Here is a 56680-nt window from a genome sequence, read left to right on the forward strand (position 1 = left end):
CGTCGAAGGTCTGGGCGGCCAGGGACGCCAGGCACTCCTCCAGGTAGAGCTCGACGTTGTAGATCGGGACGACCACGGAGAGGCGGGGGGCCATGAGGTGCGGCGGGCCTTTCTGCGACTGGGGGCGCGGTGGATGTGTTTGACAGCTGATCGTATCCACCTATGGCCCTTCACCCTATCTGTCCGGATGGTGAACGGCACCCGCCGTCGGGGTGGACGGGCCCAAGAAAACGGTAAGCCGTCACCCCGTCGCGAAGGGCCCGACAAGCCGGTCCACGGCTGATCAGAGACGGTTCCGGGGGGTGAACGCTACTGTGGTCCACCATGCCCCGGTTCAGCATCATCGTGCCCGCCTACCAGGTCCAGTCCTACCTCGGCGCCTGCCTGGACTCCGTCCTCGAACAGTCCTACCGGGACTTCGAGCTGATCGGTGTCGACGACCGCTCGCCGGACGGCTGCGGCGAGATCCTCGACGGCTACGCGGCCCGGGACGAGCGGGTCCGGGTGCTGCACCTGCCCGAGAACGTGGGCCTGGGCCGGGCCAGGAACGCCGGGATCGAGGCGGCCGGCGGCGAGTACCTGATCTTCCTCGACGGCGACGACACCTTCACCGAGGGGTCGCTCCGGGCGATTGCCGACCGGCTCGACGCCACCGGCGAGCCCGAGGTACTGGTGTACGACTACGCCCGCACCTACTGGGACGGCCGCGCGGTGCGCAGCCGCGACGGTGCGGCCGGAGCGTTCCGGACCGGTCAGGACCGGGCCGACGTCTTCACCGCCGCGGAGCGCGAGGACGTCCTCAACCTGCTGATGGTGGTCTGGAACAAGGCCTACCGCAGGGACTTCGTCGAGCGGAACGCCTTCCGCTTCCCGGCCGGGTACTACGAGGACACCCCCTGGACCTATCCGGTGATGCTGACGGCGGCCACCATCGCCACGCTCGACCGGGTGGTGGTCCACTACCGGCAGCGCCGGCAGGGCGGCAACATCCTGGCCACGGTCAGCCGCAGGCACTTCGACATCTTCGCCCAGTACGACCTGGTGTTCGACTACGTCCAGGAGCGTCCCGAGCTGCACCGCTGGCTGCCGCTGCTGCACGCCCGGATGGTCGACCACCTGCGCACCGTCGGCAACCACCCGGACCGGGTGCCGGCCGAGGCGCGCAGGGAGTTCCACGAGCGCGCCGCCGAGGCCGAGAGCCGGCACCGGCCGGAGGGCGCCCCGGCCCGGACCGTGGCCGGCGACTGGAGGCACGGTCCGCTGGGCCGGCTGGCCAGGACCGCGGGCCGGACCGTGAACGAGGTCGGCCCGAAGGCCGGTCGGGCAGTGGCCCAGGGCCTGCTGACGACCTATCAGGCCGCCCAGCGGAGGCTGCCGCTGGATCGGCAGCTGGCCCTGTTCTCCTCCCACGGGTACCGGCCGCCGGCCTGCAACCCGGCGGCGATCCAGGCCAAGCTGCGGGAGCTGGCCCCGGGGATCAAGGCGGTCTGGGTGGTCGATCCGGAGTACCGCGAGGACGTCCCCGAGGGGCTGGCCGTGGTGTCGCCCGGCTCCCGCGAGTACCGGGAGGCGGCCTCCCGAGCGACCTGGTCGGTCAGCAACGTGCCCTTCGACGACAGCGCGCCCAAGCGCCAGGGCATGGTCTACCTGCAGACCCACTGCGGCACCCCGGTCAAGCGGATGGGCACCGACCTGCGCGACTACCCGGCCGCCGGCTCCTCGCTCCGCTTCAACGAGATGCTGCGACGGGTCGACGACTGGGACTACAGCCTCAGCGCCAACCACTACTCCTCGCAGGTGTGGGAGCGGGTCTACCCCTCGGACTACCGGACCCTGGAGTACGGCTACCCGCGCAACGACGTCTACGCCACGGCCGGCGCCGCCGAGGTGCTGGCCGCCCGCGAGGAGCTCGGCGTCAAGCCCGGTCAGACGGTGCTGCTGTACGCGCCGACCACGCGCGAGTACCGCGCCAGCTACCGGCCCGGACTCGACCCGGCCGGGCTGGTCCGTGCGCTGGGGCCGGACCACGTGCTGCTGTACCGGGCGCACTTCTTGTCGGAGCACGAGCCGGTCGAGGCACCCGGGGTGATCGACGTGACCGCGTACCCCTCGGTGGAGCGGCTGGCCCTCGCCGCCGACGCGCTGATCACCGACTACTCGTCGCTGATGGTCGACTACGCCAACCTGGACCGGCCGATCATCCTCTTCGCCGACGACCGCGAGGTCTACCGGCAGACCAGGGGCACCTATCTGGACCTCTTCTCGGGCCGCCCCGGACAGACCCCCGGCGCCACCGCGGGCACCGAGCAGGAGCTGACCGAGCTGCTCCGCTCCGGGGAGTGGCGCTCCGGCGCCAACGACGAGCTGCGTGGCGCCTTCCGTGAGCGCTTCTGCGCCTTCGACGACGGCCGGGCGGCGGAGCGGGTGGTCCGGACCGTCTTCCTGGGCGAGGCCACCCCGCTGCCGGTGGTCCCACTGGCGGAGCGGACCACCGCACCGAGGCCCGAGGAGCTGTAGATCGGCCACTACATGGACTTCATATGTACGGCACATGTACTGGGTAAGAATCTCTGATACTTTCCCGGGATGCTTCCCGATGGAGACGATCACCGCCGCGGGCCTGTCCTGGACAGCGCCCGCCGCATCCCGGCCCAGGCGCGAGCGCTGCCCCGACGTGTGGCGCGCCGTCTCCTGAGGGCCGGTCTGCCGCCCCTCAACGCCCAGTTGCTGGCTGCGGACTGGCAGGACGGGAAGCTGCGGCTGCGCGGATACGCCTATCTCCGCGACCTGCCGGCCGGATCCCGCGGCGGTGAGGTCAGGGGCGCCTGGCTGCGCAGCGGCCGCACCCGGCTGCTGAAGGTAAGACTGCGGACGGTGCCGGAGCCGGAGGCGACCATCCGCTCCAAGCAGCGGCGGCACAGCTACGACCGGTCCGGGTTCGAGGCCGTGGTCGATCCGCGGCAGCTGTTCGGCGACGCCGCGCGGACCAGCTGGCGGCTGTCGCTGGCGATCGCCGTCCCCGGGCTGCTGCGGCACGGCGGGGTCGGCACCGCCGAGGCGCCAGCAGCCCCGGCGCCCTACCGGCTGGACGACGGGACCCGGGTGGTGCCGGTCTTCGAGCGGGGCTCGCTGGTGCTGCACGCGGAGCGTCCGGGGGTGGTCCTGGACGGGCTGCAGGAATCAGAAGAAACGATTCTGCTCCGGGGTACGGTGCTGGACCCCGCGCTGAAGGGTCCGCTGGAACTGCGGGTCAACCGGCCCCGGGGCGCCGCCGACCTCAGCTTCCCGGTGGAGTCCGACGGGACCGCCTTCACCGTCGAGCTCCCGTTGAGCGCGTTCCAGGCGCCGGCCGAGGCGGAGCGGACCGCCCAGGAGCAGTACGGCGTCCGGCTGGTCGGCGCCAACGGTCCCGACCTGCCGATCGACGCCACCGGGGTGGCGCCCCACAGTCGCCACCCGGTCCCCGGGACCGGGGGCCGCCGCGAGCTGTGCATCACCACCGGCCCCTTCGGCGACCTGCTGCTGTGCGACCAGGAGCCGCGGGTCTCCGTCGACTCGGCGCGCTGGAGCGAGGACGGCGAGGTGCTGCTGGACGGACGCTTCGGCTCGCTCCTGGACCAGCCGTTGGAGCTGATCGCCCAGCACAGCGGAAGCCGGGAGGAGGTCGCCTTCCCGGTGGTCCGCGACGGCGACCGGATCCACGGCCGGCTGCGGCCCGACGACATCGCGAGCGCGGGCGGCTCCTTCCCGCTCGGCGAGGGCAACTGGTACTTCTTCCTCCGCGAGAAGGACGGGGACGGGACCGCCCCGCTGCACGCCCTGCGCCTCGCCCCGGCGCAGCACCCCTCGGTCCCCGCGGCCCGCACCGCCCCCGACGGCCGGGTGTTCACCCTGCAGCGCCGCTTCCACGACCAACTGCTGCTGGTCTCGGGATCCGTGCTGGCCCAGGACGAGCGCGGCGGCTACAACGCCGAACAGCTCCAGGCCCGCTACCGGGCCGACCGCACCCGGCCGCTGCTGCCCGCCGTGCTCTACAGCAGCTTCGACGGCCGGCAGTACTCCGACTCGCCCCGGGCGGTCCACGAGGAACTGCGTGACCGGGGCGCCGCCCTGGAGCACGTCTGGGCGGTCAGGGACGGTCAGGCCAAGGTCCCCGAGACCGTCGGCACCGTGCCGCACGGCAGCGCCGCCTGGCACGAGGCGCTGGCCCGGTCCAGCCACATCGTCACCAACACCCAGCTGCCGGAGTGGTTCGAGCGCCGGGAGGGCCAGTTCGTGGTGCAGACCTGGCACGGCACCCCGCTGAAGCGCATCGGCATGGACCTGGCCGGCACCGCTGAGGCCAACGCCGAGTACATAGCCTCCATCCCGGCGCGCTCCCGGCAGTGGAGCGTGCTGCTCACCCCCAACCGCTTCAGCACCCCGCACCTCAAGCGCTCCTTCGGCTACCGGGGCGAGGTGCTGGAGAGCGGCTACCCGCGCAGCGACCGCTTCCACGGCGCCGACCGGTCCAAGATCGCCGCCCAGGTCAAGGCGGAGCTGGGGATCCCCGAGGGGAAGCGGGTCGTGCTGTACGCGCCCACCTGGCGCGACGACCGGCGCCGCGGCGGCGGACGCTACGAGCTCGACATGCAGTTCGACCTCGCGGAGGCCGGGAAGGCCCTCGGGGACAGCACCGTGGTCCTGCTGCGCCGCCACTACCTGGTCACCGACCGGCTGCCGGGCGGGCACGACGGCTTCGTGCTGGACGTCTCCCGCTACCAGGACGTCGCCGAGCTGATGCTCGTCAGCGACGTCCTGGTGACCGACTACTCCTCACTGATGTTCGACTTCGCCCAGACCGGCCGTCCGATCCTGTTCCACGTCCACGACCTGGAGCACTACCGGGACACCCTGCGCGGGTTCTGCTTCGACTTCGAGGCCACCGCCCCGGGGCCGCTGCTCCGCGACACGGCCGCGCTGGTGCAGGCGCTGCGCGACCCCGAGGCGGCCACCGCCGACCACGCCGAGGCGTACCGGGCGTTCCGCGAGTGCTTCTGCGATCTGGACGACGGCCGGGCCGCGGCGCGGGTGGTCGACCGGATGCTGGAGCACGGCTGAGAGCCGTGCTCCATGGGTCCGTGATCCGGGACGTCCGGTCCGTCAGCCGCTGCGCCGGCGGCGGCGGACCACGGCCCGGGTGACCACCGGCGGGAGCCAGTCCGCGGCCAGCCGCTTCAGCCGGGCCGAGGACTGCGGTGCCCGGGCGGCGTCGCCCCGCTGCTCCCCGGTCCGCGCGGCCGCCTGCGCCTCGCCGTGGAACCGGGACAGCGGGAAGGCCGGCGGCTCGCCCTTCCCCCACATCTGGATGAAGTCCTCGCCGGCGAGGCTGTGGTCGGCCGATCCGCGGTCCGGCCACTGCGCCAGCGCGCTCCGCAGCGCCGTCCTGGCCGGCTCGGGGTCGCCCCAGGTGCCGTAGAACTTCTGCGGGGAGACGCAGATCGGATGCAGCCCGTGGTCCAGCACGGCCTGCCAGACGGCGGCGGCCACCCCGGGGGTGTGCTCGGTGCGGTAGTCGTCGAGCACGACCACGCCGTCCGGCAGCAGGACCTCCCTGGCCACCTGGATGTCGCCGACCACGTGCTCGTACAGGTGCGAGGCGTCCACGTGCACGAACCGGCAACTGCCGGCCGGGACCCGGCCGTCGGCCAGTGCCGAGGTCGGGGCCTGGATGATCTCCGGCAGCGTGTCGTGGAACGCCAGGTAGTTCTGCTCGAAGCGGACCCTGCTGAGCGTGGACTGGTAGAAGTCGGCCACTTCGGCGCCGTTGGCCTCGTCGTCCGCGACCTCCGAGTCGAAGAGGTCACAGACCGTCAACTTCTCGTCGGGGTGCAGGTAGTGGCCCAGCAGGACGGCGCTCTTCCCCAGGTATACGCCGAGTTCGAGCAGGTCGCCGTGGACCTCCCGCTGGAAGTCGCCGAGGAACCAGTCGAAGAGGACGCGGTCGTTGGCGAAGAACCAGCCGGGTATGTCGTCCAGCCGTTCCGGGCGGGGCGCCTTGGGCTGCGCGGTCTGGGAGGGCACAGCGGGGGAGGGTGCGGTGGCAGAGGACACTCTGGAGACTCCGAGAGGTGGGGGTGGCTGCTCGGGTGGTACGGCTTCCCTGCCGCGCGACCCTACCCCCGATCCACTGCATATGGACAGGTTCTTCACGGCATGCTCACTGATGGGCCCTGGTGTCCGTCCTGGCGTCCATGGCGGCGGCGCCGGAGCGGTCGCCCTGCCGGCCGATCACCGCGGCCTCCTCGGCGACCAGCCGCTGCGCCTCCCGGGGGGAGGGGGCGTGCGCCCGGCCCGCGAGCGGGAGCACCGGGGGGACCTCCTGCCCGCCCAGGAACAGGGTGCGGACCACCCGCTCCGCGGCCAGGCCGTCGTCGTGGGTGCAGAAGCGCTCGCGGAACGCCGCGCGCAGGCCGGCCGAGTGCCCGCTGTCCCAGGCGCCGGAGCGGAAGGCGTGCGCCAGGGTGTCCTCGTCCGCGGTGACCAGGCCCGGGGTCTCCCCGGGGCGGCCGGACAGCAGGTCGAAGTAGACCCCGCGGGTCTCCCGGTACACCTCCCAGTCCGGGGCGTGCACGACGATCGGCCGGTCCAGGTCGGCGTAGTCGAAGAGGATCGACGAGTAGTCGGTGACCAGGGCGTCGGCGGCCAGCATCAGCTCCTCCACGCAGGGGTGCAGCGACACGTCGCGCACCAGTCCGCGCCGCTGCAGGTCGCTGAGCACGGCGTCCTCGCCGTAGAAGTAGTGCGCCCGCACCAGCAGGGTGAAGCCCTCGCCCAGGGCCCGGCAGAGCCTGGCGAGGTCCAGCTGCAGCCGGAACTCCCGCTGGTGGTCCCGGTGCGTGGGCGCGTAGAGGATCGCCGTGGTGCCGGCCGGGATGCCCAGCTCCGCCCTGACCCGCAGCACCTCGGCGGCGTCGGCGGTGGCCAGCACGTCGTTGCGCGGATAGCCGGCCTCCAGGCTCTCGAAGGTGCCGGGGAAGACCCGGTCCCACACCTCGGTGGAGTGCCGGTTGGAGGACAGGCTGAAGTCCCACTGGCCGACCATGCCCATCAGTCGGTTCCAGTTGACCTTGGCGGAGCAGGCCGGGTGGTCCAGCTGGTCCAGGCCCATCTTCTTCAGCGGCGTCCCGTGATGGGTCATCAGGAAGCGCTGCCCGGGGCGCTTGGGGTGGACCAGGCCCAGGCCCGAGTTGGTCACCAGCCAGCCGGCCCTGGTGACGTACCACCAGAACTTCGGGGACCGCAGCAGGACGTGGTCGGTGCCCGGGGGCACCGTCTCGGCGCCCTTCTGGGTCAGCACCCACACGCCCCGCACGCCGGGCGCGAGCTGCCTGGCCCGGGCGTGGATCGCGCCCGGGTTGCTGCCGGTGGAGGCGCCCCAGTAGGAGCAGTACAGGGCCAGGTCGCGGCGGATCGGCAGCATCCCGCCGACCCGCCGGGCGACCTTGACCGCCTGGCCGGTGGCCCGTCGGCCGATCCGCTCGCGGCTCTCCAGCAGGCGCTTCCGGGCGCGGTCGAGCGCCTGGCCGGCCAGGAACGCCGGGCGTGAACCGGTCAGCACGCCACGGGCCCGCAGGCCGCCGAGGCCCGGCAGCCCGCCGGCGGTGAAGCGGCGCCAGCGGGCGCAGCTGTCGGCGGCGGCCCGGAAGAAGGCGGCGGTCTCGGAGCGGGACGCGGAGCCGGGGCGGGCCAGCTCGTCCAGCACGGTGCGCACCATCCGCTCCAGGACCAGCCGGGCCAGCGCCGGGTCGCCCTGGACCCGGGTGAGCAGTTCCTCGAAGCCCTTCAGCGACGCCGGGTCGCAGCGGCGCTCGGTGGCCGGGACCCGCGGGTCCCGCTGCACCCGGCGCACCAGGCACAGCTCGGGGGTGGTGGCGACGGTCTCGGCGTCCAGCAGCGAGCGGTAGGCGAAGACCGGTTCCGGGTCGGCGCCGGGGAACGGGCCGGGTCCGTTGGGGGCGCAGAAGTCCCGGCGCAGCACCCGGTTGGCGCGCAGCGGCGGCAGCCGCAGCAGGGCCGGCCGGGCGGCCGGTCCCGCGGTCCCGCCGTCGTCCGACCGGCTCGGCGGCACCACGCCCCTGAGCTGCTGCGGCCGCCCCTGCCAGTCGTCCGTCCGGTGCGCGAACACCAGCACCTGCGGGTCCTTCGCGGCGGTGAGGGCGCGGTCCAGCACCTCCAGGGCGTGCGGGGTGAGCACGTCGTCGGCGGACAGCAGCAGCAGGTACTCGCCCGAGGCCCGGTCCGCGCCCAGGCGCAGCGCGGCGTCCTCGTCACCGGTCCGACGGGACGTCAGCAGCAGCACCCGGGGGTCCAGCCGGGTGAACTCGGTGGCGATGGCCGCGGTGTGGTCGGTCGAACCGGCGTCCACCACGATCAGCTGCACTTCGCCGAAGGACTGCGAGAGCACGGACTCCAGACAGGTCCTGAGGTGCCGTTGGGCATTGCGGGCCGGGACGATGATGCTGAAGCGGGGCATGGGATTCCGTCGTGTCGAGGGCCAGGCGGGGCACGGCTGGGCCGGTGGGTGGCGTCACGGCCTGCATCGACAGCGGAACGTAGTGATCTGGTAACAATCTGTCAAGTCCGCTGCGCCGTCCATGCGGTGGGCCCGGATTCACCTGAACGGGCGAGGGCGGGTGACCTTCTTCCGGGCGCCCGGGTTGGAGGTCCAACCGGGGATTCCCCGGGTTCCCGCCCCGCCCGGAACAGGTTGCCGCCATGTCACCCCAACTCAGCGTCATCGTGCCCGTCTTCAATGTGCGGGACTACCTCGCGGACTGCCTGGACTCGATCGCCGCCCAGACCATGGCCGACCTCGAGGTGGTGCTGGTGGACGACGGCTCCACCGACGGCAGCACCGCGATCGCCGAGCGGTACGCGGCCGCCGACCCGCGGTTCCGGCTGGTGCGCAAGGAGAACGGCGGCCTCGGCAGCGCCCGCAACCTGGGCGTCCGCTCGGTCCATCCGGACAGCAGGTACCTGGGCTTCGTCGACAGCGACGACGTCCTGCCCAGGGGCGCGTACCAGTACCTGTACGAGGCGCTGGAGCAGAGCGGCTCCGACCTGGCGACCGGCAACGTGTACCGGCTGCAGGCGGACCGGCGGGTGCAGAACCACCAGCACGCGAATCTGCGGAAGACGGTGCTGGGCACCCACGTCAGCCGGGAGCCGTGGCTGCTCACCGACCGGATCGCCTGCAACAAGCTGTTCCGCCGGGAGTTCTGGGACCGGCACCGGCTGGCCTTCCCGGAGGGGGTCCTCTACGAGGACATCTCGCTGACCGTGCCCGCGCACTTCCTGGCGGAGGCGGTGGACGTGGTGCACCGGCACGTCTACTACTGGCGGATCAGGAGCGGCTCCATCACCCAGCGCTCGGCCGAGGCGCAGGGCGCCAGGGACCGCATCGAGGCGGTCAACCGCACCAGCCGCTTCCTCGCCGAGCGCTCCCCGGGCCACCAGCGGGCCTTCGAGCAGCAGACCCTCTCCTACGACTTCCGCTTCCTGATGGACGCCTTCCCGCAGGCCGGCGAGGAGTACCGGGACGCGGTGGTGGAGGGCGCCGCGGCCTTCGCCGAACGGCTGGATCCGGAGGCCTTCGACGGGCTGCCGGTCGACCTGCGGGCCAAGTGGGAGCTGATCCGCGGCCGCAGGACGGCGGAACTGCTCGACCTGATGCTGCTGGAGCAGCGCAGCCGCAACGGCTTCGAGGTCGCCGGGACGGTCCGGCGCAGGGCGGTCTACCGCACCGGTTCGGGCGAGCCGATCGCGCTCCCGGCCCGGGCAGCGGCCCTGCGCCCCGACGAACTGCCGCTGCAGGCGCGGCTGGAGGAGGTGCGCTGGACGCCCGAGGGCCGGCTGGAACTGCACGGCTGCGCCTACGTCGACAACCTTCCGGCCGGCTCCGCGCTCGGTTCGCTCCGCACCGCTGTGCTGACCGGGCCGGACCGGCGCCGGACGCTGCTCCCGCTGCGCGCTCGGCTGTCGGTGGCCGCCGGACGGGGCTCCCGGCAGGAGCTCCACGACCACGGCGGCGCCGGCTTCCTGCTCTCCGTCGACCCGGAGCGGCTCAAGCGCGGCGGCCGTTGGCGGGCCGGGACCTGGATGCTGCGGATCGTGCTGGGCCGTCCCGGGCTGCTGCGGCACTCACCGCTGCGGGCGGCCGGAGGCAACACCGACTTCACCCGGATCCGGCCGCTGGACCCGGACACCCTGCTGCGGATCGGCTTCGACAAGGGCGCGCTGACGCTCAGGGTCGAGGAGGTCCAGGCCAGGATCGACGGCCACCGGCTGGTGGACGGCCGCCTGGAGATCACCGGCCGGGTCCGCGGGCAGCACCGGCCGGTCAGCCTGACCGTCCATCAGAAGAACTCCTCGGAGCAGGTGGAGGCACCGGTCGTGAGCGGGGAGGCGGAGGCCGGGTGGCGTCCCTTCACGGCGGCCCTGCCACTGGACGCGATCGCCGCGGTCCCTCCGGCGACCGAGGACGGCCCGCGCGAGCTGGCACCGAGGTCGGTCGACGGATGGTGGTCCCGGCTGGTCACCGAGGACGGGGCGCAGCTGGTCGTCACGGCCCTGCCGGAGCTGCCGGCCCGCAGCTACCCGCTGCCGCCGGGGCCGGCCGGACCGGACCCGCGACTCGGCGACGAACTGCGGCTCCTCGCGGGCACCGAGGGCCAGTTGGTGCTGGAGCGGACCCGGCGCCCCACCGCCGACCGGATCGCCTGGACGCCCGAGGGGCGGCTGGAGATCGCTGGAACGCTGCCCGGGGACGCCGGGCCGATGGAGCTGGTGCTGCGTCACAGCGGGCTGCACCAGGAGGTCTCCGCCCCGCTGGAGCACACGGACGGGAGCTTCACCGCCTCCCTGGACCCGGCCGCCCACCCCGGGCTCGGCGGTGCGCACCCGCTGCGCGAGGGCCACTGGTACGGCTTCCTGCGCCGGCCCGGAGCTGACAGCAGGGACGGCGAGCTGTCGCTGCGGCTGGCGACCGCCGTCCAGACCGCCCTCCCGCTGGACCGGCCCGGCGCGGCCGGGCGGCCGTTCGCGGTGATCGCCTGCTACCGGGACATGTTCGTGCTGAACTCCGGTGCCGCGCCCGGCTTCGAGGGGCAGAGCCCGTACCGGGCCCGGCAGCTGGCCCGGCAGGCCTACCCCGCCGCGCGCCGGCTGCCGCTGCGCGAGGCGGTGCTCTACAGCAGCTTCGACGGGCGGCAGTACGGGGACGCGCCGCGCGCCGTCCACGAGGAACTGCTGGGCCGGGGCCGCGAACTGCAGCACCTGTGGACGGTGGACGACGAGCAGGTGGTGCTGCCGCCGTCGGCCCGGGCCGTCGCACTGGGCGGGCCGCAGTGGCACGAGGCGCTGGCCACCTGCCGCTACCTGGTCACCAATACCCAGCTCCCGCCCTGGTTCCGACGCCGGGAGGGCCAGACCGTGGTGCAGTGCGGCACCGGGGTCCCGGTCAAGCGCACCGGTCTGCAGCTGCGGGGTTCGGTCTACGCCGACCACAGCCGGCTGGCGGACCTCGCCGAGCAGGCGGCGCAGTGGAGCCTGCTGCTGGCGCCGAACCGGTCCGGCGCGGCCGCCCTGGGCCGGGCCTGGGACTACCGGGGCGAGATCCTGAGCGACTGCTCCCCGCGCACCGACCTGCTGCACGCCGAGGACCGGGAGAAGCTCGCCGAGGCGCTGCGGCACCGGCTTGACCTGCCCGAGGACCGGCGGACGGTGCTGTTCGCGCCCACCTTCCGGGACCACCGGGCGGTCTCCGGACGGCCGCCGCGCTACGACTTCGCCCCGGGCCTGGACCTGACCGGGTTCGCCGAGTCCCTCGGCGACGGCCACCGGGTGCTGGTGCGCCGTCACCCCGACACCGTCGCCTCGTTCCCGATCGGCGGAGCGGTCACCGACGTCAGCGGGTACCCGGACGCGCTGGAACTGCTGCTGGTCGCCGACGTCCTGGTCACCGACTACTCGTCGCTGGCGGTCGACTTCTGCCGGACCGGGAGGCCGGTGCTGTTCTTCACCCCGGACCTGGACCAGTACCGGGACTCGGTCCGCGGCCTGGAGATCGACCTGCCCCGGCACGCCCCGGGCCCGCTGCTGGAGACCCAGGACGCGCTGGTGCAGGCCGTGTTGGACCTGGACGCGGTGGCCGCCGCCCACGCCGAGCGCTACGCCGGCTTCCGCGAGGCCCACTGCGGCGCCCTCGACGCCGAGGGCGCCCGCCGCGCGGTCGACCGGATGCTGACCCTCGGCTGAGCCGTTCTGTCGCTCACCGAAGTTGAGCGGTGTGCTCCGGTTCGGGCATCGGCGCACCCGCCCCGGCGTCCGGCCTGGGCTGTGGCAGCACCGTGCTCCGGGCCTGCCACACCTGCCAGGCCCCGTAGCCGATCCCCAGCCCGAGCACGGCCCAGGTGAGCAGTCCGAGGAACAGCTCGCCGTCGCTCCACCGGGTGACATGGACCCGGTACCAGGGGAAGCCCCCGCTCCAGCGGGTGTAGATCAGCACCAGCAGCGAACCGCCGAGGGCGTTGTACCAGAGCCCCGGCCACAGGCCGACCACCAGCATCGCGGGTGCGGCCCAGGCCAGGTACTGCACGCCGCTGGCCGTCGACAGGAACAGCAGCGCGGAGACGGTGAGCCCGGTGATCGCCGGCAGCTCCCCGGGGCGCTTCCAGGCCAGCCCCGCGCCGAACGCCATGACCAGCGCGACCACCGGCAGATGGCCGCTGCCGTAGAGGAAGTCCAGCACCGGCTTCGGTACCCCGAGCCAGTGCCCGGCCTGCAGCAGGCCCCACTGCCGGTCGCCGCCGCCCTGGTACTCCAGCACGTTGCGCAGCAGCCCGCGCGGTGCCAGCACCAGCGCCGGCCCCCACAGCACGGCCAGGGTGGCCAGCAGGCCGGCCAGGAAGCGCCGCGCGGTGCCCGGACCGATCCTGAAAGCCCCCACCAGCAGCAGCGGCAGGGCGACCACCGGCGGGAGCTTGACGCTGACCGCCAGCGCCGCAGCGACCCCGGCCCAGACCGGCGAACCGAGGTCGGCCAGCAGCAGTACCGAGGCCAGCGCGAACATGACGCACAGTGAGTCGGTGTTGCCGTGGTAGGCGGACACGGTGACCAGCACCGGGCTGGCGGAGACCGCCACCGAGCAGCCCAGCGCGGTCAGCAGCCGCTGCCGCCGCCGTACCAGCTCGAAGACCACGACGGCGGAGCAGAGGTCGCCGACGCAGGGCGGGATCCGGATCAGTGTGGTGAAGGCGATGCCGTGCCGGGTCAGATGTCCCAGCAGCAGCAGGACCCAGCCGGTCAACGGAGGGTGGTTGTAGACGGGGAGGCCGTGCGGAAGTCGTGTGCCGTAGACCCGGTAGGGGCCCACCCGGACGATCGCCTTGCTGAATCCGTGGAAGAACTGCGCGTCGGCGGAGCCGACGGTGTGCGCCGCGATGTCCAGTTTCAGCAGGAAGGCGGTCAGCGCGACGGCGACGGCCGCGCCCCGGGCCAGCCGCAGCGGGTGCGACCTCAGAAAGTTCATGTCCAGGACCAACGACCCGGTCGGCGCTCCGGCACCGTTCCCGGCGGACGGACCATCAGTTCGGGTGACGGGTCATCAGCCCGCCCCGACCTCCGCCGGGGTGGGCGACGGTACGGCGGCCCGGATCTCCGGTCCCGCCGAGGCGTGGTCGGCGCGGGTGCGCCGCCGCTCCGCGTAGCCGCTCGCGACCAGCACCAGGGCGACGGTCCCGGAGAGCGCGGGCCAGTACAGGTAGCGGAAGTTGGACTCGGGCGCCGTGGGCAGGTAGGCGAGGATGTACACCAGCGAGCTGGCCCCGATCAGCCGCAGCTCCCTGCGGTGGCGGCCGGGCCAACTGCGGCGCAGCACCAGCACCAGCGAGACGGCCAGCCAGAACCAGCCCTGGAACAGCATCGGCAGGTCGCGGACCGAACCGGTCACGTAGTTCTGCAGGGCGGCCCGCAGCGTCTGGTTGGGCGGTGTCCGCTCCGCGATCGCGGGCAGCAGGCTGTTGTGCGGGGTGCCGTTCCAGAAGGTCTGGTTGCTCTGGAAGAGCAGCTTGCTGAAGACCTGGACCCGGTAGGCGAGGTACCCCCGCCAGTGCTTCGGCATCTGCTGGGCCTCCATCCGGACCAGCACGCCGGCGTTCCGGCTCAGTTCCATCAGGTCGAAGGGACCCTTGCGCGGATAGCACTCCAGGTACGCGTCGGAGGTGATGTGGCGCCTCCGGCAGTCGATGTCGGCGGCGACCATCCGGTCGCGGAAGTCCGCGCTCCCGCCGGCCTGTTCGGCGGCGGCGCGCACCTGGGCCGGGGTGAGCACATGGACCAGGTCGTCCACCGGGATCACCGCGTACACCTTGGTGGCCAGCGGGTGGGTGGCCGCGGACACCCCGAGGCTGCCGGCGACGGTGACCACGAGGAGGACCCCGGTGGCGACCAGCCAGCGGCGGCGGCCCGGGGCCGGCCACGCCGCCGGCACCAGCAGCGCGAAGACCGGGAGCACGGCGGGGAACCCGTTCTTCCGGACCAGGCCGGCGTAGACGATGAACAGCACGCCGAGCACCACCAGGGCCCAGCGGGTCCCGGTCCGGCCCTCCGGCAGCTCGCGCGCGGTGAGCGCGATGGCGAGGGCGGCCAGGAGCGCGTACGCCAGGTGCACGTCCTTCCACACCACGCCGGTGAAGTTCATGATCTGCGGCGCCAGGCCGACGGCGAGCACCGCCAGCGAGAGGCCGCGACTGCCGGTCCCCTTCCAGACCAGCCGGGCCAGGACCCACAGCGATCCCCAGAGCACGGCGGTCTGCAGGTCGGCCATGGCCGCGAGGGACCCTGTGGTGCGGATCAGGATCCGCCACAGCAGGGCCAGCACCGGCGGGTGCCAGTCGCTCACCGGCTGGTTCCCGAGCGCCTGCGACAGCTGGTAGGCGCTGTCCGCGCTGAGGTATCCGGGGTGGAAGACGACGGCCACGGCGCAGCCGCAGCAGGTCGCGACCGCGGCCAGGCACCACGGCCAGAGCGCACCGCGCCGCCAAGCGGCGCGCACCGCGGCGGTCAGTCGGCAGATGGTTCTGGGCATGGGGGCGGAGACCTTTCAGCGACGGGCGGGGACCACCTCGACCCGGTGAACTGCCCGGTACCGCACGGGGTTGCGCGCTCCGCCGCGACGCCACCCGAATGTGCGGACCCGCCGTCAGTCGTTGGGGTGACGCTGTGGAACGGGCCGAAGGGCGAAGGCGCAGGCAGGGCGGATAAGTATGACGTTCCCCGGCGATTGGGCGGAGTCGCCGTCACGGCGGCGTCGATACGCTGTGCGGATTCCCCAATTCCTGGCCCCTGTTCAATTCGCCGTCCGCAGCTGGAGAATCCCATGCCGCAGCCCACTCGCCCAACCGCTCCGAGAATCGGCGTCCTGGTCGTCGCCTACAATGCGGAGAACACCCTGGCGAAGACGCTCCAACGCATCCCGGCGGAGTTTCGGGCCCGTATCGCCGAGATCCTGGTGATGGACGACGCCAGCCACGACGCCACCTTCCTGGCCGGCTGGCGCTGGTCCCAGCAGGAGGACGCGCCGCCCACCGTGGTCATGCGGCACACCAAGAACCTGGGCTACGGCGGCAACCAGAACGCGGTGTTCGGCTCCCGGATGATGGACTCGGGCGGGGCCAGGCGCGGTGGAATGCCCGCGTACAAGTGGCTCGGCAACCGGGTGCTGACGAAGATCGAGAACTCCCTGCTGGGCACCTCGCTGACGGAGTTCCACTCCGGCTACCGCGCCTATCGGGTCGACGCGCTGCGGGACCTGCTGATCGACCGCAACACGGACGCCTTCGACTTCGACACCCAGATCATCGTGCAGCTGATCGACGCCGGGAAGCGCATCGTGGAGGTGCCGATCCCCACCTACTACGGGGACGAGATCTGCTACGTCAACGGCCTCAAGTACGCCAAGGACGTGGTCAAGGACGTGCTGGAGTACCGGCTCGCGATGAAGGGCTTCGGCAGCTGCCCCTGGGTGCCCAAGGCCGAGGAGTACGCCTTCAAGGCCGGGGACGGTTCCTCGCACGCGGAGATCCTGGCGATGCTGTCCGGGCTGGCGCCGATGAACGTGCTGGACCTCGGCTGCTCCGGCGGGCTCTTCGCCGAGCAGGTGCGCAAGCAGGGCCACACGGTCACCGGCGTCGACTACATCGAGGTGCCGGGCGTCCGCGAGCGCACCGACCGGTTCCTGCTGGCCGACCTCAACCAGGGGCTGCCGCCCGGCCTCACCGGTCCGTTCGACCTGGTGGTCGCCGGGGACGTGGTCGAGCACCTGGTCAACCCCGAGCAACTGCTGCGCCAGGTCCAGCAGGTACTGCGTCCGGGCGGCGAACTGGTGCTCTCGGTCCCCAACTTCGGGCACTGGTACTCACGGCTCCGGGTCGCCCTCGGCGTGTTCGACTACGACCGCCGGGGCATCCTCGACGAGACGCACCTGCGCTTCTTCTCCCGGGCCAGCCTGCGCCGGATGATCCGCAACGCCGGCTACGACCTCCTCGAACTGCGCTCCACCGGGTCCCCGTTCGTGCAGCTCGCCGGTTCGGGCGCGGCGGCCGGGGCGGCCTCGGCGCTGTCCCGGGGGCTGGTCAGGCTGCGGCCCACGATGTTCGGCTACCAGTACGTGGCCAGGCTGACCCCGCACGCCCAGGAGGTCATCACGGCGGGTCAGAGCGCCGGCGTCGACGAGCTGCTGGCCGCGCAGGCGCGCCGCGGGGACGAGGTCGCGGCCGGACAGCGGAGCTGATCGGCGCGGCAGCGGACGCGGTCCCCGCCGCCCGGCAGCGGGGACCGTCGTAACGGAGGCAACGGAGCCGGCGGAGCCACCGGAGCCGAAAGGGCCGTCAGCGGGTCGCCCGCGCCCAGCGTCGGCCGAGGGCCGCCGCGCCGGCGCCGAGTCCCGCCCCGGCCAGCACGTCTGACGGATAGTGCACCCCGACGGCGAGCCGCGCCGCACACACCGCCGAGGCCAGCAGCGCGGTCGGCGCCGTGGGCAGCAGCCCCTGGAAGGCGATCACCGCGGCCGCCGACGAGGTGGCGTGCGAGCTGGGGAAGCTGTGCTGCCCGGCGGTGGCCGCCAGCGGCTCCAGGCCGTCCGGCAGCTCCGGGCGCGGGCGGCGGACCAGCCGCTTCACCCCCATGCTGGCCAGGTGCGCCCCGGCGACCACGGCCGTGGACCGCAGCCAGACGCCGCGCCGTTCGCGGTCCAGCGCCGCCCCGGTCAGCCCGGCGACCAGCCAGACCGCGCCGTGCTCGCCGGACCAGGAGAGAGCGCGGCCCGCGGCGGCGACGGCGGGCCGTTCGGCGAGTCGCCGGGCGGCCAGCACGGTGCGCAGGTCGGGGCCGCCGGAGGGCGGGTTGTCCCAGAGGGCCATGGTGGTTCTCTTCCGGTCGGTCTGCTTCTGCCTCCCCGCTAACCACCCGATGCGGTGAGAAGTCACGAATGTGGTCGGTATCAACCGAAAGGGGCGGTACGTTCTTGCCCATGCAAGGACCTGACGCACCGCCGTCCGACGCACCGTTGCCAGCGGCACCGCCGTCCGAGGTACTGGTCGCCCTCTCCGGCTGGGGCCGTACCGCGCCCACCGGCGCCCGGGTGACCTCCCCGGCCACCACCGAGGCGGTCGTCGCCGCGCTGCGGGCGGCGGGGGAGCGCGGGGTGGTCGCACGCGGGCTCGGGCGCTCCTACGGGGACGCCGCGCAGAACGCCGGCGGCTCGGTCCTGGACATGACCGCGCTCAGCGCGATCCGCTCCATCGACGCGCGGCGCGGGATCGTCGACTGCGAGTCGGGCGTCAGCCTGGACCGGCTGATGCGACTGCTGCTGCCGCTGGGCTGGTTCGTCCCGGTCACCCCCGGAACCCGGCAGGTCACCGTGGGCGGCGCGATCGGCGCCGACGTCCACGGCAAGAACCACCATGTCAGCGGCGGTTTCAGCCGCCACGTCCGGTCGCTGGAGCTGCTCACCGCGGACGGCCGGGTGCGCACGCTCACCCCGGCCGACGACCCCGAGCTGTTCTGGGCCACCGCCGGCGGCATGGGGCTGACCGGGGTGGTGCTCTCGGCGCAGATCCAACTGCTGGCCGTGCAGACCTCGTTGATCAGCGTGGACACCGAACGGGCGGTCGACCTCGACGATCTGATGGCCCGTCTGGACGCCACCGACCACCGCTACCGCTACTCGGTCGCCTGGATCGACCTGCTGGCCCGGGGCGCCTCGCTGGGCCGCGCGGTGCTCACCCGGGGCGACCACGCCCCGTTGGACCAGCTCGGCCCGCGGCAGCTGCGCTCGCCGCTCGGTTTCCGCACCGCCGGCCTCCCCGCAGTGCCGCGCGGCATCCCCGGCGGGCTGCTGAGCGCGGCCACCGTCGGTGCCTTCAACGAGTTCTGGTACCGCCGGGCGCCGCGCGAACGGCGTGGACAGCTGCAGTCCATCCCCACCTTCTTCCACCCCCTCGACGGGCTGCCCGAGTGGAACCGGATCTACGGCCCGGGCGGCTTCCTGCAGTACCAGTTCGTGGTCCCCTACGGCGAGGAGGCCGCGCTGCGGCGGATCGTCGAGACCATCGCCCGGCACCGCTGCCCGGCCTTCCTCGCGGTGCTCAAGCGCTTCGGCGAGGGCGACCCCGGCTGGCTGTCCTTCCCGTCCCCGGGCTGGACCCTGGCCCTGGACATCCCCGCCGGGCTGCCCGGACTCGGCCGGCTGCTGGACGGCCTGGACCAGGAGGTGCTGGCCGCCGGCGGCCGGGTCTACCTCGCCAAGGACTCCCGGCTGCGGCCGGACGCCCTGGCGCCGATGTACCCCAGGCTGGACGACTTCCGCGCCCTGCGGGCCCGGATCGACCCCGGGAACCGCTTCACCTCCGACCTCGCCCGCCGCCTCAGTCTGTAGGACTGCAGAACCCAGAAGGTGACCCGACCATGAAGAACGCCCTGGGCCAGCCCCAGTCCCTGCTGCTGCTCGGCGGCTCCTCCGAGATCGGCCTGGCCACCGCCCGCCGGCTGGTCCAGGGCCGCACCCGGCGGGTCCACCTCGCCGGGCGCCCCTCGCCGGCGCTCACCGCCGCCGCCGCCGAACTCACCGCGATGGGCGCCGAGGTCAGCGTCCACGACTTCGACGCCGCCGCCCTGGACACCCATGAGACGGTGCTGGGCAAGGTCTTCGCCGAGGGCGACATCGACGCCGTGCTGCTCGCCTTCGGCGTCCTCGGCGACCAGCTGAAGGACGAGCAGGACCCGATGGCCGCCGCCGCCGTCGGCCAGGTCAACTACCTGGGCGCGGTCACCTCCGCACTGGTCAGCGCGCAGGCGCTGCGCCGCCAGGGCCACGGCTCGCTGATCGTGCTGTCCTCGGTCGCGGGGGAGCGGGCCCGCCGGGCCAACTTCATCTACGGCTCCACCAAGGCCGGTCTTGACGCCTTCGCCCAGGGCCTCGGCGACTCGCTGCAGGGCACCGGGGTGCACGTGATGGTGGTCCGCCCCGGCTTCGTCAGGGGCCGGATGACCGAGGGCCGGCCGGAGGCGCCGATGGCCACCACCCCGGAGGCGGTCGCCGAGGCGATCCTGGTCGGACTGCAGCGCGGCAGCGAGACGGTGTGGGCGCCCGGGGCGCTCCGGGTGGTGATGTCCGGGGTGCGGCACCTGCCGCGTCCGGTGTACCGCCGGCTCGCCGTCTGACCGGCCGTCAGGACCGCTGACGCCATGGACTGGCTGACCCGGCTGCCGGTGCTCGGACCGCTCGCCGCGCGGGTGTTGCGGAGCCGTCCCTACCTGGTCTTCGAGCACGTCAACGAGGTCGGCTCGAACCGGCTCGCCGGCGCGGTCACCTTCTTCGGCTTCCTGGCCCTGTTCCCGCTGCTCACCGTGGCCATGGCGATCGCGGCGGCCACCCTCAGCAGCGGCCGGGTGCAGAGCATCCAGGACGCCATCACCCGGCAGCTGCCCTCACTGGCGGACTCGCTGGACCTGGACTCGCTGGTCCGCAACGCCGGGACGGTGGGGGTGATCGGCGGGGCGCTGCTGCTGGTCTCCGGCCTGGGCTGGGTCGACACCACCCGGGTGTCCATCCGCACGGTGTGGCGGCTGCCGATCGAGCCGGGCAACGCGGTGCTGCGCAAGGCCCTGGACGTCGGGGTGCTGATCGGCCTTGGCGCGGTCGCCGCGGTGTCCATCGCCGCCTCCGCGGCGACCTCGGCGCTGACCGGACGGCTGGCCGGCTGGCTCGGCGTCGACCACCAGTCCTGGGGCCGGTGGCTGCTGTCGGCGGCGAGCTTCGTGATCGCGGTGGGCGCCGACACCCTGATGTTCGCCTACCTGCTGGTCGGCCTGCCGCGGATCGGCGACCAGCGCCGACGCACCGTCGTCGAGGGCGCGCTGCTCGGCGCGGTCGGCTTCGAACTGCTGAAGCAGCTGCTCACGGCCTACCTCAGCAATGTCGCCGCCAAGAGCATGTACGGCGCCTTCGGCACCCCGGTGGCGCTGCTGCTGTGGATCAACTTCATCTTCCGCTGGCTCTTCTTCTGCGTCGCCTGGACCGCCACCGACGACCCGGAGGCCGCCCGGTCCCGCGCCCGCGCCCGAGCAGCAGAAGCCTGGACCGAAGCGGGCGGCACCGGGACGCCCGGCGACCCGGCTGGCGATCCGCTCGGCGAACCTTCCGCGCCGGCCGAGACGTCGGCAGCGCCGCCGCGCTCCCGTCCGGCGGCCCTGGCCACCGCCTTCGGCCTGGGCGCGGCGAGCGGTTCGGCCCTGCGTCGGCTGCGGCGCCGGTTCCAGGTCCGCCGCAGCCGCTGACCGCTCGGTCTGGCAGGGTTGCTTCCCGCGAGCGCGAGCACGAGCGGGGAGGCGGTGGTCCGTGGTGGTGGAGCTGCGGCACGGCAGGGTACTGGTGGTGGACGACGACGCCGCGATCAGGCGGTCGCTGGAGCGCGGGCTGCGGCTGAACGGCTTCGCGGTGGCCCTGGCCGAGGGCGGTCGCGCCGCGCTGCAGGCGCTGGCGCAGGCGCCGCCGGACGTGCTGGTGCTGGACGTCTCCATGCCCGACCTGCCGGGTACCGAGGTCTGCCGCAGGCTGCGCGGACGGGGCGACGAGACGCCGGTGCTGATGCTGTCGGCACTGGACCAGCTGGAGGACCGGCTGGCCGGGCTGCAGGCCGGGGCCGACGACTACCTGGTGAAGCCCTTCGCGCTGCAGGAACTGGTGCTGCGGCTGCACGCGCTGCTGCGCCGCCGGCCGCCGCGCGGCACCGACCGGCTGACGGTGGGCGGGCTCACGGTGGATCCCTCCACCAGGGAGGCGCGCTACCTCGGCGACCCGGTGGAGCTGACCCGCCGTGAGTTCGACCTGCTGGAGGTGCTGGCGCGGAACGCCGGCCTGGTGCTGACCCGGGATCAGCTGCTGGAGCGGGTCTGGGGCTACGACTTCGAGGTCCGCACCGATGTGGTCGACACCTTCGTCAGCTATCTGCGCCGCAAGCTGGAGGCCGGCGGCCGCCCGCGGCTGGTGCGGACCGTCCGCGGCGTCGGCTTCGTGCTGCGGCCGGAGGATCCCTCATGAGGCTCGCCACCAGGATCGCGCTGGTCACCGCGGTGATCGTGCCGGTGCTGGTGCTGCTCGCGGGTCTGCTGCTGCTCGGCCTGGTGGGCCGGGACCTGCGGGCCGGACAGGACGGGCAGCTGCGGGACCGGGCCGCGGCCGCGCTCCCGTACGCACGCACCGAACTGCGGGCCGCGGCCGCCGGACGGCTGCGGCAGGAGGTCAACCAGCAGGGCCGGCTCGGCGCGGCCGCACTGGACGTCGGGGTACGGCTGACGGCCGCCGACGGCACCGTGCTGGACAGTCAGGGCGCCCAGCCCGACCAGGCGGTACCGCTCCCGGCCGGCACCGGCGGCCCGCAGACCGTCACCGGCGCCGACGGCACCGCCTGGCGCGCGCTGGCGCAGCCGATCCCCACCGGCGCGGCCCAGCCCGGCGGCACCCTGTGGCTCTTCGCCCGGGCCTCCGCCGTGCAGCACGAGGTCCGGACCGTACGCGGCCGTATCGTCCTGGTCGCGCTGGTCGCCGCGCCGCTCGGCGGACTGCTCGCCTTTCTGGTCGCCGAGCGCGCGGCCCGCCCGCTGCGGCTGCTGCGGCGCCGGACCGGAGGTCTCGACCCGGACGACCCGGCGACCCGGCCGCGCCTCAGCGACCGGCCCACCGGAGTGGTCGAGGTGGACGAGCTGGCCGGCACCCTTCAGTCGGTTCTCGCGCGCTACGACGAGCAGGCGGCCCGCACCGCGGAGGCGCTGGCGACGGCGCGGGCCTTCGCCGCCTCCGCCTCGCACGAGCTGCGCACCCCGCTGATGAGCATGCGCACCAATCTGGACGTCCTCACCGAGCACCCCGGGCTGGCCGCCGAGGACCGCGCCGAGATCCTGGCCGACCTGCAGTCCGAGCACGCCCGGCTGCTGGGCACGCTCACCGCCTTGCGCGCGCTGGCCCAGGGCGACCTGGTCGAGCAGGACGCCTTCGGCCCGGTGGACCTGCTGGACCTGGTGGAGTCGGCGGCGGCCGAGGCACGCCGGCGCGACCAGCGGGCCCGGATCACCGTCCGCTCCTCGTCCGGGGCGCTGCGGCTGCACGGCTGGGAGCCAGGGTTGCGGATGGCGGTGGACAACCTGCTGGCCAACGCCCTGGTGCACGGAAGGTCGGCGGACGGCACGGCCGTGATCGAGCTGGCGCTGGGCCGGAACGGCGCCGACGCGGTGCTGACCGTCGCCGACCACGGTCCGGGCATCCCGAGGGACCGCCGCGACTCGGTGTTCGAACGGTTCCGGCGCGACCCGGGCAGCCCCGGCTCCGGACTCGGACTGACCCTGGTCGCCCAGCAGATCACCCTGCACCGGGGCACGGTCCGCTTCACCGAGCCGCCGTCGGGGACCGGCGCGCTGGCCGAGGTCGTCCTTCCGCTGGCCGCCTCCGCGCCCACGCTCCAGCTGCGCAGGGACTGGCTCAGCGCCGACAGCTGACAGCTGACAGCGGCTCAGTCGGACCACAACGTTTCCACAAGGATGCTTCCTACGCTCCCCGCAGACGGGGCGTCACCCGCGCCCCGACGTTGTGGAGGAGACCTGCCATGCCCACCCGCCGTGCGACCCTCACCTCGGCCTTCGCCGGGATCGCCCTCACCGGAGCGCTGATCGGCGCGGGCACCCCGGCCTCGGCGGCCGCCGCGCCGAGCGCCGGCGCCCCGTCCGCCGCGACCACGAAGACCCCCGCCCAGCGCGAGGCGAAGGCCGTCTGCGCCCGCGCCCCCAAGGTCGACGCCCGGATCACCCGCGCGCTGGCCCGGCTGCACGGACCCGCCACCGAGCGGGGCTCCATCGCGCGGCTGCAGAAGCGGGTGGACATCGCCAAGGCGGCCGGGAACACCGCCGTCGAGACCTACCTCAACGACCGGCTGACCGCCCGTCAGTCCATGGTCGGCACGCTCACCACCCGTCAGGGCGACCTGAAGGGCGTGGAGACCTGGTGCTCCGCCAACGGCCTCGGCGGTGCGGAATGACGCGCCGTCACCTGGTCTGGCCGGCAATGGTGGTCGCGGTGCTCGCGCTGGGGGCGTGCTCGCACACGCCGGCGGCGGGCGGTACCGCCGCGCCGTCGACCACGCCCTCGGGGATCTCCAGCAGTACTGTCCAGCAGATGCAGCAGCAGGTCGACGCCGCCCAGAGCGCGGCGGCCGCCGCCGACTCCGACGCCGCGAACGACCCCAACTGACGCCTCGCGCCGCTGTCGAGAATCCGCCGGAACCTGCACTCGCGGCACCTACACCCTCGGCAACGCCCTACGCCGCCGCTTGGCGGCGTAGCGCCGCCGCCGCATCAGCAGTGCGCCGCCCGCCGCGACGGCGACCGCCACCAGCCCGGCTCCGGACGCCCCCGCCCACCCCATCCCGCCGAACCCGGCGGAACTCGCGGCGGCGACCGGCGCCGTCGCGGCCTTGGACGGCGCCGTCACGGAGTCACCGCCGGACCCGGTCTTCGCAGCCGCCGAGGGCTTCGGGGACGCCGCGTCCAGGCTGCCGACCGGGGTGACCTTGCCGTCCGCGGCGAAGCCCCAGTCGAGCAGTTCGGCGGCCTCGGTGTAGACCGCGTTCAGGGCGTGGTCCTGAGGGTTCATCAGCGTCGCCATAATGGTGCGGCCGCCCCGCCTGGCCGCCACCACCAGGGTGTTGCCGGCATTGGTGGTGTAGCCGTTCTTGACGCCGATCAGGCCGTCGTAGCGGGGGACGCCGTCGATGCCCATCAGCATCCGGTCGGTGTTGTCGATCTCGAACGGCTTGCCCTTGGTGTTCGGCCCGCCCGGGAACTCCGCCTTCCAGGTCCCGGCGTACCGGGCGAAGTCGGCGTTCTTCATCCCGTCCCGCGCGAACAGGCTGAGGTCGTACGCCGAGGAGACCTGCCCCGGCATGTCGTACCCGTCGGGGGAGACCACATGGGTGTCGCCGGCGCCCAGCTTCACCGCCTGGGCCTGCATCTGGGCCACCGTCGCGGCCACCCCGCCGTTCATCGAGGCGAGCACATGGACGGCGTCGTTGCCGGAGCGCAGGAAGACGCCGAGCCACAGGTCGGACACCTTGTAGGTCTGGCCGGGCAGCACGCCGACCAGGCTGCTGCCCTCACCCATCCCGGCCAGGTCCGCGTCGGTCACCTTGTGGGTGGCCCTGGTCGGGATCTTCGGCAGCACGGTGTCCGCGAACAGCGTCTTCAGGGTGCTCGCCGGCGGCAGTGCCCAGTGCGCGTTCTTCGCCGCCAGCACCAGGCCGGTCGTGGTGTCGGAGACGATCCAGGACAGCGCGCTCAGCTTGGCCGGCAGCGCCGGCGCGCCAGCCCGGAGCTGCACCTGGACCCCGGACAGTCCCAGCCGCTCGCCGCCGACCGTGGACATCCTGGCCGGCGGTCTCGGCGTGACGGTGCCGCTCGCGGTGGGCGAGGGCGTCGCCGAGGCGGGGGCGAGGGAAACCAGTCCGGCAGTGAGCGCGACGGTACACAGCACGGCCGCGGTACGGAGATCGTTGTGCACCGGTCGACCGTACCCAATCGATGGCAACGACCGAACCACCCCCTGGTAAAAGCACACTAATGGCAGCCCGGGATACTTACCCCATGAGACTGAGCCGCCGCGCCTCCTGGTTCCTGACCGCCTTCGGCGTCTGGTCCCTCTGGATCTGGATCACCTTCTTCAAGAACCTGTGGGCCGACGGTGAGGGCCTCGCCTTCACCAACGGCGACCACTCCCGCCCCACCGCCTACTTCTGGATCCACGCCACCCTGGCCCTGGCCTCACTCGTGCTGGGCCTGGTCGTCGGCTCCCTCGGCGTCAGATCCCTGCGCCGCAAGGCGCACTAAAGGGGCGCGGGGAACTGCGCGACCAGCCATGCACGTGCGTGTACGTCCGGCCGGACAGTTCCCCGCGCCCCCAGAAATCCCTAGAAGCGACGGGTGACCAGCGCCCGCTTCACTTCCTGGATCGCCTTGGTGACCTCGATACCCCGAGGGCAGGCGTCAGTGCAGTTGAAGGTGGTGCGGCAGCGCCACACCCCCTCGCGGTCGTTGAGGATCTCCAGCCGCTGCTCCGCACCCTCGTCACGCGAGTCGAAGATGAAGCGGTGCGCGTTGACGATCGCCGCCGGGCCGAAGTACTGCCCGTCGTTCCAGAACACCGGGCAGGACGTGGTGCACGCGGCGCAGAGGATGCACTTGGTGGTGTCCTCGAAGCGCTGCACGTCCCCCTCGGACTGGATCCGCTCCCGGGTCGGCTCGTTGCCGGTGGTGATCAGGAACGGCATCACGTCGCGGTAGGCCTGGAAGAACGGGTCCATGTCCACGACCAGGTCCTTCAGGACCGTGAGGCCCTTGATGGGCTCGATCGTGATCGGCTTCTCCGGGTTGACGTCCTTGATGAGCGTCTTGCAGGCGAGCCGGTTCTTGCCGTTGATCCGCATGGCGTCGGACCCGCAGACGCCGTGGGCGCAGGAGCGACGGTACGTCAGCGTGCCGTCCTGCTCCCACTTGATGGTGTTGATCGCGTCCAGGACGCGGATCTTCGGGTCCACGGTGAGCTGGTAGTCCACCCACACCGCGTCCGGGTGCTCCTCCGGGTTGAACCGGCGGATCCGGACCGTGATGGTGACCAGCTCGACCTTGCCGGACTCGGCGGCGTCCAGCCCGGCCGAGTGCGGGTTCCCGCCCTGGGGCGCGGCGTCTTCGATCGTGGGGGTGCTCATCAGTACTTACGCTCCATCGGCTGGTAGCGGGTCACCACGACCGGCTTGTAGTCCAGGCGGATGCTGGTGTTCCCATCGGCGTCCACCTCGCGGTACGCCATGGTGTGCTGCATGAAGTTGACGTCGTCACGGGTCGGGTAGTCCTCGCGGAAGTGACCGCCGCGGGACTCCTTGCGGGCCAGCCCGGACACCGCGGTGACCTCGGCCAGGTCGAGCAGGTTGCCCAGCTCCACGGCCTCCAGCAGGTCGGTGTTGAACCGCTTGCCCTTGTCCATCACCGAGATGTGCTTGTAGCGCTCCTTCAGCGCGGCGATGTCCTCCACCGCCTGCTTCAGGGTCGCCTCGGTGCGGTACACCATCGAGTTGGTGTCCATGGACTGCTGCAGCTCGCTGCGGATGTCCGAGACGCGCTCGCTGCCGTTGCCGTTGCGGATCCGCTCCAGCTGCTCGACGACCTGCTCGGCCGGGTTCTCCGGCAGCTCGACGTAGTCGGCGGTGGCGGCGTACTCGGCGGCGGCGATGCCGGCCCGGCGGCCGAACACGTTGATGTCCAGCAGCGAGTTGGTGCCCAGCCGGTTGGCGCCGTGCACCGACACGCAGGCCACCTCGCCCGCGGCGTAGAGGCCGGGGACGACGGTGTCGTTGTCCAGCAGCACCTCGCCCTGGACGTTGGTGGGGATGCCGCCCATGGCGTAGTGCGCGGTCGGCTGGATCGGGATCGGGTCCGTGTAGGGCTCGATGCCGAGGTAGGTGCGCGCGAACTCGGTGATGTCCGGGAGCTTGGCGTCCAGCTGCTCCGGCGGAAGGTGCGTCAGGTCCAGGTAGACGTGGTCGCCGTCCAGGCCGCAGCCGCGGCCCTCGCGGATCTCGGTGTAGATCGCCCGGGAGACGACGTCACGCGAGGCCAGGTCCTTCATGACCGGCGCGTACTTCTCCATGAAGCGCTCGCCGTCCTTGTTGCGGAGGATGCCGCCCTCACCGCGGGCGCCCTCCGTCAGCAGGATGCCCATGCGCCAGATGCCCGTCGGGTGGAACTGGAAGAACTCCATGTCCTCCAGCGGCAGCCCGCGCCGGAACGCGGCGGCCTGGCCGTCGCCGGTCAGGGTGTGCGCGTTGGAGGTGACCTTGAAGAACTTGCCGTTGCCGCCGGAGGCGAAGATCACGGCCTTGGCCTGGAAGACGTGGATCTCGCCGGTGGCCAGCTCGTAGGCGACCACGCCGGCCGTCCGCTTGACCCCGTCGACCTCGGCCAGCAGCAGGTCCAGGACGTAGAACTCGTTGAAGAACTCCACGCCCTCCTTGACGCAGTTCTGGTAGAGCGTCTGGAGGATCATGTGACCGGTGCGGTCGGCCGCGTAGCAGGAGCGGCGCACCGCCGCCTTGCCGTGGTCGCGGGTGTGCCCGCCGAAGCGGCGCTGGTCGATCCTGCCCTCGGGGGTCCGGTTGAACGGGAGGCCCATCTTCTCCAGGTCGAGGACCGCGTCGATGGCCTCCTTCGCCAGGATCTCGGCGGCGTCCTGGTCGACCAGGTAGTCACCGCCCTTGACGGTGTCGAAGGTGTGCCACTCCCAGTTGTCCTCCTCGACGTTGGCCAGTGCGGCGGCCATGCCGCCCTGGGCCGCGCCGGTGTGGGACCGGGTGGGGTAGAGCTTGGTCAGCACGGCGGTGCGGCTGCGCTTGGTCGACTCGATGGCCGCGCGCATTCCGGCGCCGCCGGCGCCGACGATGACGGTGTCGTACTTGTGTACCTGCATGTCAGTCTGCTGCCTCGTCCGTCCGCGCTCAGCTGATGTTCGGGTCGAAGGTGAAGATCACCAGGGTGCCCAGCAGCACGGTGAAGACCGTGGCGGTCACCAGCAGGACCTTCAACCAGAAACGGGTGGTGTCGCGCTCCGCGTAGTCGTTGATGACCGTGCGCATGCCGTTCGCGCCGTGGAGCATCGCCAGCCACAGCATCAGCAGGTCCCAGCCCTGCCAGAACGGGGACGCCCAGCGGCCCGCGACGAAGGCGAAGCTGATCTTGGTGACGCCGCCGTCCAGGATCAGCTGGATGATCAGGTGACCCAGCACCAGGAACACCAGCACCACGCCGGACAGGCGCATGAACAGCCAGGCCAGCATCTCGAAGTTGGTCCGAGACTTGCGGCCGGTCCTCTTGGTGCGGGTGCGCGGGGGCTCGATCAGAAAGGCCGAGGGGTCCGTCGGCCGATCGTTGGTGAGCTCGACGCCGGAGATGGAGCCAGTGGTTTCAATAGCCATTTCTCGCCTCACCCGAACCAGTTGCGGAGGGTTTCCTGCAGGATCGGGTAGAAGGCACCAGCCATCAGCACGACCCACACGGTCACTACGGTCCAGAGCATCTGGCGCTGGTACTTCGGGCCCTTGGCCCAGAAGTCCACCGCGATGACCCGCAGGCCGTTCAGCGCGTGGAACAGGATGGCGGCCGTCAGGCCGTACTCCATCAGGTTGACGGGCCAGGTCTTGTACGTCGCGATCGTGCTGTTGTAGGCCTGCGGTGAGACCCGGACAAGAGCGGTGTCGAGGACGTGGGCGAACAGGAAGAAGAAGATGAGGACGCCGGTGACTCGATGAGCCACCCACGACCACATGCCTTCCCGGCCGCGGTACAGCGTTCCAGCCGGCACGGAACAACCCTCCGGAAGCGGGGCGGGGGCTCGGCCGGCATCAGTGTCGGTCGTCAGCCCGGCCGGGTATGGTCCACCGGCCCCGGCCATCGTAGCCACGGGAACCGGCGGTCAGCCCGCCGGGGGTCGACCGGATGATCAAACAGCCCTGCCCGGCGTAACGGCCGCCCGGGTCGGCGGCCCGCTCCGGCCGTCGCCCCGTGCCGGATCCGCGCCTCGGCCTGCGGCGCACCCGCGCCGGCGGGCTCCGGTCCAGGTCAGCCGGGACACGCCGCGGCCCGCCGGGGTGTGGGGGAGATCACCCCCGTTGTCTCACGATGCCGCCGAGGCGTGAGACGCCACCAGATGCTCCAGCCGGTGCAGGGCGATCCGGCGCAGTTCCTCGGCCGCCGTACTGCGCTCCTCGTCGGGGTCGTTGCCGAGCCGGGCGCGCAGGCTGACCAGGACCTGGTCCAGCATCTCCTCGGCCGGGCAGTCGTCCAGGCTGACCACGAAGACATGGCCGAAGCGCGCCTCGTAGGCGGCGTGGGCCGCCTGCAGCGCGGTGTGCGCGGCCTGGCTGCCGGGCGCCCGCATCCCCAGCAGCGGCTGGGGCATGCTGCTCTCGTCCGCCAGAGCCTCCGTCAGATCGGTGTGGGACAGGTCGTAGGAGGCCTCGCTGGCGGCGGCCAGCAGCGAGGACACGGTCGGGTAGGGACGGTGCACGGCCAGCCGCAGGGCCCAGCGGCGGCTGCCGCAGCAGGCCAGCAGCGCCTCCTCGGCCGCGCCGAAGTCCGCGTCGTTGAAGCGCCGCAGCCCCGACGGCAGCCCGGACACCGCCACCACCGGACCGGCGACCTGACCGGGGGTCGGCTCGACGGCGGGTGCTGCGGCGGGGGGCATGCTGTCGGCGGGCTTGTTGTCCGGTTTCGGCTGCGCCGGGATGTCGCCGGTCAGCGGGTCCTCCTCGGTCGAACGGGGTGAGGGCGCTTGGAGACTGGTGCGGTTCGCCATGCCCCTCTTCTAAGGGCACCGACGGTGGAGCGACAGGACCGGTTGCGTGGCGCGGATGGGGCTGCGGGGCCGCCTGAGCACCCGGAGGCCTTGCGGGGCAAGGCTCTCCGAGTCTGCGGCACGGTTTTCCCAGAGATAAGGATTCACTCGAATCGGCTATCAAGTCGAGACCCTTACCGCCGAATGATGGGACGGCTTCGTACGGGTGAACGAGGCTCGTCGGCCGTCGCGGACGGCTAGGGCTTGCGGGCGACCTTGTGCGCGGCCGCCTGCGCGAGCGGACGGACCACCAGCAGGTCCACGTTGACGTGCGCGGGACGGGTGACCGTCCAGGCGATGGTGTCGGCGACGTCGTCGGCGGTGAGCGGCTCGGCCACGCCGGCGTAGACCGAGGCGGCCTTGTCGGCGTCGCCGCCGAAGCGGGTGAGGGCGAACTCGTCGGTCCGCACCATGCCGGGGGCGATCTCGATCACCCGGACCGGTTCGCCGACCAGTTCGAGCCGCAGCGTGCCGGCGATGGCGTGCGCGCCGGCCTTGGCCGCGACGTAGCCGCCGCCGCCCTCGTAGGGGACGAAGGCCGCGGTGGAGGAGAGCACCAGCACCGTCCCCGCCCCCGTCTCGGCCCCGCCGGCCCGCAGCGCGGGCAGCAGCGCCTGGGTCATGTGCAGCACGCCGAGCACGTTGACCTCGTACATCCGGCGCCAGTCGGCCGGGTCGCCGTCGGCGACGGACTCCGCGCCGAAGGCTCCGCCGGCATTGTTGACCAGCACGTCGACCCGGTCCAGGGAGGCCGCGAAGGCGTCCACGGCGGCACGGTCGGTGACGTCGAGGACATGGGCGGAGGCCGCCGCGCCGATCTCCTTCGCCAGTGCCTCGATCCGCTCGGCCCGGCGGGCCACCAGCACCACCCGGAACCCCTCCGCCGCGAGCCGCCGCGCGGTGGCGGCGCCGATGCCGCTGCTGGCGCCGGTCACCACGGCGACCTGTTCGATGTGCTGACCTGCCATGTCCTGACTCCTCCGGTCTCGTGCCCGTGCCCGGATCATCGTAGGCGGCGGGTCCGACAGCGGGTCCGACAGCGGTCCGACAGCGGGGGGACCCCTTCGGCCGACGCCGCGTCAGTACGGCCTCCTTCCCCGCGCGGTGACCGCTGCGTGATCCAGATCACCGGCGAGCGGGCGTGTCCTGGGGGGCGGACGATCGTTTGGCCGACTGTCCGGGTCAAGCAGGCGGGGAGCGAACCATATGTCATACCCAGCGACGGCCGGTCCAAGCGCCGGGCGGGCGGGTTCCTCCCCGTTCGGCGGTAACGATTCCGGAGATCTCCTGCCCCAGCCGCCCCAGGGTCGTAGGCTCGTTGAGGTGAGCCAGTCAGTTGACGGTGCGTCCGCCTCCCCGCAGAAGTCCCTTCCCACCTCTCCCTTTCGCGCGCGCGTGCGAGCCCTGCTGCCGGAGCTGATCGAGGTGCGCCGGGACCTGCACCGGCACCCGGAGCTCGGCCGGCAGGAGGTCCGCACCACCGCCCTGCTGAAGGAGCGGCTGGAGCAGGCCGGGCTCCAGCCCTGGGTGCTCCCCGGCGGCACCGGACTGATCTGCGACCTGGTCCCGGAGGGGGCCGCGGCCGACGCCCCGTTCCTGGCCTTCAGGGCCGACATCGACGCGCTGCCGATCGAGGACGCCAAGCCGGACACCGTCCCCTACCGCTCCACGGTCCCGGGCCGTACCCACGCCTGCGGTCATGACCTGCACACCTCGATCGTGCTGGGCCTCGGCCTGCTGCTCGCCGAGGAGCGCAGCGCCGGCCGGCTGGCCCGTCCGGTGCGGCTGATCTTCCAGCCCGCCGAGGAGGTCATGCCCGGCGGCGCGCTGGACGTGATCGCGGCCGGCGGGATGGAGCGGGTCGAGCGGATCTTCGCGGTGCACTGCGACCCCAAGGTCGACGTCGGCCGGATCGGGCTCAAGGTCGGCGCGATCACCTCCGCCTGCGACCGGCTGGAGATCACCCTGGACGGCCCCGGCGGCCACACCGCCCGCCCGCACCTGACCACCGACCTGGTCGGTGCGGTGGCCGGCACCGCGGTCGAGCTGCCGGGACTGCTCGGACGCCGGATGGACCCGCGCTGGGGCGTCAGCCTGGTGTGGGGGCGGATCGCCTCCGGCTCGGCGGCCAATGTCATCCCCCAGCGCGCCGAACTGGAGGGCACGGTCCGCTGCCTGGAGCTGGACGGCTGGCGCGAGGCGCCGGGCGCGATCGAGGAGCTGGTCGGCCAGATCGCCGAGACGTACCGGGCCAAGTGGGTGCTCGACTACCACCGGGGCGTCCCCCCGGTGGTGAACGAGGCGGTCTCGGTGGGGATGCTCAGCGAGGCCATGGACCGCTGCTTCGGCCCCGGGCAGGTCGAGGGCACCGAGCAGAGCCTCGGCGGCGAGGACTTCTCCTGGTACCTGGAGCAGGCCCCCGGCGCGCTGGCCCGACTGGGCGTCCGTGGGCTCGACGAGTCGGGCTCCCGGGACCTGCACCAGGGAACCTTCGACGCCGACGAGGGCGCCATCGGCGTGGCTCTGGAGCTGTTCACCGCGCTTGTGCTGGGATGATGCACAACCGGCGAACAAGAGGGGCCGGGTAGCCCGCAAACGCACTCCGCAAGGGTGGATTGCGACGATCTGATAACGCCCAGGCGTACGTAACACAATCGTGTTCTACGCGCGTTAACGTCGCATTCAATCCGCGCCGGACCGGTGCGCGGGCTCTTGTCGGGAGGAACTGTGATGAGGAAGCCCCTCGCGCTGGTGGCGGTAGCGGCAGCGGTCGCGCTGACGGCGACGGCCTGTGGATCGAAGCCCGTTTCGACGTCGGGTTCGGGCTCCAGCTCGTCCGCCGCAACTGGTTCCAGCACCGCCGCCGGCGCCGCCTTCAAGGCCTGCATGGTCACCGACACCGGCGGTCTGGACGACCACTCCTTCAACGCCGAGTCCTGGGCCGGCATGCAGGACGCGGCCAAGGCCGACCCCAACATCACCGTGCAGAACGCCACCTCCGCCACGGAGAACGACTACGCCAGCAACATCGCCGGCTTCGTCTCGGCCGGCTGCAAGATGATCGTCACCGTCGGCTTCGCGATGAACGACGCGACCGTCGCCTCGGCCAAGAAGAACACCAGCCAGAACTACGCCATCGTCGACAACTCGTCGACCGGCTCGCAGATCAAGGGCCTGGAGTTCAACACCGCCCAGGGCGCCTTCCTCGGCGGCTACTTCGCCGCGGCGGAGACCAAGACCGGCAAGGTCGCGACCTTCGGTGGCGCCAACTACCCGACCGTGACCGTCTACATGGACGGCTTCTGGGAGGGCGTGCAGTACTACAACCAGAAGCACGGCACCAAGGTCCAGGTCCTCGGCTGGGACGAGAACAAGCCGAAGAGCGGCACCTTCGACCCGACCCAGAGCTTCACCGACCAGGCCGGCGGCAAGCAGATCGCGGCCACCTTCCAGGCCCAGGGCGCGGACATCATCTTCCCGGTCGCCGGCGGCACCGGCATCGGCGCGCTCGCCCAGGCCAAGGCCAGCGGCGGCAAGCTGAACGCCATCTGGGTCGACGACGACGGCGCGATCTCCAACTCCGCCTACGCCTCGGTCATCATGACCTCGGTGACCAAGGGCATCGCCAGCGCGGTCACCTCGGTCGTCACCGACTCCGCCAAGGGCACCTTCTCCTCGACCCCGTACATCGGCACCCTGGCCAACGACGGCACCGGCCTGGCCCCGTACCACGACTTCCAGTCGAAGGTCCCGGCCACGCTGACCACCGAGCTGGCCCAGGTCAAGCAGGACATCATCAGCGGCACCATCAAGATCACCTCGAAGAACCAGCCCACCGCCGGCTGATCGAGGAGTTCCCCGGAGCGGGCGCGCCACAGAGCGCGCCCGCCCCGTTCTTGTATCCGGCCTCCCTTAATCCCGTCCTCCCTGTCACCGTGGTCCGAGCGGCCCCGGGCAGCTTCCGCCGATCGGCAATGATGCGCGGCGTGAGGGGTGCTGCGCCCCAAAAAATTTGGAGTTGAAGTGCGTCTTGAATTGCGCGGCATCACCAAGCGATTCGGTTCGCTGGTCGCCAACGACCACATCGACCTGACCGTCGAACCAGGTGAGATCCACTGCCTGCTGGGGGAGAACGGGGCCGGCAAGTCGACGCTGATGAACGTCCTCTACGGGCTCTACCAGCCGGAGGAGGGCCAGATCCTGGTCGACGGCGAGGTGAAGACCGTCAGCAGCCCCCGCGACGCGATCGCCAACGGCATCGGCATGGTGCACCAGCACTTCATGCTGGTCCCGGTGTTCACCGTCGCGGAGAACATCATCCTCGGCGACGAGGCGGAGCTGGGCGCCCACCCGGGACCGCTCGGCCTGCTGGACCGGCGCCGGGCCCGCAAGCACGTCCGCGAGGTCTCGGAGCGCTACGGCCTCCCGGTCGACCCGGACGCGCTGGTCGGCGACCTGCCGGTCGGCGTCCAGCAGCGGGTGGAGATCGTCAAGGCGCTGGTGCGGGACGCCCAGACGCTGATCCTGGACGAGCCCACGGCGGTGCTGACCCCGCAGGAGATCGAGGACCTCTTCGTGGTCATGAACTCGCTGCGCGAGGCCGGGAAGTCCATCGTCTTCATCACCCACAAGCTCAAGGAGGTCAAGGCGATCGCCGACCGGATCACCGTGATCCGCCGCGGCGCGGTCGTCGGCGAGGCCTCGCCCTCCTCCAGCGAGCAGGATCTGGCCTCGATGATGGTCGGCCGCTCGGTCCGCCTGGTGGTGGACAAGCAGCCGAACACCCCCGGCGCCGACTCCTTCAAGGTCGAGCACCTGACCATCCGCGACCAGCACGGCAACGCCGCGGTCGACGACGTCTCCTTCACCGTGCGGGACGGGGAGATCCTCGGCATCGCCGGGGTGCAGGGCAACGGCCAGTCGGAGATCGCCGAGGCGATCCTCGGCCTGGTCCCGGTCGAGTCCGGATCGATCAGCCTGGACGGCAGGGAGCTGGTCGGGCTGAGCCCGCGTCAGGCCCTGGACGCCGGGATCGGCTTCGTCCCCGAGGACCGCGGGCACGACGGGGTGGTCGGCGAGTTCAGCATCGCCGAGAACCTGGTGCTCGACCTCTACAAGTCGGCGCCGTTCGGCAAGGGACTGTCGATCGACCTGGCCGAGATCGAGAAGAACGCGAAGAACCGGATCGAGGAGTTCGACATCCGGCCGACCACCCCCGGGCACCCGGCGGGCAAGCTCTCCGGCGGCAACCAGCAGAAGGTCGTGGTGGCCCGCGAGCTCTCCCGGCCACTGCGGCTGCTGGTCGCCTCCCAGCCCACCCGCGGTGTGGACGTCGGCGCGATGGAGTTCATCCACAAGCGCATCGTCGCCGAGCGGGACGCGGGCCGGCCGGTCGTGGTGGTCTCCACCGAACTGGACGAGGTGCTCGCGCTGGCCGACCAGGTCGCCGTGATGTACCGCGGCAAGATCGTCGCCACCGTCTCCCCGGAGACCACCCGCGAGGAGATCGGCCTGCTGATGGCTGGCATCACCGGCGACGGCACCGCCACCGCGAAGGGCGGGAGGCCTGCGGCTGCGGCTGACCCCGCCGAGGCCGAGGCACCTGCGGCCGACGCCGCTCAAGCCGAGGCCACTGCGGTCGGCGCCGCTGCTTCTGACGCCGCTGCTTCTGACGCCGCTGCTTCTGACGCCGCTGCTTCTGACGCCGCTGCTTCTGACGCCGCCGCGCCTGAAACTGACGCCGCCGCACCTGACGCCGCCGCCCCCGAAGCCGCCACTCCTGACGCCACCACGACCCCCACGGAGGAGGCGACCTCATGACCACGCCCACCCCGGATCAGAGCGCAGCCAAGGACACACCCCCCGCGGAGGCCACCGCCTCCGCGCCCGGGACCTCCGCGCCGCCGGCACCTGCGGCGGACCGCAGCTACGCCACCGTCATCCGCAACGTCTTCACCGCCGAGAACAGCGCCATGGTCACCTTCCTGGCCATCGTGCTCTCGCTACTCGTCGGCGCGGTGCTGATCGTGGTGTCGAACACCGCGACGATGGACAAGGCCGCCTACTTCTTCGCCAGCCCGGGCGACTTCCTCTCCTCCGCCTGGGACAACATCTCTAGCGCCTACTCCGCGCTGTTCAAGGGCGCGATCTTCGACCCGGCGACGGTGTCCGGCACCCCGTCCCAGTTCTTCGGGCCGATCACCAACACCCTGGAGTACGCCACCCCGCTGATCTTCGGCGGTCTGGGCATCTCGGTCGCCTTCCGGGCCGGGATGTTCAACATCGGCGGCCAGGGCCAGACCATCATCGGCGCCATCTTCACCTCCTACGTGGCCTTCGAGTGGACCTCGCTGCCCGGCGCGCTGCACCTGATCGTCGCGGTGCTGGCGGGTCTGGTCGGCGGCATGCTCTTCGGCGGTGTGGTCGGCTGGCTCAAGGCCAAGCGGGGCGCGCACGAGGTGATCGTCACGATCATGCTCAACTACGTGGCCTCGATGTTCCTGGTCGGCTGGGTACTGAAGAGCTCGCTGTTCCAGGACCCGAGCCACGCCGGCCAGTCGATCTCCAAGCCCGCCGAGGCGGACGCGGTGCTGCCGCACCTCTTCGGCTCCGGTCTGAACACCGACATCGGCCTGCTGCTCGCGCTGGCCGCGACCTTCGTGGTGGCCTGGTTCTTCAAGCGCTCCAAGCTCGGCTTCGAGGTGCGGGCCGTGGGCCTCACCCCGAGCGCCGCGCGGACCGCCGGAATCAAGGTCGGCCGGGTGCAGATCGCCTCGATGCTGATCTCCGGCGCGCTGATGGGCATGATCGGGGTGACCCAGACCCTCGGCCTGGCCAACCCCAACAACAACGCCATCGCCGGCAGCATCGACGCCGGCCTCGGCTTCACCGCGATCACCGTCGCGCTGCTCGGACGCACCCGGCCGTGGGGCGTGGTGCTGGCCGCACTGCTCTTCGGCGCGCTGCAGGCCGGCGGCTCGGCGATGCAGACCAACGCCCAGGTCTCGATCGAGATCATCACGGTGGTCCAGGCGCTGATCGTCATCTTCGTCGCCGCCCCCCGGCTGGTGAAGGAGATCTTCCGGCTCCGCGCCACCAAGATCGAGACCACGGCCGGTCCCCAGGCCACCCCGCCCAGCCCCGATCCCTTCCACACCACCACCGTCGGAGGCCAGGCATGACCACCGCTTCGACCCTGACCGGGTCCGACAAGACGGACGCCCCGCTGGTCAAGAACGACCGTTCCAAGCTGGTCGGCGGAATCGCCCAGGCGGTCGTCGGCGTCTACGCGCTGTGGCAGTTCGGCCTCGCCGCGCGCACCGGCCACGGCGCGCACACCCTGTTCAACCTCAAGCTCGACCCCACCTCCAGCGGTCCGGGCCCGATCTCGGCCCCCGCCGAGCCGGTGGCCATCGCGCTCGCGGTGATCGCCATCGCCTGCGGCTTGGTCCGGGCCTTCGCCCCGATCAGCGCCAAGGTCCAGCGCTGGCTGGCGGTGGGCTACTTCACCTCCTTCGTGCTGGCCTTCCTGGTCTGGGCCGCGGCCGGGTCCAGCATCGGGCTGAACGTTCCCTCGATCATCCAGCAGACCTCGATCGCGGCCGTCCCGCTGATCCTGGGCTCGCTCAGCGCGCTGCTCTGCGAGCGCTCCGGCGTGGTCAACATCGCCGTCGAGGGCCAGTTCCTCTTCGGCGCCTTCGCGGCGGTGCTCACCTCGTCGATGACCCACTCGGTCTGGGCCGGGCTGGTCGCGGGCTGCCTCGGCGGAGCGCTGATGTGCGCACTGCTCGCGGTCTTCGCCAACCGGTACCTGATCGAGCAGGTCGTCCTCGGCGTGGTGCTCAACCTGCTGGCGTCCGGCATCACCGGCTTCCTCTACGACCGGCTGATGTCGACCGACGGGGCCACCTACAACACCCCGCCCAGCTTCTCCGCCATCGCCATCCCCGGCCTGTCGAAGATCCCGGTGATCGGCGAGGCGCTGTTCGACCAGAACATACTGTTCTACGCGGCGTACCTGCTGGTGCCGGTGGTCTGGTTCCTGCTCTTCCGCACCCGCTGGGGCCTGCGCACCCGTGCGGTCGGCGAGCACCCGGCCGCGGCGGACACCGTGGGCATCAAGGTGGTCGGACTGCGCTACCGCAACGTCATCACCGCCGGTCTGCTCTCCGGCCTCGGCGGGGTCTGGCTGACCCTCGGCCTGTCCACCGCGTTCGTCAAGGACATGAGCAACGGCCAGGGCTACATCGCCATCGCGGCACTGATCGTCGGCCGCTGGTCGCCGATCGGCTCGCTGGGCGCGGCCGTGCTGTTCGGCTTCGCCACCGAGCTGAACCTGGCGCTCTCCTCGCTGGGCACCCCGATCCCCAGCGCCTTCCTGCAGATGGCTCCGTACCTGGTCACCATCTTCGTGGTGGCGGCGCTCGGCGGCCTGGCCCGGCCGCCGGCGGCGTCCGGCAAGCCCTACATCAAGGGCTGACGGACAATGAGGAACAGATGTAGCGGAGAGGCGAGGCAATGACGGCGGAGCAGCCCACGGTCCACAGCATCGACACCATCGGCATCGACAGCGTCGACTGGGACGCGCTGCGGGCCGCGGCCAAGGAGGCCATGGGCCGCGCGTACGCCCCGTACTCCAAGTACCCGGTCGGCGCGGCGGCACTGGTCGAGGACGGACGGATCGTCAGCGGCTGCAACGTCGAGAACGCCTCGTACGGGCTCGGGCTCTGCGCCGAGTGCGGACTGGTCTCGGCGCTGCACGCCACCGGCGGCGGCCGGCTGGTTGCCTTCACCTGCTGCGACGGCGACGGCAAGGCGCTGATGCCGTGCGGGCGGTGCCGTCAGCTGCTCTGGGAGCACGGCGGCCCGACCCTGCTGGTGGAGTCCGTCTCCGGCATCCGCCCGCTGGCGGAGCTGCTCCCGGACGCCTTCGGACCCGAGCGGCTGTGACCTCCCGCACCTGCGCGCAACGCGCGTAGAGTGGCGCGGTACGGGCTCCCCGTACCGCGCCACTGCTCTTCCGCACCCCTGCACCCCTGCACCCCTGCACTTCCGCACCACTGCACCTGAACCCTCCCTCCTTTGGAGATCCCATGGACGCCATCTCCGTCATCCGCGCCAAGCGCGACCGTGCCGAGCTCAGCGACGCCCAGATCGACTGGGTGATCGACGCCTACACCCGCGGCGAGGTCGCCGACGAGCAGATGTCCGCACTGGCGATGGCGATCCTGCTGAACGGCATGAACCTGCGCGAGATCAGCCGCTGGACCGACGCGATGATCCGCTCCGGCGTCCGGATGGACTTCTCCTCGCTGCCGATGCCGACCTCGGACAAGCACTCCACCGGTGGCGTCGGCGACAAGATCACGCTGCCGCTGGCCCCGCTGGTCGCCGCCTGCGGCGCGTCCGTGCCGCAGCTCTCCGGGCGCGGCCTCGGCCACACCGGCGGCACCCTGGACAAGCTGGAGTCCATCCCCGGCTGGCGCGCGCTGCTCTCCAACGACGAGATGATGCACGTCCTGCGCGAGGCCGGCGCGGTCATCTGCGCGGCGGGCGACGGACTGGCCCCCGCCGACAAGAAGCTCTACGCCCTGCGGGACGTGACCGGCACGGTCGAGGCGATCCCGCTGATCGCCTCCTCGATCATGTCCAAGAAGATCGCCGAGGGCACCGGCGCCCTGGTGCTGGACGTCAAGGTCGGCACCGGCGCCTTCATGAAGAACCTGGAGGACGCCCGGGAGCTGGCCCGCACCATGGTCGGCCTGGGCAAGGCGGCGGGGGTCAACACCGTCGCGCTGCTGACCGGGATGTCCACGCCGCTGGGCCTGACGGCCGGCAACGCGCTGGAGGTCAGGGAGTCGGTCGAGGTCCTGGCGGGCGGCGGCCCGGCGGACGTGGTCGAGCTGACCCTGGCCCTGGCCCGGGAGATGCTGGCGGCGGCGGGCGTGGTCGGCGGCAAGGACCCTGAGACGGCGCTCAAGGACGGCTCCGCGATGGACCACTGGCGCCGCATGATCACCGCTCAGGGCGGCGACGTCGACGCCCCGCTCCCGGTCGCCCGCGAGCAGCACGTCCTCACCGCCCCGGCCACCGGCGTCCTCACCGAGCTCGACGCCTACGCCGTCGGCGTCGCCGCCTGGCGGCTCGGCGCCGGCCGCGCGCGCAAGGAGGACCCGGTGCAGGCCGGCGCGGGCGTGGAGCTCCACGCCAAGCCCGGCGCGGTGGTGACGGCGGGTCAGCCGCTGCTCACCCTGCACACCGACACCCCGGAACGCTTCGACTACGCCCTGGAGGCCCTCAGCACCGGCATCACGGTCGCCGCCCCGGGCACGTCCTTCGACCCGGCCCCGATCGTCCTGGACCGGATCGGCTGAAGCACAACCCTCCGGCCCGGCGCTGATACCGACGCCATTGCCCGAACCCGAACCTGTCCTCATAACGGGGACAGGTTCGGGCCGAGCGTCACTTCCCGTACGTCAGCAGTCCACCCGTGTCGATGCGCCAGGGGCCGACGGCGACGGTGTCGCCGAAGACGAAGCTCTCCCGGCGGGAGTACCGGGGCTGCGAGTGAACGATCCCGGTGCCGTCGCGCGGGTCGACGATGAGGTAGAGCGGGATGCCCATGGCGGCGTAGTCCCTGACCTTGTCGTCGTAGTCGTTCTCCGGGTTGGACTTGGAGACGATCTCCACAGCGAGGAGCACGTCGGCCGGGTAGACGGCCGCGGAGTCCTCCTCCAGGATCGCCTCGGGGAACACCATGAGATCGGGGCGCCGGAGCCGCCCCAGGCCGACGTCCTCGAGGTCTGCGCCCGCATGGGCGACGAAACCCGGGTGCGTCGCCTCCAACTGCTCGTTCAGCTGCCTGCTGATACGCATGACAGCCAGTTCGTGCCGCCGGACCGGCGACATCATCATGACGATCTCGCCGTTGGCGATCTCCACCTGCCCTATCCCGGGGATCCTCGGCAACTGGTCGGCGATCTCGCGCAACCGCGCGTAGGTCGCGGCGTCGATGCTCATGGCCCGATTCTAACGATCGGACGGTCTAGCGGGCGGTGGGGAGAAGCCGTGCGGAGGCAGCCCGCGCGTGCACCGTTCCGTAGAGGGTGACGCCGGCTGCCAGGACCATGGCGGTGAGGGCGACCAGGACGGTGCCGGGCCAGCCGGCGCTGTGGTAGGCGTCGGCGCCCAGAGTGCCGCCCAGGCTGTTGCCGAGGTAGTAGGCGGCGAGGTAGAGCGCGGAGGCCTGGGCGCGGCCGTGGGTGGCGGTGCGGCCGACCGAGGCGGAGGCGACGCAGTGGCCGGTGAAGAAGCCGGCGGTGATCAGTACCAGGCCGAGCAGCGCCAGCGGCAGCGAGGCCGGGAGGGTCAGCAGCAGGCCCGCCGAGGTGGTGCCGATGGCCAGGTAGAGGGTGCCCCTGCGGCCGAGCCGGCCGGTGACCCTGGCCGAGACCGCGGAGGCGAAGGTGCCGACGACGTAGACCGCGAAAATGGAGCTGGCCAGGCCCTGGGAGAGTCCGAACGGGGCCGCGACCAGGCGGTACCCCATCACCGTGTAGACCGCGCCGAAGACCGTCATGAACAGCAGCCCGAGCGCGAACAGCCGTCCCAGCAGCGGGTTGCGCAGGTGCGAGGTGACGGTGCGGAGCAGCGCCGCCGGGTTGATCGGGCCGGGGCGGAAGTGCCGGGCGCGGGGGATCAGCACCCGGAAGGCCACCGCGCAGAGCAGCGAGAGGATCGCCACCGAGGCGAGGCCCCAGCGCCAGCCGAAGGAGCCCGCGACCATGCCGGAGACCAGCCGTCCGCTCATGCCGCCGATGCTGTTGCCCGCCACGTAGAGGCCCATGGCCGAGGCCAGCGCGGTGGGGTGCACCTCCTCCGCCAGGTAGGCCATCGCGGTGGCCGGGAGCCCGGCCAGGGCGATGCCCTGGAGGGCGCGCAGCACGGTGAGGGTGGTGAGGTCCGGTGCGAAGGGCAGCACCAGGGCGATGGCGGCGGCGGCGAAGACCGAGGCCGTCATCACGGCGGTGCGGCCGTAGCGTTCGGACAGGGCGCTGACCGGGATCACCGCGAGGGCCAGGCCGATGGCGGCGGCGGAGACGGTGAGGCTGGCCTGACCCGGCGTCAGCCGCAGCGAGGCGGAGAGCGCCGGCAGCAGCGCCTGGGTGGAGTAGAGCAGCAGGAAGGTCGCCAGCCCGGCGCCGAACAGCGCCAGCTGGGTGCGGCGCAGGCCACGGCTGCCGGGGAGGTGGCGCAGGTCCGGCGCGGCGGTGTCAGTGGGTGCGGCGGCGACGGGGGACGGCGAGGTGAGGGCACCCGGCGACGGTTCGGCGGATGCCCCGCTAGTGGCAGGCGGCATGCCTGAAATCTAGGACGGGGGCACTGATGCGTCCAATGCATCGAAGCCGGATGATTGATGCTGTGGCGTATGAGCAGAGGTCGGCCGGGAGTGGGAAACACCTGCGTGACGCAGAAGACATCGCGGCCGGCGGCGCGGAGCTCGCGCCGGAGGCGCCCGCCGTGCTGCTCGCGCCGTTGCTGGCGCAGTTCGCCGCGGTCGCCCGGCTGGAGCATGTGACCCGGGCCGCGGCCGAGTTGGCGATGCCGCAGCCGACCCTGAGCCGCGCGGTGGCCAGGGTGGAGCAGGACCTGGGTGTCGCGCTGCTGGCCCGCGAGGGCCGCACGGTCCGGCTGACCAGGGCGGGGCGGATCTTCCTGGCGGCGGTGGAGCGGGCGCTCGCCGAGGTCGAGCGCGGGGCGGAGGCGGCCAGGGCCGAGGCCGACCCGGTCGGCGGCCGGGTGGCCTTCGGGTTCCTGCACACCATGGGGACCGAGGCGGTGCCGACCCTGCTGCGCGGCTTCCGGGTGGAGTACCCCAAGGTCCGCTTCCAGCTGGTGCAGGACTACACCGACTCGATGCTGCAGCGGTTGCGCGAGGGCGAGCTGGACCTGTGCGTGGTCTCACCGCGCCCGGACGGCCCCGAACTGACCTCGCGCCGGCTCGGCGAGCAGCGGCTGCGGCTGGTGGTGCCGGTCGACCACCGACTCGCCTCCCGGCAGCGGGTGCGGCTCGGCGAGGTGGCCGAGGACGCCTTCGTGACCCTGGAACCCGGGTACGGCCTGCGGCGGATCACCGACGCGCTGTGCGCGGAGGCGGGGTTCACGCCCCGGGTGTCGTTCGAGGGCGAGGAGTCCGAGACGCTGCGCGGGCTGGTCGCGGCCGGGCTGGGGGTCGCCGTACTGCCGCCGGCCACGGCGCCGCGCCCCGACGTGGCGGAGCTGCGGCTGTCGTCACCGGGCGCGCGCCGCGAGATCGCGCTGGCGTGGGTGACCGGCCGTGCGCTCACCCCGCCGGCCGAGGCCTTCCGGACCTATGTGCTGTCCGCGCGGGAGCGGCTGCCTTTCCACAGCTGAGCGACGGCCCTTGCACCGGGAGCCCTTGCACCGGAGCGGTCATCCATCGGAAACGCAGGAGAGACCGGAAATACACCTTCGTCTACGCGCGTAGGAGGTATCGTTGGGCGATGGAGAGCACCCTTACCCCCAGCGCCCTCAGCGTTCCCACCGCTGACCAGATCCGCCGCGTCCCCAAGGTCCTGCTGCACGACCACCTGGACGGCGGCCTGCGCCCCGAGACCATCGTCGAGCTGGCCGCCGAGGTCGGCTACGACGGCCTGCCGACCACCGATCCGGCCGCCCTCGGCGTGTGGTTCCGCGAGGCCGCCGACTCCGGTTCGCTGGTCCGCTACCTGGAGACCTTCGCGCACACCTGCGCGGTCATGCAGACCCGCGAGGGCCTGGTCCGGGTCGCCGCCGACTGCGCCGAGGACCTCGCCGCCGACGGCGTCGTCTACGCCGAGGTGCGCTACGCCCCCGAGCAGCACCTGGAGCGCGGGCTGACCCTCGACCAGGTGGTCGAGGCCGTCAACGAGGGCTTCCGGCTCGGCGAGGCCCGCGCCGCCGCGGCCGGCAACCGGATCCGCATCGGCACCCTGCTCACCGCGATGCGCCACGCCGCCCGCTCCCTGGAGATCGCCGAGCTGGCCAACCGCTACCGCGACCTGGGCGTGGTCGGCTTCGACATCGCCGGCGCCGAGGCCGGCCACCCGCCGACCCGGCACCTGGACGCCTTCGACTACCTCAAGCGGGAGAACAACCACTTCACCATCCACGCCGGCGAGGCCTTCGGCCTGCCGTCCATCTGGGAGGCGCTGCAGTGCTGCGGCGCCGACCGGCTGGGCCACGGCGTACGGATCATCGACGACATCTCGGTCGCCGAGGACGGCGGCGTCAAGCTCGGCCGCCTCGCCGAGTACGTCCGCGACCGCCGGGTGCCGCTGGAGATGTGCCCCACCTCCAACCTGCAGACCGGCGCCGCCCCCTCCTACGCCGAGCACCCGATCGGGCTGCTGCGGCGGCTGCACTTCCGGGTGACCGTCAACACCGACAACCGGCTGATGTCCGGCACCAGTCTGAGCCGGGAGTTCGAGCACCTGGTGCAGGCCTTCGGCTACACCCTGGACGATCTGCGCTGGTTCACCATCAACGCGATGAAGTCGGCGTTCATCCCGTTCGACGAGCGGTTGGCGCTGATCAACGAGGTGATCAAGCCGGGCTTCGAGCGGATCGCCGCCGAGTCCGCCGGGGTCGGCTCAGTCGGGGTCGCGGGCTGACGGCCGTTAGGCCGATCAGGGGACGGAGATTTGGGCGCTCCGTCACCTCGTGGATACGTTGGGCGGCCAGTCGGACACGCGGCGTAGTCATCGATCCGGTTCGCCGCCGTCCCCACCCGAGGACACGAGGAATCAGCTCATGAAGAAGGCAATGCTCCAGGCCGCCGGAACCGCAGTGCTCGGTGCCGCGCTGGCCGCTGCTGCCGTCACCCCGGCTGCTGCGGACGGACTCGGCGCGCTCGGAGGCCTGCCCTCCGGTGCCGGCAACGTACCGCTGCAGGGGCTGGCCGCCGGACCGGTCTCGGACGGGCAGCAGGTGCTCACCTCGCAGACCGGCAGCGTGCACGCGGTGACCGGGACGGCGCAGGGCCTGGTCAACAGCGCTGCCCCCTCGGTCCAGAACGCCACCCAGAACGCGACGCTCCCGAGCGTGCGCTCGGCCGCCCCGCAGACCCGCGACGGCCTTCCGGTCGCCACCCCGGACCTGCCGGTGGCCGGCAGCCTCACCAGCCTTCCCGGCGTCGGCCAGGCGACCGGCTCGGTGCAGTCGGGCCTGGGCCAGGCGACCTCGGCGCTGCCGGTGCACACCCCGCTGGGCTGATCCGCAGCCGCAAGGACGTACGGAAAGGGCCGGGTCCCGCCACCCTCGCGGTGGTCGGGCCCGGCCCTCGGTGCTGCTGTCGGCTGACGGAGCATCATCTGACGCCGCCGCGCGCGGCGGTCAGGCGGACTGCGGGAGCAGCAGCCAGAGCGCCAGGTAGACCAGGAACTGCGGCCCGGGCAGCAGGCAGGACAGCAGGAACAGCACCCGCACGGTCCAGGGGGTGAGCCCGAAACGCTCGGCGATCCCGGCGCAGACACCGGCGATCAGGCGGTTGTGGCGGGGGCGGGACAGGGTGGTGGCGGTGGCGCTCATGAGGTGTCTCCGTGGGCCGGTGCTCGGTGCCCCGCTCCGGGGCTCCGTCGTTCTCTGCTACCAGCCTCCCGCTCCGGGGAGCCGGAATCCTCAGCCGCTTCGACGATTCCGGCCCCGACCCCACCCCGCTCCGGGATGAGCCCGGTCTCGGGGTGCTCTCCGGGTCCGACCCCGAGCCGGTCCACCGGCAGGGCGGAAACAATCGCAGGTCAGGGCGTCAGGTGGGCGATCTCGAAGCCGCTGGGGGTGGCCCTGGGGCCGTTGCCCCCGTCGTGGTGCCGCTCCCGGCGGCGCAGCGCGGCCCGTCCGGCCGGTACGAAGGCGAGATGGGTGACCGCGACCCCGACCGCTGCCAGCAGCACATCGTCCACGTCCAGCAGATGGCTGGTCAGGGTGGACATCAGCAGCTCCAGCCCGGTCGCGATGAGGACCGTGGCGAAGACGGTGCGCAGGAACGACGACAGCGTGGACGCGTACAGCCGACCGCCGGCGAGCGGCAGCAGGATGCCCAGCGGCGCCAGCAGCAGCAGGCCGCGCAGCAGTTCCAGATAGGCGTGCTCGGTGCCGGCGCTCAGTTCGGAGCGCACGGTCGCGAACGGCGTCAGATTGCTGTCGGCCATCCAGGCCGCCGACACCGGCTGGAACGCGGACCACAGCACCAGGCCGAGATGGACCGCGAGCAGCAGCAGGCCGAGACGCCGTGCGTTGCGGTGCACCGCCGACGGGTCACCGAGGGCGCCCTCCGTCATCGGGGACCGCTGGTCGATACCGGTTCGCACGCCGGTCTCTCCTTGCTGCACGCCCCGGAGGACGCGCGTCCGTGTGGTCCCGGTTCCATCGTTCCCACGAAAGGGTGAGGCCGGGGTCGGGTCAGCCCGAGGCGCTGGGGTGCAGGCAGGCCAGGGTGCCGTCGGAGGTGGTGGCCGTGGGTGCGGGGGGACTGGCGACGGCCGACGGGGTCAGCGAGGGCGAGGCGGTCGCCTGCGCCGCAGCCGCGGCCTCGGCCGCGGACTTCGCCGCCGCGGCGGCGGCGCTCGCCTGCTCCTCCTTGGTCATCGGCGGCCAGAGCCTGGTCGGCGCGGAGGTGGGGATCAGGCTGGCGTCCCGCTCCAGCGCGGTCAGGCTGGCGCTGGGTCCGGGCGGGCAGGCGGTGCGTGACGCCGGGTCACCCGCGTCGACGGGGACGGCGGTGTCGCGGATCCCGCAGCCGCTGAGCGCCACGGCCAGGACGGCGGCGAACGCGGCGACCGTGGTGACCGCGGCGAGCCGAGGGCTCCGCCGGGCCGGACCGGTCGGACGCGCGGGCCCGGGAGTCCCGGCCGGAGGGGTCGGCGGCACTCCGCGGACCAGGGTGTGGTGCTGCCTCATGTGCTCTCGCCCTTCCCCGCTCCCGGTTCGGCGCCTGTTCCCGGCTGCGGCGCCGTCCCCGACTTCGGGCCGCCGTCCGCCGCCAGCGGGTGCCCCGCCTCGACCGCCGGTGTCATCGGCAGCCGCAGCGTGAAGACGGCGCCTCCGGGCCCGCCGTCGACGGAGTCGCCGTTGGCCGCGGTGATCGTGCCCCCGTGGATCCGGGCGTTCTCCGCCGCGATGGACAGCCCCAGGCCGCTGCCCTCCGAGCGGCGCCTGGCGGCGTCCGCCTTGAAGAAGCGGTCGAAGACGTGCGGCAGCACGTCCTCGGGGATGCCGGGCCCGCCGTCGGCGACCCGTACCACCAGGTCCGGGCCCTCGGCCCGGACCTGCACCCGGACCGGGGAGCCGCCGTGCTTCAGCGCGTTGCCGATCAGGTTCGCCAGGATCACGTCCACCCGGCGCGGGTCCACCCGGGCCACGATGCCGCGCGGCGCGTCCACGTCCACCGCGTCCAGCCAGGCTCGGGTGTCGATGCAGGAGGTCAGCAGGTCGGAGATGTCGATCTCGTCCAGGACGACCTTGGCGGTGCCGGCGTCGAAGCGGGTGACCTCCATCAGGTTCTCCACCAGCTCGGTGAGCCTGCGGGTCTCGCTGACGACCAGCCGGACCGCCGGGGCGATCATCGGGTCGAGGGTGTCGGCCTCGTCCTCCAGGATGTCGGTCACCGCCGTCATCGCGGTCAGCGGGGTGCGCAGCTCGTGCGACATGTCGGCGACGAAGCGGCGGCTGGCGTGCTCGCGCGTGCTCAGCTCCTCGACCTGGGCCTGCAGCGACTCGGCGGTCTGGTTGAAGGTCTGCGACAGGTCGGCGAGCTCCGCCGCTCCGCGCACCTCCAGCCGGGTGTCCAGCCGTCCCGCGCCCAACTGCCGTGCCGCCTCGCCGAGTCGGGCCACCGGGCGGAGCACCGTCGAGGCCGCGGCCTGCGCCAGCAGCGCCGAGCCGACCAGCGCCAGCAGCGTGGCGATGCCCAGCGACCAGGCCAGCGAGTCCATGTCCTTGCGCTCGTCCTCCAGCGACTTGAACATGTACGCGGTCGGCCCGGTGGGCAGCACCTGGGTGCCGCCGATCAGGAACGGGGTGCCGTTCAGCGTCTGCCGCTGCCAGAACAGGTGGTACTGGTGCGGGGCGGCGGTGCAGTGCACGCAGGGCGTGGTCACCGAGTGCTGCAGCGCCGTGGGCACCAGCGAGGCGGGGAACGCCGGGTTGGAGGTCGCGACGCAGTCCGGCTGCACCAGGACCACGGCGTAGTTCAGCCCGGAGTGCGCGATCAGCGCCGCGACCTGGCGCAGCTGGTCGCAGCTGGGCTGCAGCGGCAGGTCGGTGATGTCCCGGCTGAGCTGGCTGCGGAAGTCGGCGAGCGCCGAGTCCTGGGTGCGCTTCAGCACCGCGTCGCGGTTCAGCCAGTACGCGATACCGGAGGCGGAGACCGCGGCGGCCAGCGCCACCAGGGCGAACACGGCGATCAGCCGTATCCGCAGCGACGTCAGCCGCAGGCGCCGGGCCAGCGAGGGCAGCCGCAGCCGGCTGGCCGGCCAGGACACCGCCGGGGCTTTGGGGTGGTCGGTCACGTCGCCTTCGATGCCGGGTTGCTGGTGGGGTCCGATGGATCTCGGTCTCCGCGCAGCCTACTGCGGCGGATCCAGCCGGTAGCCCACCCCGCGCACCGTGCGGATCAGCGTCGGCTCGGACGGCACGTCCTCCACCTTCGCCCGCAGCCGCTGCACGCAGGCGTCCACCAGCCGCGAGTCGCCCAGGTAGTCGTGCTCCCAGACCAGCCGCAGCAGTTGCTGCCGGGACAGCGCCTGGCCCGGGCGCTGGCTGAGCTCCAGCAGCAGCCGCAGCTCGGTGGGGGTCAGCTGCAGGTCGACGCCGGCCTTGGTGACGGTCATCGCACTGCGGTCGATCACCACGTCACCGTAGGTCGACGAGTCCGAGCTCTCCCGCTCGCCGCGGCGCAGCACCGCCCTGATCCGGGCGTCCAGCACCCGCGGCTGCACCGGCTTGACCACGTAGTCGTCGGCGCCCGACTCCAGGCCCACCACCACGTCGATGTCGTCGCTGCGCGCGGTCAGCAGGATGATCGGCAGCTGGTCGGTGCGCCGGATCCGGCGGCAGACCTCGAAGCCGTCGATCCCGGGGAGCATCACGTCCAGGACGATCAGGTCGGGGCGGCTCTCCTTGAAGAGCTTCAGGCCGTCCTCGCCCGAGGCAGCGGCCGATACCTGATGGCCCTGCCTGGTCAGCGCGAGTTCGAGACCGGTGCGGATGGCGGGGTCGTCCTCGATGAGCAGCAGATGAGACACGCGGGCCATTCTGGCCCATCAACGGCCGATCGATCGACCCCCGGAGGGTCCGTGACCAAGCCCCGGGGCTTGTGACAGCCCTGTGACAGTCGACGGACACGGCCATGACGACCCCCGGGCAAGCTATTCCATGTCAGGGAGTCGGGGGACCTCGACAGACCGCACCACCATCCACCAGGGAGCGCAGCATGAACGCAGTCACCGAAGTACGGAGCGCCGCGGCACTTCGCGCTGCGCGCCCGGTGCACCGGGCGTCGGTCCACAGCACCGCCCGCCAGGGGACGCACTCGCCGTCCTGTGACGCGGCCGCCTCGGGCTCGACGACCATGACGCTCACACTTCGCGGCGTGGTTCGGGGGACCACCGTCCGCGAGCTCCCGGGGGGTACGGGGGGTGCCGGGGGAGGCGGCCGGCAGACGAGCGGTTCGGGGGAGCCCGCCGTTCTGCCGGTCGCCGCACCGGCCACCGCGCCGGCCTTCGGGACCGAGGAGCACCGGCTCAGCAACGAGGAGGAGTTCTCGGCCTACGTCCGCGAGCGCCGCGCCTCGCTGTACGCCACCGCCTACCACCTCACCGGTGACCGCTACGCCGCCGAGGACCTGCTGCAGAGCGCGCTCTTCAGCACCTACCGGGCCTGGGACCGGATCACCGACAAGGCCGCGGTCGGCGGGTACATGCGCCGCACCATGACCAACCTGCACATCTCGGCCTGGCGCCGCCGCAAGGTCAACGAGTACCCGACCGAGGAGATGCCGGAGACGGTCGGCGACACCGACGCCATGGGCGGCACCGAACTGCGGGCCGTGCTGTGGCAGGCGCTGGCCAAGCTGCCGGAGAACCAGCGCACCATGCTGGTGCTCCGCTACTACGAGGGCCGCACCGATCCCGAGATCGCCGATGTGCTGAACATCAGCGTCGGAACGGTGAAGAGCAGCATCTGGCGCGCCCTGCGCCGGCTGCGTGAGGACGAGATCCTGGCGTCGCGCGACGGCGACCTGGGTGGAGCTTTCGGCGAACTCGTCGCCTGAACGAGGGCGGGTACGCCGGGGGATGTACGGCCGCGGGGGGTCCCGTGATCCGGGGGGATCACGAGACCAGCACGCCCGGGGCAGCCGTGGGGGAGGGGGAAAGGCCGCGGGTTGGGGGCCCGGCTCGGGGGAGCCGGAGGGTCCGCGGTGCACAGAACGGAACGGGCACGGCCGGCCTCGGGGGAGGCGGACCGGGCCCGTTCCGCGCGTTCGCATTTCTGCGGGATCTCTTGGTGCGGACCGTAGGTGGCTTGTCGCGCAGTTCCCCGCGCCCCTAGCTGGTTGCAAGCGGGCCAGTTGCAGCCCCTCAGGGGCGCGGGGAACTGCGCGGCCAACCACGCACAACCCGCACCCGAAACGCGACCTACCGACCGGCCCCCTCAAGGACCGGAACCGCTCCGCCCAGCGCAGCGATCCGCGCCAGCGCCGCCGCCCCGCCGCAGGCGTCCGCGCCCTGGGCGACCTGTCGGGAGACGATCCCGCGCTCGGCCCGCATCAGCCGCCACCCCCGGTGCAACAGATACGGCACCGACTTCCGCCGCTCCCGCACATCCCGACGGAACCTGCGCCACGCCGTGGTCACCGGCCGGTTCCGCAGGCAGATCGCATCGCCGAGCAGCCCCTCGGCCTCGCAGCGCCGCACGATCTCGGCGGCGAAGATCCCCTCCGCGATGAACGCCGCGGCACCGTCCAGGACCAGGGTGTGGGTGCCGATCCGGCCGTTGTCCGGGATCGAGTACACCGGGAGCTCGGCCCGGCCGTCCCCGCACAGCGCCCGGATCGCAGCCATCGCGTCGTCCGCGTGCCATGAGCCCGGGTCGTCCCAGTCCGGCCCCTGGCCGTCCGCGAGCGGCGGGATGCTCGGGTCGTCGCCGTCCTTGTAGAAGTCGTCGAGTTGCAGGACCGGCAGTCCGGCCCGCTCCGCGAGGGTCGACTTACCCGACCCCGACGGCCCGCACAGCAGCACGACTCGGGACCGGATCGGGCTGTTCGCTTCTTCGCTGCTCACGAGGTACCAGTCTGACGCATGGGCTGCCTCGGGTGGAACCACGGGCATCGGGAAAGCGAACGGGCACGCACTCGGGGGGGAGGAGCGCGTGCCCGTTCTCAACGGACGACCGGCCCAGGGGGGGTGGGGCGGGCCGCCCGGTCTGCGGGGGAGTAGCTGACCCGGGGGTCAGATTCCCATCGGGTGCCAGACCGTCTTGGTCTCCAGGAAGGCCAGCAGACGATCGGTGCCCTGTGCGGCGGTCCAGTCGTCGTTGACGTCCGGGCGCCGTACACGTTTAAGGGTATCCGCTGCGAGCGTTTCCAGAGCGCGCGCCGAGCCGGGGCCGTCCGGCGAGTTCACACCGGTCAGGTCCAGTGCGTTGACGTCCTGGTGGGAGGCCAGGGTCGGGGCGATGTCCTCGGTGCGTCCGGAGATCAGGTTGACCACCCCGCCGGGGAGGTCCGAGGTGGCCAGCACCTCGCCCAGGGACAGGCCGGGCAGCGGCGCCTCCGGGGCCAGCGCGACGACCGCGGTGTTGCCGGTGGCGATCACCGGGGCGATCACCGAGACCAGGCCGAGCAGCGAGTAGCCGTTCCCCCGGGTCGGGGCGACCACGCCGACGACGCCGGTGGGCTCCGGGGTGCTGAGGTTGAAGTAGGGACCGGCGACCGGGTTGGCCGAGCCTGCGATCTGGGCGACCTTGTCGGTCCAGCCCGCGTACCAGACCCAGCGGTCGACGGCCGCCTCCACCAGGGCGGCCGCCTTGCGGGCGCTGATGCCCTCGCTCGCCGCCACCTCGGCGGCGAACTGCTCGCGGCGGCCCTGCAGCATCTCCGCGGCGCGGTAGAGGATCTGTCCGCGGTTGTAGGCGGTCGCGCCGGACCAGCCGCCGACGGCCTTGCGGGCGGCGCCGACCGCGTCACGGGTGTCCTTGCGGGTGCCCAGCGGGACGTTGGCGATCCAGTCGCCGGTCTTGAGGTCAGTCACCTCGTACACCCGTCCGCTCTCGGAGCGGGGGAAGGCGCCCCCGACGAAGAGCTTGTAGGTCTTGTGGACATCAAGGCGGGGGGTGGTGGTCTCAGACATCGAGGTAGGCCTCCAGGCCGTGGCGACCGCCCTCGCGGCCGTAGCCCGACTCCTTGTAGCCGCCGAAGGGCGAGGTCGGGTCGAACTTGTTGAAGGTGTTGGACCACACCACGCCGGCCCGGAGCTTGGACGCCATCCAGAGGATGCGCGAGCCCTTCTCGGTCCAGATGCCGGCCGAGAGCCCGTACGGGGTGTTGTTGGCCTTGGCGACGGCCTCCTCCGGAGTGCGGAAGGTCAGCACCGACAGCACCGGGCCGAAGATCTCCTCGCGGGCCACCCGGTGGGTGGCGCTGACGTTGGTGAACACCGTCGGGGCGAACCAGTAGCCCGAGGAGGGCAGTTCGCAGGCGGGGGACCAGCGCTCGGCGCCCTCGGCCTCGCCGGCGTCGGTCAGTTCGCGGATCCGGGCCAGCTGGGCGGCGGAGTTGATGGCGCCGATGTCGGTGTTCTTGTCCAGCGGGTCGCCGACCCGCAGCGTGGCCATCCGGCGCTTGAGCGCGTCCAGGACCTCGTCGTGCACCGACTCCTGCACCAGCAGCCGGGAGCCGGCGCAGCAGACGTGGCCCTGGTTGAAGAAGATGCCGTCGACGATGCCCTCGACGGCCTGGTCGACCGGGGCGTCGTCGAAGACGATGTTGGCGGCCTTGCCGCCCAGCTCCAGCGACAGCTTGGTGCGGGTGCCGGCCAGGGTGCGGGCGATGGCCCGGCCGACGCCGGTGGAGCCGGTGAAGGCGACCTTGTCGACGCCAGGGTGCGCGGTCAGCGCGGCGCCGGTGCGGCCGTCGCCGGTGACGATGTTGACGACGCCCTTGGGCAGACCGGCCTGGCGGCAGATCTCGGCGAAGCGCAGCGCGGTCAGCGGGGTGGTCTCGGCGGGCTTGAGCACCACGGTGTTGCCGGTGGCCAGCGCCGGGGCGATCTTCCACGCGAGCATCAGCAGCGGGAAGTTCCAGGGGATCACCTGCGCGGCCACGCCCAGCGGACGCGGGTTGGACCCGTAGCCGGCGAACTCCAGCTTGTCGGCCCAGCCGGCGTAGTAGAAGAAGTGCGCGGCGACCAGCGGCAGGTCGACGTCGCGGGTCTCCCGGATCGGCTTGCCGTTGTCGATCGACTCCAGCACGGCCAGCTCGCGGCTGCGCTCCTGGATGATCCGGGCGATCCGGAAGAGGTACTTGCCGCGTTCGGCGCCGGGCAGCGCCGACCAGGGGCCGAAGGCGTCCCGGGCGGCCTTGACCGCGCGCTCGACGTCCTCCTCGGTGCCCTGCGCGAACTCGGCGAGGACCTGCTCGGTGGACGGGTCCACCGTCTTCAGCGCCTCCTTGCCGCTGCTCTCGACGAACTCGCCGCCGATGTAGTGGCCGTAGGAGCTGGCGATGTCGCCGGCGGCGGCCCGGGACTCGGGGGCGGGGGCGTACTCGAACAGCTTGCGGCCGGGTGCGGCGGACGGTGCCGCCTGTGCGGTCGGCGTGGGCGTCGCGGTCGGGGCGGGCGTCGCGGTCGGCGTGGGCGTCGCGGTCGGGGTGTCGGGCTTCTTCTTGGCCACGGCTAGTCCACCGTCACATAGTCGGGACCGGAGTACCGGCCGGTGGTCAGCTTCTGACGCTGCATCAGCAGATCGTTGAGCAGGCTGGAGGCGCCGAAGCGGAACCAGTCCGGGGACAGCCAGTCGTCGCCCAGCACCTCGTTCACGGTCACCAGGTACTTCATGGCGTCCTTGGTGGTGCGGATGCCCCCGGCGGGCTTCACGCCCACCTGGACGCCGGTCGCGGCGCGGAAGTCGCGGACCGCCTCCATCAGCACCAGGGTGTTGGCCGGGGTCGCGTTGACGGCGACCTTGCCGGTGGAGGTCTTGATGAAGTCGGCACCGGCGATCATCGCCAGCCAGGAGGCGCGGCGGATGTTGTCGTAGGTCTGCAGCTCGCCGGTCTCAAAGATCACCTTGAGGTGCGCGGCGGTGCTGTCGGCGCGCAGGCAGGCTCTCTTGACCGCCCGGATGGTCTCGAAGACCTCCAGGTAGCGGCCGGAGAGGAAGGCGCCGCGGTCGATCACCATGTCGATCTCGTCGGCGCCGGCGGCCACGGCCTCGGCGGTGTCGGCGAGCTTCACCGCCAGCCCGGCGCGGCCGGACGGGAACGCGGTGGCGACCGAGGCGACCTGCACCCCGCTGCCGGCGACGGCGGCGCGGGCGAAGGGCACCATGTCGGGGTAGACGCAGACGGCGGCGACCCGCGGCGTCGACGGGTCGCTCGGGTCGGGGCGCATCGCCTTGGCGCAGAGCGACCGCACCTTGCCGGGGGTGTCCGCACCCTCCAGCGTGGTCAGGTCGATCATGGAGATGGCCAGGTCGATGGCGTACGCCTTGGCGGTGGTCTTGATGGACCGGGTGCCGAGCGAGGCGGCTCGCGCCTGGAGGCCGACGGCGTCGATACCGGGCAGCCCGTGCAGGAAGCGGCGCAGGGTCGCCTCCGTGGAGGCGACCTCGGCGAGGCTTTCGCGGGCGCCGTCGGCAGCGGCGGCGTCCTCGACGGCTGCGGGGGGCGGGGAAGAGGTGGGCATGCTCACCAGAGGAGCATATCTACACGCGTAGCGTTTCGTCAGTACCGGGTCGGTGTGACATGGAGCCGATCCGGTGGGACGAACCCTGATGCCATATCGCAATTCGACCACGGGGGATCGCGGCGCCGGGCTGAGGCAGAATCGTTCACCATGAGCGACTCCCAGGGCCCTGACGTGCCTGGCCAGGAGACCCCCGGCCAGGATGCCAAGGCAGTACCGACCCCCTCCACCGGTCCCGCCTACGCCGACCGAAGCTACCGCTCCAGGTCGGGCGTGGCCGCCGGCGTGCTGCTGCTCGCGCTGGCGCTGTGGCTGTGCATCGACGCCCTGGTCAGGGGGCACGGGAAGACCCCCTGGCTGGCGTTGGCCACGCTGGTCCTGGTGGTCCCGCTGGTGAGCGCCTTCACGCTGTGGCCCGTGGTCCGGGCCAACGAGGACCGGCTGGTGGTCCGCAACCCGTTCCGCACCGTGACGGCGCCCTGGCAGCAGGTCGAGTCACTGCAGGCGGCACTGTCGGTGGAGCTCCGGGCGGCCGGGAGGAAGTACCAGGTCTGGGCGGTGCCGGTGTCGCTGCGGCAGCGCAAGCGGGCCAACCGCAGGTCGATGATCTCCAAGGGCGACGCGTCGGTGATCAGCTCCCGGCGCGGCCAGGACTCCCGTTTCCCGGTCGGGGGGCCGGGACTGCGCTCGGCCTTCTCCCGTTCCTCGGCGCCGGCCCCCTACGGCTCGTCGGACAGTGCGGGGCCGGCGGTCGCCTGGGCGGACCGGGTCGTCACGGAACTGCTTGAGCTGCGCTCCAGGGCGGTGGAGGAGAACCGGGCCGGTGCGGACGGCACGGTCGCTGTCGCTTGGACGTGGTGGATCGCCGCGCCGGCGGTGGCGGGTGCGGTCGCACTGATCGTGCTGCTCGCGGCGGGCTGAGGTTCTGCGCAGTTCCCCGCGCCCCTATAGGGGCGCGGGGAACTGCGCGAACGGTGGCCCTGTACCGGGGTGGTCACGCCTCCTCGACCAGCAGGTCCCGCAGTCGGGCGAGTTCCTCCCGCCGCAGCCCGTGATAGTGCAGGAACCCCGCCGTCGTCCCGTGCCGCGCATGCACCCTGCGCAGGAACATGGTGAGCAGCTCCGCGCGGACCGGCCGCGACGGCCGCTCGACCCCGTGCTCGTCGATGTAGTGGACCGGGCCGTTCAGCAGCCCCAGGCCCGCGTTGGAGAGGGCGAAGTCCGCGCTGATGTCGGCGTCGTCGACGCCCAGCGCGGAGAGGATGACGGCGATGGTCACCCCGGTGCGGTCCTTGCCGACCGCGCAGTGGACCAGGGCCGGCAGCGCGCCGGGCGCCGTCAGCCGGCGTATGCAGGCGACGATCGGCGGGCCCGCCGTCTCGGCCATGTAGGAGTACATGCCGGCCAGCCCGTCGTCCTGCGGATCCCCCTGCTGCCGGTGCTGCTCGCTGACGTCCGCCGCCGTCTCCGGGTTGGCCGAGGAGCCCTCCAGCGGCGGCAGCGTCGGCAGCGAGACCAGCTCGAAGTCCAGCCCGTGGCGCTGGTTCGGCCAGTGCACCAACTCCTCCGCGCTGCGCAGGTCCACGACGGTGCGCAGCCCCAGGCCGGCCAACCGGCCCGCCCCGTCCGGGCTCAGCTCGCAGAGCGAGGCGGAGCGGTAGAGCAGGCCGAGGCGTATCCGGCCGCCGTCGGC

Annotated in this window: 49 protein-coding genes (1 of these 49 cut by a window edge); 24 read left to right on the top strand and 25 right to left on the bottom strand. The window is 72.3% G+C overall.

Annotation, left to right across the window (positions count from 1 at the left end; genetic code table 11):
- Positions 1 to 94: glycosyltransferase (locus IF29_RS49130; RefSeq protein WP_157624127.1), on the bottom strand; the 94-nt coding region annotated here is incomplete at its 3' end.
- Positions 95 to 324: 230 nt separating this feature from the next.
- Here IF29_RS49130 and IF29_RS0137270 point away from each other — a divergent pair.
- Both IF29_RS0137270 and IF29_RS0137275 read left to right on the top strand, forming a co-directional pair.
- The gene (locus tag IF29_RS0137270) at positions 325 to 2517 is read left to right on the top strand and encodes a bifunctional glycosyltransferase/CDP-glycerol:glycerophosphate glycerophosphotransferase (protein ID WP_030265361.1); all 2193 of its coding nucleotides are present in this window, start codon (positions 325 to 327) and stop codon (positions 2515 to 2517) included.
- 159 nt (positions 2518 to 2676) lie between these two features.
- A complete protein-coding gene (locus tag IF29_RS0137275) occupies positions 2677 to 5100 on the top strand; it encodes a CDP-glycerol glycerophosphotransferase family protein (protein ID WP_157624128.1) in 2424 nt (807 codons plus the stop codon).
- A 42-nt stretch (positions 5101 to 5142) separates the two neighbouring features.
- On the opposite strand, the gene IF29_RS0137280 is transcribed toward IF29_RS0137275, so the two are convergent.
- Both IF29_RS0137280 and IF29_RS0137285 read right to left on the bottom strand, forming a co-directional pair.
- Complete coding sequence (locus IF29_RS0137280) at positions 5143 to 6063, bottom strand: class I SAM-dependent methyltransferase (protein WP_030265366.1); 921 nt, start codon at positions 6061 to 6063, stop codon at positions 5143 to 5145.
- A 136-nt stretch (positions 6064 to 6199) separates the two neighbouring features.
- Positions 6200 to 8515 carry a bifunctional glycosyltransferase/CDP-glycerol:glycerophosphate glycerophosphotransferase gene (locus tag IF29_RS0137285; protein ID WP_051726534.1) on the bottom strand — a complete coding sequence of 772 codons (2316 nt, stop codon included), beginning with the start codon at positions 8513 to 8515 and terminating at the stop codon, positions 6200 to 6202.
- Positions 8516 to 8757: 242 nt separating this feature from the next.
- On the opposite strand from IF29_RS0137285, the gene IF29_RS0137290 reads away from it, so the two are divergent.
- The gene (locus IF29_RS0137290; protein ID WP_030265372.1) at positions 8758 to 12297 is read left to right on the top strand and encodes a bifunctional glycosyltransferase/CDP-glycerol:glycerophosphate glycerophosphotransferase; all 3540 of its coding nucleotides are present in this window, start codon (positions 8758 to 8760) and stop codon (positions 12295 to 12297) included.
- Between the two features lie 13 nt (positions 12298 to 12310).
- Here the strand turns inward: IF29_RS0137290 and IF29_RS0137295 are convergent, their stop codons facing one another.
- Complete coding sequence (locus IF29_RS0137295) at positions 12311 to 13570, bottom strand: hypothetical protein (protein ID WP_063757707.1); 1260 nt, start codon at positions 13568 to 13570, stop codon at positions 12311 to 12313.
- Positions 13571 to 13645: 75 nt separating this feature from the next.
- Positions 13646 to 15127 carry a hypothetical protein gene (locus tag IF29_RS0137300; RefSeq protein WP_051726536.1) on the bottom strand — a complete coding sequence of 494 codons (1482 nt, stop codon included), beginning with the start codon at positions 15125 to 15127 and terminating at the stop codon, positions 13646 to 13648.
- Between the two features lie 291 nt (positions 15128 to 15418).
- On the opposite strand from IF29_RS0137300, the gene IF29_RS0137305 reads away from it, so the two are divergent.
- Positions 15419 to 16831 (top strand): bifunctional glycosyltransferase/class I SAM-dependent methyltransferase, encoded by a 1413-nt coding sequence (locus IF29_RS0137305; RefSeq protein ID WP_051726537.1) that lies wholly within the window; start codon positions 15419 to 15421, stop codon positions 16829 to 16831.
- A 97-nt stretch (positions 16832 to 16928) separates the two neighbouring features.
- On the opposite strand, the gene IF29_RS0137310 is transcribed toward IF29_RS0137305, so the two are convergent.
- Complete coding sequence (locus IF29_RS0137310; protein ID WP_051726538.1) at positions 16929 to 17459, bottom strand: phosphatase PAP2 family protein; 531 nt, start codon at positions 17457 to 17459, stop codon at positions 16929 to 16931.
- Positions 17460 to 17569: 110 nt separating this feature from the next.
- Here IF29_RS0137310 and IF29_RS0137315 point away from each other — a divergent pair, with 110 nt between their 5' ends.
- The 7 genes from IF29_RS0137315 (at position 17570) to IF29_RS0137345 (ending at position 23839) form a co-directional block, all read left to right on the top strand.
- Positions 17570 to 18976: a decaprenylphosphoryl-beta-D-ribose oxidase gene (locus tag IF29_RS0137315; protein ID WP_051726539.1), complete on the top strand. Its 1407-nt coding sequence runs from the start codon at positions 17570 to 17572 to the stop codon at positions 18974 to 18976.
- A 29-nt stretch (positions 18977 to 19005) separates the two neighbouring features.
- Positions 19006 to 19761, top strand: coding sequence for a decaprenylphospho-beta-D-erythro-pentofuranosid-2-ulose 2-reductase (locus tag IF29_RS0137320; RefSeq protein WP_030265386.1), 756 nt, complete (start codon positions 19006 to 19008; stop codon positions 19759 to 19761).
- Between the two features lie 24 nt (positions 19762 to 19785).
- Positions 19786 to 20877 (top strand): YihY/virulence factor BrkB family protein, encoded by a 1092-nt coding sequence (locus tag IF29_RS0137325; RefSeq protein ID WP_063757703.1) that lies wholly within the window; start codon positions 19786 to 19788, stop codon positions 20875 to 20877.
- Between the two features lie 61 nt (positions 20878 to 20938).
- A complete protein-coding gene (locus IF29_RS0137330) occupies positions 20939 to 21640 on the top strand; it encodes a response regulator transcription factor (RefSeq protein ID WP_037598165.1) in 702 nt (233 codons plus the stop codon).
- Positions 21637 to 23091 carry a sensor histidine kinase gene (locus tag IF29_RS0137335; RefSeq protein ID WP_030265394.1) on the top strand — a complete coding sequence of 485 codons (1455 nt, stop codon included), beginning with the start codon at positions 21637 to 21639 and terminating at the stop codon, positions 23089 to 23091. The genes IF29_RS0137330 and IF29_RS0137335 overlap by 4 nt, the downstream gene beginning before the upstream one ends.
- A gap of 107 nt (positions 23092 to 23198) precedes the next feature.
- Positions 23199 to 23627, top strand: coding sequence for a hypothetical protein (locus IF29_RS0137340; protein WP_030265398.1), 429 nt, complete (start codon positions 23199 to 23201; stop codon positions 23625 to 23627).
- A complete protein-coding gene (locus IF29_RS0137345; RefSeq protein ID WP_157624129.1) occupies positions 23624 to 23839 on the top strand; it encodes a hypothetical protein in 216 nt (71 codons plus the stop codon). The genes IF29_RS0137340 and IF29_RS0137345 overlap by 4 nt, the downstream gene beginning before the upstream one ends.
- Positions 23840 to 23887: 48 nt before the next feature.
- Here IF29_RS0137345 and IF29_RS0137350 read toward each other — a convergent pair whose 3' ends face one another.
- Positions 23888 to 25144 carry a D-alanyl-D-alanine carboxypeptidase family protein gene (locus tag IF29_RS0137350; RefSeq protein ID WP_157624130.1) on the bottom strand — a complete coding sequence of 419 codons (1257 nt, stop codon included), beginning with the start codon at positions 25142 to 25144 and terminating at the stop codon, positions 23888 to 23890.
- A gap of 83 nt (positions 25145 to 25227) precedes the next feature.
- On the opposite strand from IF29_RS0137350, the gene IF29_RS0137355 reads away from it, so the two are divergent.
- On the top strand, positions 25228 to 25470 hold the full coding sequence (locus tag IF29_RS0137355) for an SCO4848 family membrane protein (protein WP_030265413.1): 243 nt from the start codon (positions 25228 to 25230) through the stop codon (positions 25468 to 25470).
- An 80-nt stretch (positions 25471 to 25550) separates the two neighbouring features.
- On the opposite strand, the gene IF29_RS0137360 is transcribed toward IF29_RS0137355, so the two are convergent.
- From IF29_RS0137360 to IF29_RS0137385, 6 genes are all read right to left on the bottom strand, one after another.
- Positions 25551 to 26348: a succinate dehydrogenase iron-sulfur subunit gene (locus IF29_RS0137360; protein WP_030265417.1), complete on the bottom strand. Its 798-nt coding sequence runs from the start codon at positions 26346 to 26348 to the stop codon at positions 25551 to 25553.
- Positions 26348 to 28102 (bottom strand): succinate dehydrogenase flavoprotein subunit, encoded by a 1755-nt coding sequence (sdhA, locus tag IF29_RS0137365; RefSeq protein ID WP_030265420.1) that lies wholly within the window; start codon positions 28100 to 28102, stop codon positions 26348 to 26350. The genes IF29_RS0137360 and sdhA overlap by 1 nt, the downstream gene beginning before the upstream one ends.
- A 28-nt stretch (positions 28103 to 28130) precedes the next feature.
- Positions 28131 to 28607, bottom strand: coding sequence for a succinate dehydrogenase hydrophobic membrane anchor subunit (locus tag IF29_RS0137370; RefSeq protein WP_030265422.1), 477 nt, complete (start codon positions 28605 to 28607; stop codon positions 28131 to 28133).
- 8 nt (positions 28608 to 28615) lie between these two features.
- On the bottom strand, positions 28616 to 28993 hold the full coding sequence (sdhC, locus tag IF29_RS0137375) for a succinate dehydrogenase, cytochrome b556 subunit (RefSeq protein ID WP_030265424.1): 378 nt from the start codon (positions 28991 to 28993) through the stop codon (positions 28616 to 28618).
- 312 nt (positions 28994 to 29305) lie between these two features.
- On the bottom strand, positions 29306 to 29986 hold the full coding sequence (locus tag IF29_RS0137380; protein ID WP_380523407.1) for a 2-oxo-4-hydroxy-4-carboxy-5-ureidoimidazoline decarboxylase: 681 nt from the start codon (positions 29984 to 29986) through the stop codon (positions 29306 to 29308).
- A 236-nt stretch (positions 29987 to 30222) separates the two neighbouring features.
- Complete coding sequence (locus tag IF29_RS0137385; protein ID WP_030265431.1) at positions 30223 to 30993, bottom strand: SDR family NAD(P)-dependent oxidoreductase; 771 nt, start codon at positions 30991 to 30993, stop codon at positions 30223 to 30225.
- A gap of 427 nt (positions 30994 to 31420) precedes the next feature.
- Here IF29_RS0137385 and IF29_RS0137390 point away from each other — a divergent pair, with 427 nt between their 5' ends.
- From IF29_RS0137390 to IF29_RS0137420, 7 genes are all read left to right on the top strand, one after another.
- On the top strand, positions 31421 to 32581 hold the full coding sequence (locus tag IF29_RS0137390; RefSeq protein WP_232242791.1) for an amidohydrolase: 1161 nt from the start codon (positions 31421 to 31423) through the stop codon (positions 32579 to 32581).
- 174 nt (positions 32582 to 32755) lie between these two features.
- Positions 32756 to 33871 carry a BMP family lipoprotein gene (locus tag IF29_RS0137395; RefSeq protein WP_030265436.1) on the top strand — a complete coding sequence of 372 codons (1116 nt, stop codon included), beginning with the start codon at positions 32756 to 32758 and terminating at the stop codon, positions 33869 to 33871.
- A 177-nt stretch (positions 33872 to 34048) separates the two neighbouring features.
- Entirely contained in the window at positions 34049 to 35845 is a 1797-nt protein-coding gene (locus tag IF29_RS0137400) for an ABC transporter ATP-binding protein (RefSeq protein ID WP_084715449.1), read from the top strand.
- Positions 35842 to 37206, top strand: coding sequence for an ABC transporter permease (locus IF29_RS0137405; protein WP_063757705.1), 1365 nt, complete (start codon positions 35842 to 35844; stop codon positions 37204 to 37206). The genes IF29_RS0137400 and IF29_RS0137405 overlap by 4 nt, the downstream gene beginning before the upstream one ends.
- Positions 37203 to 38504: an ABC transporter permease gene (locus tag IF29_RS0137410; protein WP_030265444.1), complete on the top strand. Its 1302-nt coding sequence runs from the start codon at positions 37203 to 37205 to the stop codon at positions 38502 to 38504. The genes IF29_RS0137405 and IF29_RS0137410 overlap by 4 nt, the downstream gene beginning before the upstream one ends.
- Positions 38505 to 38542: 38 nt before the next feature.
- Positions 38543 to 38974, top strand: coding sequence for a cytidine deaminase (locus tag IF29_RS0137415; RefSeq protein WP_051726540.1), 432 nt, complete (start codon positions 38543 to 38545; stop codon positions 38972 to 38974).
- 143 nt (positions 38975 to 39117) lie between these two features.
- Entirely contained in the window at positions 39118 to 40398 is a 1281-nt protein-coding gene (locus IF29_RS0137420) for a thymidine phosphorylase (protein WP_030265455.1), read from the top strand.
- A gap of 88 nt (positions 40399 to 40486) precedes the next feature.
- Here IF29_RS0137420 and IF29_RS0137425 read toward each other — a convergent pair whose 3' ends face one another.
- Together IF29_RS0137425 and IF29_RS0137430 are read right to left on the bottom strand one after the other, a co-directional pair.
- Entirely contained in the window at positions 40487 to 41044 is a 558-nt protein-coding gene (locus IF29_RS0137425; RefSeq protein ID WP_030265465.1) for a Uma2 family endonuclease, read from the bottom strand.
- Between the two features lie 25 nt (positions 41045 to 41069).
- On the bottom strand, positions 41070 to 42383 hold the full coding sequence (locus IF29_RS0137430) for an MFS transporter (RefSeq protein WP_030265467.1): 1314 nt from the start codon (positions 42381 to 42383) through the stop codon (positions 41070 to 41072).
- Positions 42384 to 42445: 62 nt separating this feature from the next.
- Here IF29_RS0137430 and IF29_RS0137435 point away from each other — a divergent pair, with 62 nt between their 5' ends.
- The 3 genes from IF29_RS0137435 to IF29_RS0137445 all read left to right on the top strand — a co-directional run bounded on the left by IF29_RS0137435 (position 42446) and on the right by IF29_RS0137445 (position 45298).
- The gene (locus IF29_RS0137435) at positions 42446 to 43438 is read left to right on the top strand and encodes a LysR family transcriptional regulator (RefSeq protein ID WP_232242789.1); all 993 of its coding nucleotides are present in this window, start codon (positions 42446 to 42448) and stop codon (positions 43436 to 43438) included.
- A gap of 110 nt (positions 43439 to 43548) precedes the next feature.
- Positions 43549 to 44697: an adenosine deaminase gene (locus IF29_RS0137440; protein WP_051726541.1), complete on the top strand. Its 1149-nt coding sequence runs from the start codon at positions 43549 to 43551 to the stop codon at positions 44695 to 44697.
- A gap of 139 nt (positions 44698 to 44836) precedes the next feature.
- A complete protein-coding gene (locus IF29_RS0137445; RefSeq protein WP_030265475.1) occupies positions 44837 to 45298 on the top strand; it encodes a hypothetical protein in 462 nt (153 codons plus the stop codon).
- A 120-nt stretch (positions 45299 to 45418) separates the two neighbouring features.
- On the opposite strand, the gene IF29_RS0137450 is transcribed toward IF29_RS0137445, so the two are convergent.
- From IF29_RS0137450 to IF29_RS0137470, 5 genes are all read right to left on the bottom strand, one after another.
- Positions 45419 to 45613, bottom strand: coding sequence for a PspC domain-containing protein (locus tag IF29_RS0137450; protein ID WP_030265478.1), 195 nt, complete (start codon positions 45611 to 45613; stop codon positions 45419 to 45421).
- 209 nt (positions 45614 to 45822) lie between these two features.
- Positions 45823 to 46392 (bottom strand): VanZ family protein, encoded by a 570-nt coding sequence (locus IF29_RS0137455; protein ID WP_051726542.1) that lies wholly within the window; start codon positions 46390 to 46392, stop codon positions 45823 to 45825.
- Positions 46393 to 46483: 91 nt separating this feature from the next.
- Positions 46484 to 46981, bottom strand: a complete 498-nt coding sequence (locus IF29_RS0137460) for a hypothetical protein (RefSeq protein ID WP_030265483.1) — start codon at positions 46979 to 46981, stop codon at positions 46484 to 46486.
- Positions 46978 to 48564, bottom strand: coding sequence for an ATP-binding protein (locus IF29_RS0137465; RefSeq protein ID WP_232242794.1), 1587 nt, complete (start codon positions 48562 to 48564; stop codon positions 46978 to 46980). Before IF29_RS0137465 ends, IF29_RS0137460 begins: the two co-directional genes overlap by 4 nt.
- An 84-nt stretch (positions 48565 to 48648) precedes the next feature.
- The gene (locus IF29_RS0137470; RefSeq protein ID WP_157624131.1) at positions 48649 to 49326 is read right to left on the bottom strand and encodes a response regulator transcription factor; all 678 of its coding nucleotides are present in this window, start codon (positions 49324 to 49326) and stop codon (positions 48649 to 48651) included.
- A 188-nt stretch (positions 49327 to 49514) separates the two neighbouring features.
- Between IF29_RS0137470 and IF29_RS42810 the strand changes: the two genes are divergently transcribed.
- Positions 49515 to 50354, top strand: a complete 840-nt coding sequence (locus tag IF29_RS42810) for a SigE family RNA polymerase sigma factor (RefSeq protein WP_380523398.1) — start codon at positions 49515 to 49517, stop codon at positions 50352 to 50354.
- A gap of 364 nt (positions 50355 to 50718) precedes the next feature.
- Here the strand turns inward: IF29_RS42810 and IF29_RS0137480 are convergent, their stop codons facing one another.
- The 4 genes from IF29_RS0137480 to deoC form a co-directional block, all read right to left on the bottom strand.
- Complete coding sequence (locus IF29_RS0137480) at positions 50719 to 51411, bottom strand: ATP-binding protein (protein ID WP_380523396.1); 693 nt, start codon at positions 51409 to 51411, stop codon at positions 50719 to 50721.
- Between the two features lie 120 nt (positions 51412 to 51531).
- Positions 51532 to 52431, bottom strand: coding sequence for an aldehyde dehydrogenase family protein (locus IF29_RS0137485; protein WP_030265497.1), 900 nt, complete (start codon positions 52429 to 52431; stop codon positions 51532 to 51534).
- Entirely contained in the window at positions 52424 to 53854 is a 1431-nt protein-coding gene (locus IF29_RS0137490) for an aldehyde dehydrogenase family protein (protein WP_030265499.1), read from the bottom strand. The genes IF29_RS0137485 and IF29_RS0137490 overlap by 8 nt, the downstream gene beginning before the upstream one ends.
- A gap of 122 nt (positions 53855 to 53976) precedes the next feature.
- Positions 53977 to 54987 carry a deoxyribose-phosphate aldolase gene (gene deoC / locus IF29_RS0137495; protein ID WP_030265502.1) on the bottom strand — a complete coding sequence of 337 codons (1011 nt, stop codon included), beginning with the start codon at positions 54985 to 54987 and terminating at the stop codon, positions 53977 to 53979.
- Positions 54988 to 55137: 150 nt separating this feature from the next.
- On the opposite strand from deoC, the gene IF29_RS0137500 reads away from it, so the two are divergent.
- On the top strand, positions 55138 to 55908 hold the full coding sequence (locus IF29_RS0137500; RefSeq protein ID WP_084715452.1) for a PH domain-containing protein: 771 nt from the start codon (positions 55138 to 55140) through the stop codon (positions 55906 to 55908).
- A gap of 73 nt (positions 55909 to 55981) precedes the next feature.
- Here IF29_RS0137500 and IF29_RS0137505 read toward each other — a convergent pair whose 3' ends face one another.
- Positions 55982 to 56680: the 3' portion of a tyrosine-protein phosphatase gene (locus IF29_RS0137505; RefSeq protein WP_051726544.1), read on the bottom strand. Its footprint extends 111 nt past the window's final position; only the last 699 of its 810 coding nucleotides appear in the window; its start codon lies off the right edge, out of view; its stop codon occupies positions 55982 to 55984.

It is taken from the genome of Streptacidiphilus jeojiense, assembly GCF_000719095.1.
GTDB lineage: Bacteria > Actinomycetota > Actinomycetes > Streptomycetales > Streptomycetaceae > Streptacidiphilus > Streptacidiphilus jeojiensis.

Coding starts and splice junctions, on each gene's coding strand:
- deoC (WP_030265502.1), bottom strand. CDS start 54,987: ATGCCCACCTCTTCCCCGCCCCCCGCAGCCGTCGAGGACGCCGCCGCT.
- IF29_RS0137335 (WP_030265394.1), top strand. CDS start 21,637: ATGAGGCTCGCCACCAGGATCGCGCTGGTCACCGCGGTGATCGTGCCG.
- IF29_RS0137420 (WP_030265455.1), top strand. CDS start 39,118: ATGGACGCCATCTCCGTCATCCGCGCCAAGCGCGACCGTGCCGAGCTC.
- IF29_RS0137430 (WP_030265467.1), bottom strand. CDS start 42,383: ATGCCGCCTGCCACTAGCGGGGCATCCGCCGAACCGTCGCCGGGTGCC.
- IF29_RS0137450 (WP_030265478.1), bottom strand. CDS start 45,613: ATGAGCGCCACCGCCACCACCCTGTCCCGCCCCCGCCACAACCGCCTG.
- IF29_RS0137345 (WP_157624129.1), top strand. CDS start 23,624: ATGACGCGCCGTCACCTGGTCTGGCCGGCAATGGTGGTCGCGGTGCTC.
- IF29_RS0137355 (WP_030265413.1), top strand. CDS start 25,228: ATGAGACTGAGCCGCCGCGCCTCCTGGTTCCTGACCGCCTTCGGCGTC.
- IF29_RS0137360 (WP_030265417.1), bottom strand. CDS start 26,348: ATGAGCACCCCCACGATCGAAGACGCCGCGCCCCAGGGCGGGAACCCG.
- IF29_RS0137295 (WP_063757707.1), bottom strand. CDS start 13,570: ATGAACTTTCTGAGGTCGCACCCGCTGCGGCTGGCCCGGGGCGCGGCC.
- IF29_RS42810 (WP_380523398.1), top strand. CDS start 49,515: ATGAACGCAGTCACCGAAGTACGGAGCGCCGCGGCACTTCGCGCTGCG.
- sdhA (WP_030265420.1), bottom strand. CDS start 28,102: ATGCAGGTACACAAGTACGACACCGTCATCGTCGGCGCCGGCGGCGCC.
- IF29_RS0137325 (WP_063757703.1), top strand. CDS start 19,786: ATGGACTGGCTGACCCGGCTGCCGGTGCTCGGACCGCTCGCCGCGCGG.
- IF29_RS0137310 (WP_051726538.1), bottom strand. CDS start 17,459: ATGGCCCTCTGGGACAACCCGCCCTCCGGCGGCCCCGACCTGCGCACC.
- IF29_RS0137270 (WP_030265361.1), top strand. CDS start 325: ATGCCCCGGTTCAGCATCATCGTGCCCGCCTACCAGGTCCAGTCCTAC.
- IF29_RS0137440 (WP_051726541.1), top strand. CDS start 43,549: ATGGAGAGCACCCTTACCCCCAGCGCCCTCAGCGTTCCCACCGCTGAC.
- IF29_RS0137480 (WP_380523396.1), bottom strand. CDS start 51,411: ATGCCCGTGGTTCCACCCGAGGCAGCCCATGCGTCAGACTGGTACCTC.
- IF29_RS0137415 (WP_051726540.1), top strand. CDS start 38,543: ATGACGGCGGAGCAGCCCACGGTCCACAGCATCGACACCATCGGCATC.
- IF29_RS0137395 (WP_030265436.1), top strand. CDS start 32,756: ATGAGGAAGCCCCTCGCGCTGGTGGCGGTAGCGGCAGCGGTCGCGCTG.
- IF29_RS0137305 (WP_051726537.1), top strand. CDS start 15,419: ATGCCGCAGCCCACTCGCCCAACCGCTCCGAGAATCGGCGTCCTGGTC.
- IF29_RS0137425 (WP_030265465.1), bottom strand. CDS start 41,044: ATGAGCATCGACGCCGCGACCTACGCGCGGTTGCGCGAGATCGCCGAC.
- IF29_RS0137410 (WP_030265444.1), top strand. CDS start 37,203: ATGACCACCGCTTCGACCCTGACCGGGTCCGACAAGACGGACGCCCCG.
- IF29_RS0137445 (WP_030265475.1), top strand. CDS start 44,837: ATGAAGAAGGCAATGCTCCAGGCCGCCGGAACCGCAGTGCTCGGTGCC.
- IF29_RS0137405 (WP_063757705.1), top strand. CDS start 35,842: ATGACCACGCCCACCCCGGATCAGAGCGCAGCCAAGGACACACCCCCC.
- IF29_RS0137315 (WP_051726539.1), top strand. CDS start 17,570: ATGCAAGGACCTGACGCACCGCCGTCCGACGCACCGTTGCCAGCGGCA.
- IF29_RS0137500 (WP_084715452.1), top strand. CDS start 55,138: ATGAGCGACTCCCAGGGCCCTGACGTGCCTGGCCAGGAGACCCCCGGC.
- IF29_RS0137460 (WP_030265483.1), bottom strand. CDS start 46,981: ATGAGGCAGCACCACACCCTGGTCCGCGGAGTGCCGCCGACCCCTCCG.
- IF29_RS0137340 (WP_030265398.1), top strand. CDS start 23,199: ATGCCCACCCGCCGTGCGACCCTCACCTCGGCCTTCGCCGGGATCGCC.
- IF29_RS0137380 (WP_380523407.1), bottom strand. CDS start 29,986: ATGGCGAACCGCACCAGTCTCCAAGCGCCCTCACCCCGTTCGACCGAG.
- IF29_RS0137320 (WP_030265386.1), top strand. CDS start 19,006: ATGAAGAACGCCCTGGGCCAGCCCCAGTCCCTGCTGCTGCTCGGCGGC.
- IF29_RS0137370 (WP_030265422.1), bottom strand. CDS start 28,607: ATGGCTATTGAAACCACTGGCTCCATCTCCGGCGTCGAGCTCACCAAC.
- IF29_RS0137485 (WP_030265497.1), bottom strand. CDS start 52,431: ATGTCTGAGACCACCACCCCCCGCCTTGATGTCCACAAGACCTACAAG.
- IF29_RS0137290 (WP_030265372.1), top strand. CDS start 8,758: ATGTCACCCCAACTCAGCGTCATCGTGCCCGTCTTCAATGTGCGGGAC.
- IF29_RS0137385 (WP_030265431.1), bottom strand. CDS start 30,993: ATGGCAGGTCAGCACATCGAACAGGTCGCCGTGGTGACCGGCGCCAGC.
- IF29_RS0137300 (WP_051726536.1), bottom strand. CDS start 15,127: ATGCCCAGAACCATCTGCCGACTGACCGCCGCGGTGCGCGCCGCTTGG.
- IF29_RS0137285 (WP_051726534.1), bottom strand. CDS start 8,515: ATGCCCCGCTTCAGCATCATCGTCCCGGCCCGCAATGCCCAACGGCAC.